A 57,671-nucleotide genomic window follows, 5' to 3' on the forward strand; every position below is an offset into this window, starting at 1 on the left:
GCTGCTGTATCGCTCATGGTTTGGTAGCTATTTACGCTTCTGGCAGAAATACCATGCAATGCCGCGTGGCGCAAAACCACGGGCGATTTTATTGATACTCGTGACTTTTGCTATTTCACTGTGGTTTGTGCATATGACGTGGGTACGCATTTTGTTGCTGGTGATCCTCACTTGTTTGCTGATTTTTATGTGGCGAATCCCAGTGATTGATGAAAAGCAAGAAAAGCACTGAAGCACAACAATCGCTGTTGCAATTATCGCCCACAGCCAGTACATTCTGGCGTTTTCGAGCACAGGCGCAGGCGGTCAAAGGTTAAACAAAAGTTACTTTTGATACGTTTAAAACGCGCCGTGAGTACCACCGTAACAAGCAGGCATACACTTATGACCGCGACTGCACAGCAGCTTGAGTATCTCAAAAATAGCATCAAAAGCATTCAGGACTACCCAAAACCCGGCATTCTGTTCCGTGATGTCACCAGCTTACTGGAAGACCCGAAAGCTTACGCTCTCAGCATCGACCTGCTGGTTGAGCGTTACAAAAATGCGGGTATTACCAAAGTTGTCGGCACCGAAGCACGTGGCTTCTTGTTTGGTGCTCCGGTAGCATTGGGTCTGGGCGTAGGTTTTGTTCCGGTACGTAAACCGGGCAAACTGCCGCGCGAAACCATCAGCGAAACTTACGAACTGGAATACGGCACCGATAAGCTGGAAATCCACGTTGATGCCATTAAACCTGGTGACAAAGTATTGGTAGTCGACGATTTGCTGGCAACTGGGGGCACCATTGAGGCGACAGTGAAATTGATCCGTCGTCTGGGCGGTGAAGTCACTGACGCTGCATTCATCATTAATCTGTTCGACCTCGGCGGTGAACAGCGTCTCGAAAATCAAGGCATTACCTGTTATAGCCTTGTCCCGTTCCCGGGCCACTAATTTTCGACAGCCCGCGCCATGGGCAGCACAAGATGTACATTCAGCCTCGCCGTTCTGACGGGGCTGTGTTAGCATTACCCCTTCGTGAATCCACCTTCCAGCGTTTCAGAGCCTGCCAATGAGTTATCAGGTCTTAGCCCGAAAATGGCGCCCACAAACCTTTGCTGACGTCGTCGGCCAGGAACATGTGCTGACCGCACTGGCGAACGGCTTGTCGTTAGGGCGTATTCATCATGCTTATCTTTTTTCCGGCACCCGTGGCGTCGGAAAAACCTCTATCGCCCGACTGCTGGCGAAGGGGCTAAACTGCGAAACAGGTATTACCGCGACGCCGTGCGGCGTATGCGATAACTGCCGCGAAATCGAACAGGGGCGCTTTGTTGATCTGATTGAGATCGATGCCGCCTCGCGCACCAAAGTCGAAGATACCCGCGACCTGCTGGATAACGTTCAGTACGCGCCAGCGCGCGGTCGCTTTAAAGTCTATCTGATCGACGAAGTGCATATGCTGTCGCGCCACAGCTTCAACGCACTGTTAAAAACCCTTGAAGAGCCACCAGAGCATGTGAAGTTTCTGCTGGCAACCACCGATCCGCAGAAACTGCCGGTGACGATTTTGTCGCGCTGCCTGCAATTTCATCTCAAGGCGCTGGATGTCGAGCAAATTCGTCATCAGCTTGAGCACATTCTCAACGAAGAACATATCGCCCACGAGCCTCGGGCGCTGCAACTGCTGGCGCGCGCCGCTGAAGGCAGCCTGCGAGACGCGTTAAGTCTGACTGACCAGGCGATTGCCAGCGGTGATGGTCAGGTTTCGACCCAGGCGGTCAGTTCGATGCTCGGTACGCTCGACGACGATCAGGCGCTGTCGCTGGTCGAAGCGATGGTGGAAGCCAACGGCGAGCGTGTAATGGCGCTGATTAACGAAGCCGCTGCCCGTGGTATCGAGTGGGAAGCGTTGCTGGTGGAAATGCTCGGCCTGCTGCACCGCATTGCGATGGTACAGCTTTCGCCTGCTGCGCTTGGCAATGATATGGCCGCCATTGAGCTGCGGATGCGTGAACTGGCACGCACCATACCGCCAACAGATATTCAGCTTTACTACCAGACGCTATTGATTGGTCGTAAAGAATTACCGTATGCGCCAGACAGACGCATGGGCGTTGAAATGACGCTATTGCGCGCGCTGGCGTTCCATCCGCGTATGCCGCTACCCGAACCGGAAGTGCCGCGCCAGTCCTTTGCGCCAGTCGCGCCGACGGCGGTAATGACACCAATGCAGGTGCCGCCACAGCCGCAATCAGCGCCGCAGCAGGCACCGACCGTTCCGCTCTCAGAAACCACCAGCCAGGTGCTGGCGGCGCGCCAGCAACTACAGCGCGCACAGGGAGCAACCAAAGCAAAAAAGAGTGAACCGGCAGCCGCTACCCGCGCGCGGCCGGTGAATAACGCTGCGCTGGAAAGACTGGCTTCGGTCACCGATCGCGTTCAGTCGCGTCCGGCACCATCGGCGCTGGAAAAAGCGCCAGCCAAAAAAGAAGCGTATCGCTGGAAGGCTACCACCCCAGTGATGCAACAAAAAGAAGTGGTCGCCACGCCAAAGGCGCTGAAAAAGGCGCTGGAACATGAAAAAACGCCAGAGCTGGCGGCGAAGCTGGCGGCAGAAGCCATTGAGCGCGATCCGTGGGCAGCACAGGTGAGCCAACTTTCGCTACCAAAACTGGTCGAACAGGTGGCGTTAAATGCCTGGAAAGAGGAGAACGGCAACACGGTGTGTCTGCATTTGCGCTCCTCTCAGCGTCATTTGAATAACAGCGGTGCACAACAAAAACTGGCTGAAGCGTTGAGTACGTTAAATGGCTCAACGGTTGAACTGACTATCGTTGAAGATGATAATCCAGCTGTGCGTACGCCGCTGGAGTGGCGTCAGGCGATATACGAAGAAAAACTTGCGCAGGCGCGCGAGTCCATTATTGCGGATAATAATATCCAGACCCTGCGTCGATTCTTCGATGCGGAGCTGGATGAAGAAAGTATCCGCCCCATTTGATCGTAAGCACAGCTTACGATCGTCATCCTTAACGTGATTGAGAGAGAAACCTATGTTTGGTAAAGGCGGTCTGGGCAACCTGATGAAGCAGGCCCAGCAGATGCAAGAAAAAATGCAGCAGATGCAGGAAGAAATCGCGAAGCTGGAAGTGACCGGCGAATCCGGCGCAGGTCTGGTTAAAGTGACCATCAACGGCGCACACAACTGCCGTCGCGTTGAGATCGACCCAAGCCTGCTGGAAGACGACAAAGAGATGCTGGAAGACCTGGTGGCTGCGGCATTCAACGATGCAGCACGTCGTATCGAAGAAACTCAGAAAGAAAAAATGGCCTCTGTTTCCTCCGGAATGCAGCTGCCGCCTGGCTTTAAGATGCCGTTCTGATGCAAACCAGCCCGCTGTTAACACAGCTTATGGAAGCACTGCGCTGTCTGCCGGGCGTTGGCCCGAAGTCGGCGCAGCGTATGGCGTTCACGCTGCTTCAGCGCGATCGTAGCGGCGGGATGCGTCTGGCGCAGGCGCTCACCCGGGCGATGTCGGAAATCGGTCACTGCGCCGATTGCCGCACCTTCACTGAGCAGGAAGTCTGTAACATCTGTTCAAACCCGCGTCGTCAGGAAAACGGTCAAATCTGCGTGGTGGAGAGTCCGGCGGACATCTACGCCATTGAGCAGACCGGGCAGTTTTCCGGTCGTTATTTTGTGTTGATGGGGCACCTGTCACCGCTGGATGGCATCGGACCGGATGATATCGGGCTTGATCGTCTGGAACAGCGTCTGGCAGAGGAAAAAATCACTGAAGTGATCCTCGCCACCAACCCCACGGTTGAAGGTGAAGCTACCGCTAACTACATTGCCGAGCTTTGCGCGCAATATGACGTGGAAGCCAGCCGTATTGCCCACGGCGTACCGGTTGGCGGCGAACTGGAAATGGTCGACGGCACCACGCTGTCGCACTCACTTGCCGGGCGTCATAAGATTCGTTTTTAAGCAAACGAGAGCAGGATCACCTGCTCTCGCTTGAAATTATTCCTCCTTGTCCCCATCTCTCCCTCATCCTGTTTTTAACCTTAAAATGGCATTATTGAGGTAGACCTACATGAAAGGACAAGAAACTCGTGGTTTTCAGTCAGAAGTGAAGCAGCTTCTGCATCTGATGATCCATTCTCTCTATTCCAATAAAGAAATCTTCCTGCGTGAGCTTATCTCTAACGCCTCCGATGCGGCGGACAAGCTGCGTTTCCGCGCGCTCTCTAACCCGGATCTGTACGAAGGTGACGGCGAACTGCGCGTTCGTGTCTCTTTCGACAAAGACAAGCGCACGCTGACTATTTCCGACAACGGCGTGGGGATGACCCGCGACGAAGTGATCGACCATCTGGGGACTATCGCTAAATCCGGCACCAAATCGTTCCTCGAATCCCTGGGTTCTGACCAGGCGAAAGACAGCCAGCTGATCGGTCAGTTTGGTGTTGGTTTCTACTCTGCGTTTATCGTGGCCGATAAAGTGACCGTGCGCACCCGTGCGGCAGGTGAAAAACCAGAAAACGGCGTATTCTGGGAATCGGCGGGCGAAGGTGAATACACCGTTGCCGATATCACCAAAGAAGATCGCGGTACTGAAATTACCCTGCATCTGCGCGAAGGCGAGGATGAATTCCTCGATGACTGGCGCGTGCGTTCCATCATCAGCAAATACTCCGACCATATCGCGCTGCCGGTAGAGATCGAAAAACGCGAAGAGAAAGACGGCGAAACCGTTATTTCCTGGGAGAAAATCAACAAAGCGCAGGCGCTGTGGACTCGCAACAAGTCGGAAATCACCGATGAAGAATACAAAGAGTTCTACAAACACATCGCCCACGACTTTAACGATCCGCTGACCTGGAGCCATAACCGAGTTGAAGGTAAGCAAGAGTACACCAGCCTGCTGTACATCCCGTCCCAGGCTCCGTGGGATATGTGGAACCGCGATCATAAACACGGCCTGAAACTGTACGTCCAGCGTGTGTTCATCATGGACGACGCAGAACAGTTCATGCCGAACTATCTGCGCTTCGTGCGTGGTCTGATTGACTCCAGCGATCTGCCGCTGAACGTTTCCCGTGAAATCCTCCAGGACAGCACAGTAACGCGTAACCTGCGCAATGCGCTGACCAAGCGTGTACTGCAAATGCTGGAAAAACTGGCGAAAGACGACGCGGAAAAATACCAGACCTTCTGGCAACAGTTTGGCCTGGTACTGAAAGAAGGTCCGGCGGAAGATTTCGCTAACCAGGAAGCGATCGCCAAACTGCTGCGTTTTGCTTCTACTCATACCGACTCTTCTGCTCAAACCGTGTCTCTGGAAGACTACGTTTCCCGCATGAAAGAAGGGCAGGAGAAAATCTACTACATCACCGCAGACAGCTACGCGGCAGCGAAGAGCAGCCCGCACCTGGAACTGCTGCGTAAGAAAGGCATCGAAGTTCTGCTGCTTTCCGACCGCATCGATGAGTGGATGATGAACTATCTGACTGAGTTCGACGGTAAACCGTTCCAGTCTGTGTCCAAAGTTGACGAGTCGCTGGAAAAACTGGCTGACGAAGTTGATGAGAGCGCGAAAGAAGCGGAGAAAGCACTGACTCCGTTTATCGACCGTGTGAAAGCCCTGCTCGGCGAGCGTGTGAAAGATGTCCGTCTGACTCACCGTCTGACCGATACGCCAGCGATTGTGTCTACTGATGCGGACGAAATGAGCACCCAGATGGCGAAACTGTTCGCTGCGGCGGGCCAGAAAGTGCCAGAAGTGAAATACATCTTCGAACTGAACCCGGATCACGTACTGGTGAAACGTGCGGCAGATACTGAAGATGAAGCGAAGTTCAGCGAGTGGGTAGAACTGCTGCTGGATCAGGCGCTGCTGGCAGAACGCGGCACGCTGGAAGATCCGAACCTGTTTATTCGTCGTATGAACCAGCTGCTGGTTTCCTGATGTAATGCCGGATGAATTTTATCCGGCATACAGCTGAATGTGGTGCCGGATGACCTTCGTGTCATCCGGCATTTTTCTTTTCATTATCTGCACTTTCCGCAAATTATCTCCCCCTTAACCGTTTCAGCCCCAGGTGCCTTTCTTGAGGCAATCGCCTGATGGTGGTATCGTTTATCGCTTTTTCAAAAAATTCGACACATTTTAAGGGGATTTTCGCAATGCGTATCATTCTGCTTGGCGCTCCGGGCGCGGGGAAAGGGACTCAGGCTCAGTTCATCATGGAGAAATATGGTATTCCGCAAATCTCCACTGGCGATATGCTGCGTGCTGCGGTCAAGTCTGGCTCCGAGCTGGGTAAACAAGCAAAAGACATTATGGATGCTGGCAAACTGGTCACCGACGAACTGGTGATCGCGCTGGTTAAAGAGCGCATTGCTCAGGAAGACTGCCGTAACGGTTTCCTGCTTGACGGCTTCCCGCGTACCATTCCGCAGGCAGACGCGATGAAAGAAGCGGGCATCAACGTTGACTACGTTCTGGAGTTTGACGTACCGGACGAACTGATTGTTGACCGTATCGTAGGCCGCCGCGTTCACGCGCCGTCTGGTCGTGTTTATCACGTTAAATTCAATCCGCCGAAAGTCGAAGGCAAAGACGACGTTACCGGTGAAGAACTGACTACCCGTAAAGACGATCAGGAAGAAACCGTGCGTAAACGTCTGGTTGAATACCATCAGATGACTGCACCGCTGATCGGCTACTACTCTAAAGAAGCGGAAGCGGGCAACACCAAATACGCAAAAGTCGATGGCACCAAACCGGTTGCTGAAGTTCGCGCGGCTCTGGAAAAAATCCTCGGCTAATCAAGTTGCAGCAGATCTGCTTTCGGGCAGGTCTGCTCATCCTCCTCAGGCAATACCTCTCACAGCAATTAGTTCTTCTTCCTCACTTTTCCGCTACAATTATCAACAAGTTGAATCGATAAGAGGCGGTAATGCGTCAAACTAAAACCGGTATCCTGCTGGCAAACCTGGGTACGCCCGATGCCCCCACTCCTGAAGCGGTAAAACGCTACCTGAAACAATTTTTAAGCGACAGACGCGTAGTCGATACTTCACGGCTGTTGTGGTGGCCATTGCTGCGCGGCGTGATTTTGCCTCTGCGCTCGCCGCGTGTGGCGAAGCTGTATGCCTCTGTCTGGATGGAAGGTGGTTCGCCACTGATGGTTTACAGCCGCCAGCAACAACAGGCGCTGGCACAACGTTTACCGGATACGCCCGTGGCGCTGGGAATGAGCTACGGCACGCCATCGCTGGAAAGCGCCGTAGATGAACTACTGGCTGAACATGTTGATCATATCGTGGTGCTGCCGCTCTACCCGCAATACTCCTGTTCAACGGTCGGTGCGGTATGGGATGAACTGGCACGTATTCTGGCGCGCAAACGTAGCATTCCGGGGATATCGTTTATTCGCGATTATGCCGATAACCACGATTACATTAATGCACTGGCGAACAGTGTTCGTGCTTCTTTTGCCAAACATGGCGAACCAGATTTACTTTTACTCTCTTATCACGGTATTCCCCAGCGTTATGCGGATGAAGGCGATGATTATCCGCAACGTTGTCGCACAACGACCCGCGAGCTGGCTTCTGCGCTGGGAATGGCACCGGAAAAAGTGATGATGACCTTTCAGTCGCGCTTTGGTCGGGAACCCTGGTTGATGCCTTATACCGACGAAACGCTGAAAATGCTGGGAGAAAAAGGTGTCGGCCATATTCAGGTGATGTGTCCGGGCTTTGCTGCGGATTGTCTGGAAACACTGGAAGAGATTGCCGAGCAAAACCGTGAAGTCTTCCTCGGTGCAGGCGGTAAAAAATACGAATATATTCCGGCGCTTAATGCCACGCCGGAACATATCGAAATGATGGCTAATCTTGTTGCAGCGTATCGCTAAAGCTGAGCGGTAAAGAATTGAGCGCCGTCGCGAAGAGCATCATCGGCGGTTTTCATCATCCGTGAATAATGCAAAAAGGCGTGCAGCGTTCCTGGGTAGAGTCTGAACTCACAGGGCTGCTGATGCGCCGCTAACGTCTGGTAAAGCAGGTGACTGTCATCCAGCAGCGGATCGAATTCTGCACCGGCGATATAGCAGGGGGGCACATCGCGAGTGAGATCGTTATTAAACAGGCAGTAATACGGCGACTCGTGGTCTGCTTCGTTGCTTAAATACGCCTCTTCATACATCTGCAAATCCTGTTGCGTTAAGCCATCCCAGTCACCGCCCAACAGACGGCGAGTCACGGAATCGCGTAATCCGTAAAGCCCATACCACAGCAAAACGCCCACAACTTTGCCGCAATCGATCTGCTTATCACGCAACCATAAAGCACTGGCGAGCGCCAGCATGGCGCCAGCGGAATCACCGGCAAAACCAATGCGTGACATATTGATCTGATAATCGCCCGCCTGCTGGTGGAAGTAACAACAGGCAGCCACGACTTCCTCTATCGCTTGCGGAAAACGCGCTTCAGGCGAAAGGGTGTAATCAATACCAATCACCGTACACTGGGTGTACTTTGCCAGCAGGCGCATAATGCGATCGTGGGTATCGAGATTGCCGAGAATAAAACCGCCGCCATGCAGATAAAACAGCGTCGCCGGGCTATCCGGGTTCGGACAAAATTGCCGTACTTCTACCTGACCATATTTTGTCGGAACCGCGTAAGCTCTGGTTTCCATTTCTGGAGCGCCAGCATTCCAGAATCGGCGCTCAAGCGTGTAATGCTGGCGTTGTTCGGCAATCGTTCCCGTTGCGGGCCAGGGCGGTAAATCGGGCTGAAGAGTATTAACAACCGCCTTCATTTCGGCAGAGATTAGCTCCAGCACGGGTAGTTTGTTTTCCGGCTTCATGCAAAAACTCCTTTCAAATTGCGTCATTGTAAAGAACATCTCTCATGAAAATGCGATCCCGCCGGCTGATATTGAAACAGCCTGCGTCTCGCGCGTTCAGGCATGATTGTGTTAACATTCGCCGCTCAGTTAACCACCCGTAAAAACAACCATGAAATTTCCCGGCAAACGTAAATCCAAACATTACTTCCCCGTAAATGCACGCGATCCGCTGTTGCAGCAAATCCAACCAGAAAACGAAACCAGCGCAGCCTGGGTGGTCGGTATCGACCAGACGCTGGTGGATATTGAAGCCAAAGTGGAAGACGATTTTATTGAACGTTATGGATTAAGCGCCGGGCATTCACTGGTCATTGAAGATGATGTTGCTGAAGCACTTTATCAGGAGCTGAAACAGAAAAACCTGATTACTCATCAGTTCGCAGGTGGCACTATTGGCAATACCATGCACAACTATTCTGTACTGGCAGACGACCGTTCGGTGCTGCTGGGCGTGATGTGCAGCAATATTGAAATTGGCAGCTACGCCTATCGTTACTTGTGCAATACATCCAGCCGTACCGATCTTAACTATCTGCAGGGCGTGGATGGCCCGATTGGTCGTTGCTTTACGCTGATTGGCGAGTCTGGCGAACGTACCTTTGCTATCAGTCCAGGTCATATGAACCAATTACGGGCAGAAAGCATTCCGGAAGATGTTATCGCCGGAGCGTCGGCGCTGGTATTAACGTCCTATCTGGTGCGTTGCAAGCCGGGTGAACCGATGCCGGAAGCGACCATGAAAGCTATTGAGTACGCGAAGAAATACAACGTACCGGTGGTGCTAACGCTGGGTACTAAATTTGTCATCGCCGAGAATCCGCAATGGTGGCAGCAATTCCTCAAAGAGCACGTCTCCATCCTCGCGATGAACGAAGAAGAAGCCGAAGCATTGACTGGAGAGAGCGATCCGCTGCTGGCATCTGATAAGGCGCTGGACTGGGTTGATCTGGTGCTGTGCACCGCCGGGCCCATCGGCTTGTATATGGCGGGCTTTACGGAAGACGAAGCGAAACGCAAAACCCAGCATCCGCTGTTGCCGGGCGCTATCGCGGAATTTAACCAGTATGAGTTTAGCCGCGCTATGCGTCATAAAGATTGCCAGAATCCGCTGCGTGTCTATTCGCACATTGCGCCGTACATGGGCGGACCAGAAAAAATCATGAACACCAATGGTGCCGGAGACGGTGCGCTGGCCGCGTTGTTGCATGACATTACCGCCAATAGCTATCACCGCACTAACGTGCCAAATTCCAGCAAGCATAAATTCACCTGGCTGACTTATTCGTCGTTAGCACAGGTGTGTAAATATGCTAACCGTGTGAGCTATCAGGTACTGAACCAGCATTCACCACGCTTAACGCGCGGTCTGCCGGAGCGAGAAGACAGCCTGGAAGAGTCTTACTGGGATCGTTAAGCCATCGAACCAATGACAGTCGGATGCGGCATAAACGCCTTATCCAACCTACGGAAGATGGCACGCGTAGGCCGGATAAGATGCGTCAGCATCGCATCCGGCAATGGCGACATTAATGTATTACCCCGTCACCACCTCGCCAGCCGGTGGTGTTTCCAGCAGTTCCAGCATAGTACGGGCGATTTCACGTTCACCCATCACCACCTGATTCGCGCCACGTTCGGTGATATACGCCACCTCATCGTCATAATGGGCGCGGGCGATAATCTCAATATCCGGGTTTTTGGCGCGAGCAGAGGCCACAATCTCGCCAGCTTCGTAACCGTTAGGAATGGTCAGAATCAGCCATTTTGCGCACTCCAGATGCGCCAGGTGCATAATCTCTTCATTCGCCGCGTTGCCCAGTACCGCGCGAACGCCACGCTCACGCAGTTCATCGACGCGGGTTCGTGATGTTTCAATCACCACTAACGGAATATCAGAGGCGAGTAATTTCTCGCCCAGCAGACTGCCTACACGACCGTAGCCAACCAGTAGCGCATGGTTGCAAATATCCACCGGGATCTGCTTCTCTTCTTCGATAGCCTCTTCCAGCGTCTGTTCTTCCAGCGTTTCGGTCTTTGCCAGATATTTTTCCAGCAGCGCGAACAGTACCGGGTTGAGCATAATAGACAGGATCGCGCCTGCCAGTACCAGGTTTTGCCCGGCCTGCGGCAGTAAATTTAATGCCATCCCCAGCCCCGCCAGGATAAACGCGAACTCACCAATTTGCGCGAGGCTGGCGGCGATAGTTAACGCCGTACGCTGGGAGTGACCAAACAACCGAACGAGGAACAGCGCCGCGACCGATTTACCAAACAGAATAATCGCCAGCGTTGCCAGCACCGCCAGCGGTTGCTGAATCAGAATTAACGGATCAAATAGCATCCCAACGGAGACGAAAAATAGCACCGCAAACGCATCGCGCAATGGCAGTGTATCATGCGCCGCGCGGTGGCTAAGTTCGGATTCATTTAGCACCATCCCGGCGAAGAATGCGCCGAGTGCAAAGGAGACGTCAAACAGTTCTACCGCACCAAAAGCAATGCCTAATGCCAGCGCCAGCACCGACAGGGTAAACAGTTCTCGCGAACCGGTTGCTGCGCTTCGCGCCATAATCCACGGCACCAGACGGCGACCCACTAACATCATAATGGCGATAAATGCCACCACCTTGCCGATGGTGATTCCCATATCAACCGCCAGCGTCGCAAAGCCCACGTCGCCCTGTTCCAGCATTCCAGCCACTGCGGGCAGCAACACCAGCGTCAGAACCATTACCAGGTCTTCCACAATCAACCAGCCGATGGCGATTTGCCCGCGCTGGCTGTCTATTAACTGCCGTTCTTCAAGCGCACGCAGCAGTACCACGGTACTGGCGGTAGAAAGACACAAACCGAACACGATGCCAGTCATTAACGACCAGCCGATCACGGCAGAAAGAGCCATACCCAGCAACGTCGCTACCGCTATCTGGGCGATCGCGCCGGGAATGGCGATGGACTTTACCGCCATCAAATCCTTGAGCGAAAAATGCAAACCGACGCCGAACATCAGCAGAATAACGCCCAGCTCCGCCAGCTCTGGTGCCAGTTTGGTGTCGGCAACAAACCCTGGAGTAAAAGGTTCTGCCAGCACGCCCGCTAACAGATATCCCACCAGAGGAGAAATACGCAGTTTATTAGCAATCATGCCGAGGATAAAAGCGAGCACAAGGCCGCCAACAATGGTGGTGATAAGCGGGGTGGCGTGATGCATTCCGTCTCCTGTTCCTGGTGGTTGTTGTCCATTTTTGGCTGGGAAAACCAAAATTACAGGTAATAGTTTATGACAATTTCATTGTTGATGTTTATGAATAATTGTTGAATTTTGCAGAAAAATGGAATTAACCGCAAAAAAGGCACGGATCGGAAAAGTGATAAGGTGCAGGAAGAGGAAAGGCTTATGGCTACTGTAAAATGAGGCAGCCAAAGTTTACCTTTGGCTGCCTGGAAATCAGGATTTATGCCGGTTATCAGGCAAGAATATGGTCAACATACCAAGAAGTGGAAGGAAAGCACAGATTTTATAAACTAACTCGATACTGGTATGGTCGGCGATAAGCCCCAGAACCGCAGCACCCAGCCCCCCCATACCGAAAGCGAAACCGAAAAACAGTCCAGAAACCATGCCTATACGCCCCGGAAGTAGCTCCTGAGCGTAGACCAGAATGGCAGAAAACGCCGAGGCGAGGATAAATCCAATAATTACCGTTAAAACCCCCGTCCAGTACAGGCTGGCGTAGGGTAAAATCAGCGTAAACGGCGCAACGCCGAGGATAGAGCCCCAAATTACATATTTTCGACCAATTTTATCCCCGACAGGCCCGCCAATCACCGTACCCGCTGCGACGGCAAACAGGAAGGCAAACAGATGAAGCTGGGCATTCTGGATGGATAATCCGAATTTTTGCATCAGATAAAAGGTGTAATAGCTGCTGATGCTCGCCATATAGAAATATTTCGAGAAAATCAGCACTAACAGCACGCAAACAGCCAGTACGACCTTATTACGCGGCAGTGGATTGATTATTATTGCTTTGGGTTTGCCTTTACTCATCCGATGTTGTGCTGAGTACCAACGGCTGATTTGCGCCAGAACTACAATAGCCAGCAACGCCGCCAGCACAAACCATGCAACGTTGCCTTTACCGTAAGGGGCGATGATGACCGCCGCCAGCAATGGTCCCAACGAACTGCCAAAGTTACCGCCCACCTGGAAGATAGATTGCGCCAGGCCATGACGTCCACCAGACGCCATACGCGCCACGCGGGAAGATTCCGGGTGAAAGACCGACGAACCCGTACCGACCAGCGCCGCCGCCAGCAGAACCGTGCCAAAACTACCCGCCAGCGCCAGCAGTATCAGGCCGCTCATGGTAAAGCACATGCCAATCGGTAATGACCATGGCATTGGGTATTTATCTGTCCAGTAGCCGACTACCGGTTGCAGCAGCGAAGAGGCGAGCTGAAAGGTGAGGGTAATCATCCCAATCTGCATAAACGTCAGGGAAAACTCTGACTGAAGCAGCGGATAAATCGCCAGAATTAGCGATTGGATCATGTCGTTCAGCAGATGTGAGAGGCTGATTGCGCCTAAAATACCAAATGATGTACGAGCCTTAGTGGTCGATGCAGCCGCGCCCGCCGCAGGCTGGGTTTGTTCACTCATTGCCATAGGAAAGTCACTTTTTCAGAGTTGCGATGTAAAGAATTATCTTATTTGTGATTATTACCCGACTAACATACCTGTATGCGCTGTCTGAAGGAAGTCTCAATGCTTAATACAGAATTTCCATTTTTGTATGTAGATTTACCATCACCGAACACAGACTTGTCTATTATGTCGCGTCATACTAATTTTCAACACGTTGATATCTGGTCAGGGAGAGAGAAATATGAAGTTTTTGCAGCGGGGTGTGGCATTAGCACTATTAGCCGCATTTACACTGGCGAGTGAAACCGCCCAGGCTTATGAGCAGGATAAAACCTACAAAATTACGGTACTTCATACCAACGACCACCACGGTCATTTCTGGCGTAATGAATATGGCGAATATGGTCTGGCGGCGCAAAAAACGCTGGTGGATGGTATCCGCAAAGAAGTCGCGGCTGAAGGCGGTAGCGTGCTGTTACTTTCAGGTGGTGACATTAACACTGGTGTACCGGAATCAGATTTACAGGACGCCGAACCTGATTTTCGCGGTATGAATCTGGTGGGCTATGACGCGATGGCGATCGGTAATCATGAATTTGATAACCCGCTCACCGTATTACGCCAGCAGGAAAAATGGGCAAAGTTCCCGTTACTCTCCGCCAATATCTATCAAAAAAGTACCGGCGAGCGCCTGTTTAAACCCTGGGCGTTGTTTAAGCGTCAGGATCTGAAAATCGCGGTAATTGGTCTGACGACCGATGACACGGCGAAAATTGGTAACCCGGAATACTTCACTGATATCGAATTTCGTAAGCCCGCCGATGAAGCGAAGCTGGTGATTCAGGAGCTGCAACAGACAGAAAAGCCAGACATTATTATTGCAGCCACGCATATGGGGCATTACGACAATGGTGAACACGGTTCAAACGCACCGGGCGATGTAGAGATGGCGCGCAGCCTGCCTGCCGGATCGTTGGCGATGATCGTCGGCGGTCACTCGCAAGATCCGGTCTGCATGGCAGCAGAAAATAAAAAACAGGTGGATTACGTGCCGGGTACGCCTTGTAAGCCGGATCAACAAAACAGCATCTGGATTGTCCAGGCGCATGAGTGGGGCAAGTACGTGGGACGAGCCGATTTTGAGTTTCGCAATGGCGAAATGAAAATGGTCAATTACCAGTTGATTCCGGTGAACCTGAAGAAAAAAGTGACCTGGGAAGACGGAAAAAGCGAACGCGTGCTGTACACCCCGGAAATCGCTGAAAACCAGCAAATGATCTCGCTGTTATCCCCGTTCCAGAACAAAGGCAAAGCGCAACTGGAAGTGAAAATTGGTGAGGTTAGTGACCGCCTTGAAGGCGACCGCAGCAAAGTTCGTTTCGTACAGACCAATATGGGAAGGTTGATTCTGGCAGCACAAATGGATCGCACCGGAGCCGACTTTGCGGTGATGAGCGGAGGCGGGATTCGTGACTCCATCGACGCGGGTAACATCAGTTATAAAAACGTGCTGAAAGTGCAGCCGTTCGGCAATGTGGTGGTGTATGCCGACATGACCGGTAAAGAGGTGATTGATTACCTCACCGCCGTCGCGCAAATGAAACCAGATTCCGGTGCCTATCCGCAATTTGCCAACGTCAGCTTTGTGGCGAAAGACGGCAAACTGAACGACCTGAAAATCAAAGGCGAACCGGTCGATCCGGCAAAAACTTACCGTATGGCGACATTAAACTTCAATGCCACCGGCGGTGATGGTTATCCGCGCCTTGATAACAAACCGGGCTATGTGAATACCGGCTTTATTGATGCCGAAGTGCTGAAAGACTATATCCAGAAAAACTCGCCGCTGGATGCGAGCGTGTATGAGCCGAAAGGTGAGGTAAGCTGGCAGTAATCTGAAAGTGCCGGATGTTCGCATCCGGCACAATGCTTAATCGCGGCGGGCGATATCGGCAAATTTGGCATCGAGGATCTTCGCCAGATCACCTGCCGCAAGTTCAATATCCAGCCCGCGCTTGCCGCCGGAAACATAAATAGTGGCAAATTCTTGCGCGGGGGCATCAATAATCGTCGGCAGACGTTTTTTCTGCCCCAGTGGGCTAATTCCCCCAACCAGATATCCCGTCGAACGCTGCGCGACCATCGGATCGGCCATTTCCACTTTTTTGGCACCCAGCGCCTTTGCCACCTTTTTAAGATCCAGTTGGCCGGCGACAGGCGTAACGGCTACCGCCAGATGTTTCATATCGCCGTTCACTGCGACCAACAGCGTTTTGTACACCTGATCTGCATTCAACCCTAATTTTTTGACCACTTCATCGCCAAAGTTGGTTTCAGCCGGATCGTGATCGTAGGTATGAATCTGGAATGAAATCTTGTTTTTTTCGAGTAATTTAACTGCGGGTGTCATCGTAATTTTCCTGCCTCAAACAAAAAACGGAGAAAGCATACGCCTGATGGCGGCTCAAAAAAAAGAGTCATCTTGCCTAATAGTATTGGCAGGATGGTGAGATTGAGCGACAATCGAGTTACACCGTCGCTTAAAGTGACGGCATAATAATAAAAATATGAAATTCCTCTTTGACGGGCCAATAGCGATATTGGCCATTTTTTTAGCGCAACATTTGTGGCAAATTCCCTTCTCCATAAAGATGTAACGCACCGACCGCGACCACATAGCGCCCCGGTGGCATAGCGCGTAATTTATCCCGCCAGGCAAGATTTCGCTGATGCATCAACACGTCGTACAGCGACTGGCTGAACGTATTGGGCAGTGTTATTTCATTATTTTGCGGCGGCGCATTCAGCCACCAGCTCATCATTTGTTGTAGTAGCCGTGCGTTGGTATGCCAGTGGGTCAGCGTATCGTCCAGCAGCGCCAGTCCTTTGTCGGGGAGCTGGAGCAACATGGCAATCTGGTTTTCTGCCCCTTCCAGTTCAATCACGGTTTTATGTTGTTGTTTCGCCGCCTGCAATAGCTGGTAATCGATACCATATTCAGCCCTCAGCCCCAGTTTTTGCGCCTGCGTCGCCTGAAGAACCATCGCGATTTGCCACAGCGGTTGGCTAGAAAAGAGCGACGGAGAAATGCCCATCTCCTGGCTGATGTGCTGCAGATTTTGCCATTGTTCTTCGCTGATGCGCTCTTCCAGCGCCTCGCAGGCAGGCAAATTAGCAAAAGGCGTATCGCTGGTGGAAACATCCGCCTCGACAATCAGCGCATCGGCTTGTTTGAGCTTTTTAAGCAAACGGGCGGGTAGAGGAGCCATATCGTGGCTACCCATATGAATACTGCCAATCAGATGAAAATGGCGATTGCCGGTGAGAGAGATATCGATGGCAGGCCAGGTGTAATGATTACCGCGCAGCGCGGCCCAAAGTGTTTTTACCCGGTACAACAGATCCATACGACCTCCCTTTGTGAAATATCATGCTAGCGCGCGGGGAGGGATGGCGCAAATGGAGTTGATTGTTGCACTTGTGCACAGTGCTTGTGTGCATTATAATGATTAAATAATGGACAAGGAGATGAGAATGGAATGGATCAAAAAATCAACATAAGGAGTTTTCGTGATGCCTGGCTGGCTGATTTTTTTGTCCACTCAACGCCACATCGAAAGATTCCAGCTGAAATCCATAACGCATTATCAAGAAAATTGGACATCATTAATGCTGCAACTTTTCATCGGGATTTACGTTCCCCACCAGGGAACCGGTACGAAGAGTTATCGGGGAAATTGCAGGAATACTCCTCCATTAGAGTGAATAAACAGTACCGACTGATTTTTAAATGGGTTAATGGCAAGGCCGAAGAATTGTATTTAGATCCACACGACTACTAAAACATAGCTGTCGCGATGACGAGAAAGGTAAAACCATGAAACAGGCAACAAGAAAACCGACGACACCCGGAGATATTCTTCTCTATGAATATCTGGAACCATTCGATTTGAAAATCAATGAGTTAGCAGAGTTGCTGCATGTTCATCGTAATAGCGTCAGTGCACTGATCAATAACAATCGTAAACTCACCACTGATATGGCATTTCGTCTGGCGAAAGTTTTTGATACCACAGTCGATTTTTGGCTAAACCTCCAGGCGGCAGTTGATCTTTGGGAAGTTGAAAACAACATGCGCACCCAGGAAGAATTGGGACGGATTGAAACAGCGGCTGAATATTTGGCACGCCGTGAAAAGCGAGCAAAGAAGGTCGCGTAGAATAATTTCCCCATAACGGATGCGCCACCCTAAAGCAGCGCATCCGCAATGACATACTTATTCCTTCGGTTTAAACCGCAGTAATCGGTTGGCGTTACTCACCACCGTAATCGACGAGAGCGCCATTGCCGCCCCGGCAACTACCGGGTTAAGCAGCGTTCCGGTGAACGGCCACAAAATACCTGCGGCGACCGGAATACCGATACTGTTGTAGATAAACGCGCCAAGCAGGTTTTGCTTCATATTGCGCAGCGTCGCGCGGGAGATGGAGAGTGCGTCTGCAACCCCCATCAGGCTATGGCGCATCAGGGTAATCGCCGCTGTTTCAATGGCAACATCACTGCCGCCACCCATCGCAATACCGACATCCGCCTGGGCCAACGCTGGCGCGTCGTTAATGCCGTCGCCCACCATTGCCACCTGGCGTCCCTCGCTTTGCAGACGTTTAATCGCTTCGGCTTTGCCATCCGGTAATACACCCGCAACCACTTCATCAATCCCTGCTTCTTTGGCGATCGCATTGGCGGTGGTTGGGTTATCGCCGGTTAACATTACCAGACGATATCCTGCTTTATGCAGGCGTTGCAGCGCCGCCACGCTATCGCTACGCAATGGATCGCGTACCGCCAACAGAGCCACCGCTTTGCCATCAACGGCCAGTAACACCGGCGTTGCGCCTTGTGATGCCTGGGCTGAAATATCAGCTTCAATCGCTTTCGTATCGACTTGCTGGTCATTTAACAGCGCCTGATTCCCCAGCAGCAGTGAATGGCCTTCCACTTCGCCACTTACCCCTAGTCCGCGCAATGTGCGGAAGCCATTGACCTGTGGCAGCGTGATATTGCCTGCTTTATCGAGGATCGCCCGTGCCAGCGGATGGCTGGAACCTTGCTCCAGCGCCGCCGCCAGACGCAACGCCTGCGCTTCATCAACATCAGAAAACGTTTTTACTGCGACAACCTGCGGTTTACCTTCGGTCAGCGTCCCGGTTTTATCGAACACCACGGTGTCGAGCGTACTGGCACGTTGCAATGCGTCGGCGTCACGCACCAGCACACCAAATTCTGCCGCGCGCCCGACGCCGGAAATAATCGACATCGGTGTTGCCAGCCCCAGCGCACATGGACAGGCGATAATCAGCACCGTGGTGGCAATCACCAGGGTATAAACAATTTGCGGTGCTGGCCCAAAGAAATACCAGATTGCCGCACTGATCAACGCAATCACCACTACCACCGGCACAAATACGGCAGAGATTTTATCCGCCAGCTGGCCGATTTCCGGTTTACTGCTCTGAGCCTGGCGCACCATGCGAATGATCCGCGACAGCGTGGTATGGCTGCCGACTGCGCTGGCGCGAAACAGCACACTACCGTCCTGCACCACCGTCCCGGCATGAACGCTGTCGCCTTCGCCTTTTTGCTGTGGAATAGGTTCGCCCGTCAGCATCGCCTCATCCAGCCACGCTTCGCCCTGAGTGATTTCGCCATCCACCGGCACACGGTCACCGGTTGTCAGGCGCAGCAACATACCTGGCTGAACGTCTGCCAGCGGCACACTCTTTTCACCTTCGTCAGTGACCAGTCTCGCCGTCGGTGGGGTTAAATCGAGTAATTTCTCCAGCGCCTTCGATGAACGCTGGCGTGCACGCGCTTCCAGCATATGACCGAGGTTGATCAGACCGATAATCATCGCGCTGGCTTCGTAATAAAGATGCCGCGCTTCCATCGGGAACCACTGCGGCCACAGGTTAACGCTCATTGAATAGAGCCACGCCACGCCAGTACCCAGCGCCACCAGCGTATCCATCGTCGCCGCGCCGTTGAGCAGGCTTTTCCATGCACTGCGGTAAAAATGCCCGCCCGCGAAAACCATTACCGCCAGCGTTATCAGACCGATTACCAGCCACAGGCTGCGGTTGTCGGCGGTGACCATCATGTTATCGCCGATCATCCCCCAGACCATTACCGGGATACCCACCGCCAGGGCGACAATCGCCTGCCAGCGGAAGCGTTTCATGGTTGCGACGGCAGTTTCTTGCTGGCGCTCACGGCGTTTAGCGTCATCTTCAATCGCTTCCGCGCCGTAGCCTGCTTTTTCCACCGCCTGCACTAAATCTTGTGCGGAGGCACTGCCCATCACCAGCGCAGTGCGCTCCGCCAGGTTTACCCGTGCCTGGGTGACGCCCGGTACGCTTTGCAGCGCATTTTGTACGCGGGTGACACAGCTGGCGCAGCTCATGCCGCTCAACAGCAACTGCTGGCTATCGTCGTCATCGGCGGTTGCTGCCGGAAGCTCCTCAGAAACCGCTGTCAGTGCTTCCGACGGGATTGATGACTCCGCCAGCGGTTTAGCCTTTGGGTGGCTTACAGATGCGTCATAACCCGCTTGCTTGATGGTTTCGATAAGCTGTTCTGCGCTGGCAGTACCGGTGACGTGCGCTTCCGTAATTGACACCTCTGCCTGCTCAACGTCCGGGCGCTGTTCGAGACTTTCTTTCACGCGTTTAACGCAGTGACCGCAGGACAGGCCGTCCAGGGTCAGGTCGATAGTTTGTGACATAACGTACTCCTTTAAGACAGTTTTGACTGACTGTGATAAAGGGTAAACCTTCCAGCAAGGGGAAGGTCAAGAAATTATTTCGTCGCGCAATGAAAACGCGGTAGAGATTAAAAAATTGGCTCAATTTGCATCAGGATTAGACATTTATCTCTTTGTTTTCCTTTGGTTAAGTTGCGGGTGCTAAGTTAAATCAGGATGCCTGAAAATTGGCATCGGGATGAGGAATAGCCTCCCGCATCTATAAAAAGGAGTTAACAACAGATGTCAGATGCAAAAAATTTACAGCAGGCAGTGGATCAGGCATATACCCAATTTCACTCACTTAACGGCGGGCAAAATGCCGATTACATTCCCTTTCTGGCGAATGTCCCCAGCCAACTGGCGGGGGTAGCTATTGTGACTTGCGATGGCAATATCTATCGCGCGGGTGATAGCGATTACCGCTTTGCGCTGGAGTCCATCTCGAAAGTCTGTACTTTAGCCCTCGCGCTGGAAGATGTCGGCCCGCAGGCGGTGCAGGACAAAATTGGCGCTGACCCGACCGGATTGCCTTTTAACTCAGTTATTGCCTTAGAACTTCATGGTGGCAAGCCGTTGTCGCCGCTGGTGAATGCTGGCGCTATCGCCACTACCAGTCTGATCAAAGCCGATAATACTGAACAACGCTGGCAGAGAATTTTACACATCCAACAACAACTTGCTGGTGAGCAAGTGGCGCTCTCTGAGGAAGTGAACCAGTCGGAACAGACCACCAACTTCCACAACCGGGCTATTGCCTGGCTGCTGTATTCCTCTGGATATCTCTATTGTGATGCGATGGAAGCCTGCGACGTGTACACCCGCCAGTGCTCCACGCTTATCAATACCGTTGAACTGGCTACGCTTGGCGCGACGCTGGCGGCGGGCGGTGTTAATCCGCTAAGCCAAAAACGCGTTCTTCAGGCCGACAATGTGCCGTACATCCTGGCCGAAATGATGATGGAAGGGCTGTATGGTCGCTCCGGTGACTGGGCGTATCGCGTTGGCTTACCTGGCAAAAGCGGCGTCGGTGGTGGCATTCTGGCGGTAGTGCCTGGCGTGATGGGTATTGCCGCGTTCTCGCCACCATTGGATGAAGAAGGCAACAGTGTTCGTGGACAAAAAATGGTGGCATCGGTCGCTAAACAACTCGGCTATAACGTGTTTAAGGGCTGATCATGATGAACACGGAAGGTAATAACGGTGACAAACCCTTGGGACTATGGAATGTGGTTTCCATAGGTATCGGGGCGATGGTAGGGGCAGGGATCTTTGCCCTGCTGGGGCAGGCAGCGTTGCTAATGGAAGCCTCGACCTGGGTCGCTTTTGCTTTTGGCGGCATTGTGGCGATGTTTTCTGGATATGCCTATGCGCGCCTTGGCGCAAGTTATCCCAGCAATGGCGGGATTATTGACTTCTTTCGCCGGGGATTAGGCAACGGTGTTTTTTCGCTGGCGCTCTCGTTGCTGTACCTGATGACGCTGGCGGTGAGCATCGCGATGGTTGCCCGTGCCTTTGGTGCTTATGCCGTGCAGTTTTTGCATGAGGGCAGCCAGGATGAGCATCTTATTTTGCTCTACGCGCTGGCGATCATTGCCCTGATGACGCTGTTCAACTCTTTAAGCAACCATGCGGTAGGGCGGCTGGAAGTGATCCTTGTCGGCATCAAAATGATGATCCTGCTGTTGCTGATTATTGCGGGCGTCTGGTCGCTGCAACCGGCGCATATTTCCGTCTCTGCGCCCCCCAGCTCCGGCGCGTTCTTCTCCTGCATCGGGATTACTTTCCTCGCCTATGCGGGCTTTGGCATGATGGCGAACGCGGCGGATAAAGTGAAAGATCCGGCGGTCATTATGCCGCGAGCATTTTTGCTGGCGATAGGCGTTACCATGCTGCTCTATATTTCCCTGGCACTGGTACTGCTTAGTGATGTTTCGGCATTAGAGTTAGAAAAATATGCTGATACCGCCGTAGCGCAGGCTGCTTCTCCACTGCTCGGGCATGTGGGTTATGTGATAGTGGTGATAGGTGCCTTGCTGGCGACGGCATCAGCCATCAACGCAAACCTGTTTGCGGTGTTTAATATCATGGACAACATGGGCAGCGAGCGCGAGTTGCCAAAGATAATGAATAGATCCCTGTGGCGGCAGAGTACGTGGGGTAACATCATCATCGTGGTGTTGATCATGCTGATGACGGCGGCGCTTAATTTAGGTTCCCTGGCCAGCGTTGCCAGCGCCACCTTTTTGATCTGCTACCTTGCGGTGTTTGTGGTGGCGATCCGTCTGCGTCATGATATTCACGCCTCGTTGCCAATTCTCATTGTCGGTATGCTGGTCATGCTGTTGGTAATCATCGGTTTTATTTACAGTTTATGGTCCCAGGGCAGCAGCGCACTAATGTGGATTATTGGCGCACTATTACTAAGCCTTATTGTGGCAATGGTAATGAAACGGAATAAAACCATATAAAATCTACCTGCGCGCAGTGCTTTCTGCGCTGCGCCTTTATTTTTTCTTAATCAAATCCTCCGTCTTATACCTTTAATAAATAAGTCACAAAAAAATGGTATATACAGGATAAAACTGTGATTCTTATCACTTCTTCCTATAGATTATTCTCAATGCGGATGATGGTAATCTAAAACTCGTAGTGTATTCTTAATAAATAACGTATAAGATTTTTAGCTGCATTTCTTTTAATAGGGGGAATAAAACGAAAGAGATGCACAAGTTATTACCCTTCTTAAATAAAATGAGGCTGGTTATAAAAACCAGTTAAAATAATGACCTGGAAGGAAGTGACTTATCTATGGCGCGATTACAATTAAAAAACCGTAAAAATAAATACCTGATATTTTTAATAAGTTTTATTGTGATGGGAGAAAACGCGCTTGCAGCGCCATTACCACAATGGGCTACCGCCCCTGCGGTTACGTCGGTTGCCAGTTTATCCTTACAGGAAAGTATATTACGCGCATTTGCGCGAAACCCCGACGTCACCCAACAGGCGGCGCAGATAGGTATTGGCGAAGCGCAAATCGATGAAGCCAAAAGTGCCTGGTATCCGCACGTTGGCTTAACCGGTAACGCGGGGCCGTCCCGACAAACGGACTCCAGCGGCAGGCTTGATAACAACGTTTCGTATGGCATAACCCTGACGCAGTTGGTGTATGACTTCGGCAAAACCAGTAACGATATCAAACTGCAAACCGCCGCCCGCGACAGCTACCGCTTTAAGCTTATGGCAACCCTAACCGATGTCGCAGAGAAAACGGCGACCACCTATATGGAAGTTAGCCGTTATCAGGCTTTGTGCGATGCGGCTCAACGCAATATTCACTCGCTGGAAAATGTCTACAACATGGCGGCACTGCGCGCCAACGCCGGCCTGAATTCATCTTCTGATGAATTGCAGGCTCAGACACGCATTGCCGGAATGCGCTCGACGCTGGAGCAATATCAGGCGCAAATGGCGAGCGCCAAAGCGCAACTGGCGGTGCTGACTGGCGTACAGCCGGAGGCGATAGCCGCGCCACCTGCGGAATTAGCCGAGCAGCCGGTATCGCTAAAAAATATTGATTACCAGTCCATTCCGCTGGTGCTGGCGGCAGAAAATTTACGCCAGTCGGCACAGTACGGCGTGGAAAAAACCAAAGCGCAATACTGGCCGACGCTCAGTATTCAGGGGGGCAAAACGCGCTACCAGACCAGCGATCGCTCGTACTGGGACGACCAGTTACAGCTGAACGTTAACGCGCCGTTGTATCAGGGCGGCGCGGTTTCAGCTCAGGTACAACAGGCCGAAGGGCAACAAAAAATCTCCGCCTCGCAGGTCGAACAGGCAAAACTGGATGTATTACAACGGGCATCGGTGGCGTATGCCAACTGGACTGGCGCACGGGGGCGCGAAGAAGCCGGTTTAGCGCAATCCGAAAGCGCACACAAAACGCGAGATGTGTACCAAAATGAATATAAATTAGGTAAACGCAGTCTGAATGATCTATTAACCGTCGAGCAAGATGTCTTTCAGGCGCAATCGGCTGAAATAAATGCCAATTATGATGGCTGGGTTGCCGCAGTAAATTATGCCGCTGCGGTTAATAACCTTATTCCATTAGCGGGAATTAAACAGGGCTTATACAACGACTTACCCGACTTAAAATAATCCTGCCATTATTAATATCAGGTAGGCATCGTTGTTGAGTTATTACCTTTGTCTTATTTAGATAAATGGACTCGCTAAGGATGTGCGCCATTTATCAGGAATGCCATTATGAGCCTGATTATTGATGTTATTTCGCGTAAAACATCCGTCAAACAAACGCTGATTAATCCTGGCGACGTTACGGTTGTTATTTATGAGCCCTCTGTGGTGCAGGTTCATGCTCAGGCATCTGCCGTTGCGCGTTACGTTCGCGAAGGAAATGACCTGCTGATCTATATGCAGGATGGTACGGTTATCCGTTGCAACGGCTATTTCCTGCAAGCGACAAATACCAGTGAACAATCTGAACTGGTCTTTACCGATGGACAACAGCTAACCCACGTAACCTTTGCCGATGCCGCAGCGGGGGGATTAGCCCCCGTAGAACTGACCGCTCAGACCACCGCTATTGAAAGTATTGCACCATTTCTTGATACCGTTGCTCAGACCAGCACCTTCCCGTGGGGATGGTTAGCCGGTGCGGCGGTAGGTGGCGGTGCGCTTGGCGCTTTACTGGCAAGCGGTGGTGATGACGATTCAAAAACTGAAGTGGTTAACAATCCTCCGCCACCCGCCGAGCCAGGCAATGCAACCCCATCATTTTTAGTCACCGATAATCAGGGCGATCAGCGCGGTATTCTCGCCACCAATGACATCACAGATGACACCACGCCAACCTTTAGCGGTAGCGGGCAGGCGGGGGCGACCATCCAGATCAAAGACAGTAACGGCAATACTATTGCCAGTACTCAGGTAGACATCAACGGGCACTGGAGCGTCTCTTTACCCACGCAAAGCGCAGGTGAACATACCTGGTCAGTGGTGCAAATTGTCGGCAGCACCATCACTGACGCTGGTTCGATAACGTTAACCATCGACGACAGCCAGGCCAGCGTGCAGGTCGCCACCACCGCAGGCGATAACATTATTAACGCCAGCGAACAGGCCGCCGGATTTACGCTTTCAGGCACGACGAGCAACTTGCCGCAGGGAACAGAACTCACCGTCACGCTAAACGGCAAAACCTACACGACCAGCGTAGGTGCTAACGGCGCGTGGAGCGTACAGGTGCCGACCGCTGATGCCCAGGCGTTAGGCGAAGGGAATCAGGCAGTGCTGGTCAGCGGGAAAGATGCTACGGGCAATACGGTCACCAGCGCGCAACTGTTAACCGTCGATACCCAGCCGCCGACGCTTGCTATCAACACCATCGCCCAGGACAACATTGTCAGCGCCGCAGAACATAACGCCGCGCTGGTACTGAGCGGTACTTCGAATGCTGAAGCCGGGCAAATCGTTACACTGACAGTAAATGGTAAAAGCCATACAGCAACCGTCGGTAGCGATGGCACATGGCAGGTGGCGCTGCCTGCCGCAGAAGTGCAGGCGCTGGCAGATGGTAACTACGCCGTAAATGCCAGCGTCAGCGACCGGGCAGGAAATACCACCAGCAACAGCGCGAATTTCGCGGTAGATACCAGCGCGCCGACGATCAACGTCAACACCGTGGCGGGCGACGATATTCTTAATAATGCCGAACAGGCCGTTGCGCAGATCATCTCCGGAAACGTCAGCGGTGCTTCTCCTGGCGATACGGTGACTGTGAAATTGGGCGCTCATGTCCTGACGGGCGTCGTGCTGGCAGACGGTAGCTGGAATGTGGCGCTGGACCCGGCGGTAACCCGCACGCTGGATCGCGGAGTCAATACGATTTTCGTCACCGTGACAGATGCCGCCGGAAATACTGGCACAGCATCACGTGCAATCACGCTGGTGGGCGTTTCTCCGTTGATCACCATTAACACGGTTTCCGGCGATGACATTATCAGTGGTGCAGAAAAAAATGCGCCACTGACCCTCACCGGCAGCACTCAACAAGCTGAGCCAGGACAAACGGTTACAGTAACCCTCGCCGGACAGAGTTTTACCACTACTGTGCAGGCCGATGGCTCCTGGAGTCTGACAGTACCCGCTGCCGATATGGGTAATCTACCTGACGGTGCGGTGGCAATTACTGCATCCGTAACGGATCTCAGCGGTAATACCGGAAACACCTCCCGCACCATTACCGTCGACAGCCAGGCGCCGGCCTTAAGCATCGACTCGCTGACCGCCGACAACATCATCAACGCCGCCGAAAGCGGGCAGGATTTGCTCATCACTGGCACTACCGACGCCCAGCCAGGGCAGACGGTTACCGTCACGCTGAATGGACAGACCTATCAGGGCATAGTGCAGTCAGATGGCACCTGGAGCGTGACCGTTCCCGCCGCCAACGTCGATGCGCTGGCTGACGGCAACGCCACGGTGACCGCCAGCGTGAACGATGTCGCCGGTAACCCGAGCAGTGTTTCACGGGTGGCGCTGGTCGATGCCACGCCGCCGGTGGTGACCATTAATCCGGTGGCAAGCGATAACGTCATCAATACGCCGGAACACACCCAGGCGCAAATCATCAGCGGCACGGTCACCGGCGCGCAGGCTGGCGATATCGTCACCGTGACCCTCAATAATGTGGATTACACCACGGTGGTGGATGCTTCTGGCAACTGGAGTCTGGGCGTTCCGGCTTCCGTCGTCAGCGGACTGGTGGACGGCAGTTATCCGATCAACGTTTCAGTCACTGACCGCGCCGGAAACAGCGGCAGCCAGTCACTCACTGTCACGGTCAACACTGCCGCGCCGGTGATTGGTGTTAACACTATCGCGGGCGACGATGTGATTAACGCCAGCGAAAAAGGAGCCGATGTCCAGATTACCGGCACCAGCGATCAACCTGCTAATACCGCCATCACCGTGACGCTGAACGGGCAAAATTATGCGGCGACGACCGACTCCTCCGGCAACTGGAGCGTGACGGTTCCGGCATCGGCGGTAACCGCACTGGGCCAGGCCAACTATACGGTGACAGCAGCGGTGACCAGCAGTATTGGCAACAGCGCCACCGCCAGCCATAACCTCCTGGTCGACAGCTCGCTGCCCGGCGTGACCATTAACCCGGTAGCAACCGACGATATTATTAACGCCGCCGAAGCGGGCGTAGCGCAAACCATCAGCGGGCAGGTGACTGGCGCAGCCGTTGGCGACACGGTAACTATTACGCTGGGCGGCAATACCTACACGACTGCCGTCCAGGCTGGTTTAAGCTGGAGCGTGAGCGTTCCGGCAGCAGATATTCAGGCGCTGGGTAATGGTGATTTAACGGTTAATGCCTCGGTCACCAATGAAAACGGCAACACCGGTAGCGGCTCGCGTGATATCACCATCGACGCCAATCTGCCTGGCCTGCGGGTCGATACGGTAGCGGGTGATGATGTGGTCAATATCATCGAGCACGGGCAGGCACTGGTGGTCACCGGCAGCAGTTCGGGGCTGGCTGAAGGCACGCCGCTAACCGTCACAATTAATAACGTCGAATACACTACAGCGGTGCAGGCAGATGGTAGCTGGAGCGTAGGCGTGACGGCGGCGCAGGTTAGCGCCTGGCCTGCGGGGACGGTGACGGTTGCCGTGTCCGGGGAAAGTAGCGCCGGAAATCCGGTGAGCATTACGCATCCGGTAACGGTGGATCTCACTCCGGCAGCGATCGCCATCAACACCATCGCCACGGACGATGTGATTAACGCCGCAGAAAAAGGCGCTGATTTAACCCTTTCCGGCACCACCACTAACGTAGAAGCCGGACAAACGGTCACCGTCACTTTTGGCGGTAAAAATTACACAGCCACGGTTGCAGGCGATGGTAGCTGGACAACCACGGTTCCCGCTGCCGATTTAGCGTCATTAACCGATGGTAGCGCCACCGCGCAGGCCAGCGTCAGCAACGTCAACGGCAATAGCGCCTCGGCGGTGCATAACTACAGCGTCGACAGCAGCGCGCCAACCATCATTATCAATACCGTTGCCAGCGACAATATCGTCAACGCCAGCGAAGCCGATGCGGGTGTGACGGTGAGCGGCAGCACCACCGCCGAAGCGGGGCAGATTGTTACGATAACGCTTAACAGCCCGACCGTGCAGACGTATCAGGCAACGGTACAGGCCGATGGCAGCTGGAGCATTAACATTCCGGCGGCAGATCTTGAGGCATTGACGGATGGCAGCCACACCCTGACCGCGACGGTCAATGACAAAGCGGGCAACCCGGCGAGCACCACGCATAATCTGGCGGTCGATCTCACTGTTCCGGTGCTGACCATCAACACCATTGCGGGCGATGACATTATTAACGCCACCGAGCACGGGCAGGCGCTGGTGATCTCCGGTTCCAGCACCGGCGGGGACGCGGGGGATGTTGTTACCGTCACGCTAAACAGTAAAACCTATACCACGACGCTGGATGCCTCCGGCAACTGGAGCGTCGGCGTTCCGGCGGCGGATGTCACCGCGCTTGGTAGCGGCCCGCAAACTGTTACCGCCACGGTGACTGATGCGGCAGGCAACAACGATAGTGAGACGCACACGGTCACCGTCAACCTTACCGCGCCAACCATTGGCATTAACACCATCGCTACCGATGACATAATTAACGCCACGGAAAAAGGCTCGGATCTGCAAATTACCGGCACCAGTAATCAGCCAGCAGGCACCACAATTACGGTGACGCTGAACGGGCAAAATTACACCGCGACGACGGACGCCGCAGGCAACTGGAGCACCACGGTGCCCGCTTCCGCAGTAGGTGCGCTGGGCGAAGCCAGCTACACGGTGACGGCGAACGTCACCGACAGCGCAGGTAACAGCAATTCCGCCAGCCATAACGTGCAGGTCAATACCGCGCTGCCTGGTGTCACCATTAATCCGGTGGCGAGCGACGATATTATTAACGCCGCCGAATCGGGCGTGGCGCAGACCATCAGCGGCCAGGTGACGGGCGCGGCGGCGGGCGATACGGTTACCGTAACGCTTGGCGGGAAAACCTACACCGCTACCGTGCAGGGCAATTTAAGCTGGAGCGTGGACGTTCCGGCGGAGGATATTCAGGCCATCGGTAATGGCGATCTGACGGTTAACGCTTCGGTGACCAACGGCGTTGGTAATACCGGCAGCGGTTCGCGAGATATTACTATCGACGCCAATTTGCCAGGTCTGCGCGTCAATACCGTGGCGGGCGATGATGTGGTCAACAGCATCGAGCACGCTCAGGCGCTGGTGATAACCGGTAGCAGCAGCGGGCTGGCGGCGGGCGCGGCGCTGACGGTGGTGATTAACACGGTCACTTACGCTGCGACCGTATTAGCCGATGGCATATGGAGCGTTGGTGTTCCGGCGGCAGATGTGGGCAACTGGCCTGCGGGTACGGTGAATATTACGGTTTCAGGTGCTACTAGCGCAGGAAACCCGGTCACTATCACTCATCCGGTCACCGTCGATCTGGCAGCGGTTGCGATCTCCATTAACACCGTTTCCGGCGACGATGTGATTAACGCTGCTGAAAAAGGGGCAGATTTAACCCTTTCCGGCAGCACCTCTGGCGTGGAAGCGGGGCAAACGGTCACTGTTACCTTTGGCGGAAAAAGCTATACCGCCACCGTAGCGGGCGATGGTAGCTGGACAACCACCGTACCTGCCGCCGATCTTGCTACATTACGCGACGGCGACGCCACCGCGCAGGCCAGCGTCAGCAATATTAACGGCAACACGGCTTCGGCAACCCACGCCTACAGCGTCGATGCTACGGCACCGACGCTTGCCATTAACACCATCGCCGCTGACGATATTCTGAACGCCGCCGAGGCGGGCAATCCGTTAACCATCAACGGCAGCAGTACCGCCGAAGCGGGGCAGACGGTAACCGTCACGCTTAATGGCGTGACTTACAGCGGCACCGTCCAGGCAGATGGAAGCTGGAGCGTCAGCGTGCCGACGGCGGATCTCAGCAATCTGACCGCCAACCAGTATACGGTCAGCGCCTCAGTCAACGACAAGGCGGGTAACCCGGCGACCGCCACCCACGGGCTGGCGGTGGATCTCAGCGTGCCAGTGCTAACCATCAACACCGTCTCCGGCGATGACATCATTAACGCCGCCGAACACGGGCAGGCACTGGTGATCTCTGGTTCCAGCACAGGCGGGGAAGCAGGCGATGTCATCACCGTTACGTTAAACAGTAAAACCTATACCACGACGCTGGACGCTTCCGGCAACTGGAGCGTCGGCGTTCCGGCGGCAGATGTCACTGCGCTTGGCAGCGGTGCACAAACCATCACCGCGACCATTACCGACGCGGCAGGCAACAGCGACGACGCCAGCCACACGATCACTGTGAATCTCACCTCGCCGACAATTGGCATCAACACCATTGCTACGGATGACGTGATTAACGCCACGGAAAAAGGTGCAGATCTGCAAATTACCGGCACCAGTAATCAGCCAGCAGGCACTACGGTTACGGTGATGCTGAACGGGCAAAATTATACCGCCACAACAGATGCTTCCGGTAACTGGATCGCCACGGTGCCAGCCTCGGCGGTTAGCGCGCTGGGTGAAGCCAACTACACGGTAACCGCAAACGTCACCGACACGGCAGGCAACAGCAACTCCGCCAGCCATAGCGTGCTGGTTAACAGTGCGCTGCCTGGCGTTACCATTAATCCGGTAGCGACCGATGACATCATTAACGCTGCTGAATCCGGCAACGCGCAAACCATCAGCGGGCAGGTCACGGGCGCAGCGCAGGAAGATACGGTCACCGTTACGTTGGGCGGCAACACCTACACCGCCACGGTGCAGGCTAATTTAAGTTGGAGTGTCAGCGTTCCGGCGGCGGATATTCAGGCGCTGGGCAACGGCTCCCTGACAGTAAACGCTTCGGTGACTAACGGCGTCGGCAACACCGGCAGCGGTTCGCGAGACATCACTATCGATGCCAATCTGCCTGGCTTACGCGTCGATACCGTGGCGGGCGATGACGTCATAAACAGCATTGAGCACAATCAGGCGCTGGTGATCACCGGTAGCAGCACCGGGCTAACGGTGGGGACGGCGTTAACGGTCGTGATTAACAGCGTCACCTATGGCGCAACGGTGTTAGCTGATGGCACATGGAACCTCGGCGTTCCGGCGGCAGACGTCAGCAACTGGCCTGCGGGAACGGTGAATATTACGGTAAGCGGCACCAACAGTGCCGGAACAACCTCCACCATTACCCATCCAGTCACCGTCGATCTGGCGGCGGTCGCCATCACCATTAACACCCTTTCCGGCGATGATGTGATCAACGCCGTGGAGAAAGGCGAAACGCTGGTCGTAAGCGGCAGCACCAGCGGTGTGGAAGCCGGGCAGACGGTGACCGTGACCTTTGGCGGCAAAAATTACACCGCTACCGTGGAAGCCAACGGTAGCTGGACGGTGAATGTGCCGCCTGCCGATCTCGCTGCGCTGCCGGACGGCGCGGGCAATGTGCAGGCGAGCGTCAGCAACATTAACGGCAACAGCGCCCAGGCGGATCGCGCGTACAGCGTCGATGCCACCGCGCCGCTTGTGACCATCAACACCATCGCCAGCGACGATATCCTTAACGTGAGCGAAGCGGGCGCGGGGATCACCATCAGCGGCACCACCACGGCGCAGGCCGGGCAGACGCTGACCGTCACGCTCAATAACAACACTTACCAGACCACCGTCCAGGCCAATGGCACCTGGAGCGTGAGCGTTCCGGCAACGGATTTAAGCGGGCTGACTGCCAGCAGTTATACCGTGACGGCGACCGTAAGCGACAAAGCGGGCAACCCGGCAAGCGCCGACCATGCGCTGGCGGTGGATGTCACCGCGCCGGATCTCACCATTAACACCGTCGCGGGCGATGACATCATCAACGCCATCGAACACGGGCAGGCGCTGGTCGTCAGCGGAACCAGTACGGGCGCGGCGGCGGGCGATGTGGTTACGGTTAATCTGAACGGTAAAAACTACACCACCACGCTGGACGCCTCCGGTAACTGGAGCGTGGGTATTCCGGCGGCGGATGTCACGGCGCTGGCGACCGGCAGCCAGACCATCACCGCCAGCCTGAGCGATCGCGCGGGCAACAGCGACAGCACGACTCACGATGTGACCGTTGATCTCAGCGGCCCGACGCTGACCATCAATATCGTCTCCGGCGACGACATCATTAACAATACCGAGAAAACTCAGGATCTGACCATCAGCGGCGGCTCCAGCGGTCTGGCGACCGGCACCACGGTCACCGTGATGTTGAACGGCCTGGCGTACAGCGCCACCACCGACGGTTCTGGCAACTGGAGCGTTACCGTGCCGGCTTCGGCGGTCGGCGCCCTGGGCGAGGCTGTGTACCAGATTAGCGCCAGCGCCACCGACAGCGCGGGCAACAGCGGCAGTACTACCCATACAGTGAATGTCGAATCGCTCCTGCCAGGGGTGATCATTGATACCGTGGCGGGCGATGACATTATCAACGCCGCTGAAATCGCCGTTAACCAGACCATTAGCGGTCAGGTAACGGGAACGGCACAGGCGGGGAATACGGTGACGGTCACGCTTGGCGGCAACCAGTACATCGCAACCGTGCAGCCAGATTTAAGCTGGAGCGTCAGCGTGCCTGCGGCAGATTTGCAGGCGTTGGGTAACGGTGAGCTGACCATCAGCGCCTCGGTCACCAACACTACAGGCAATACCGGCACCACAACGCACGACATCGTGATAGACGCCAACCTGCCTGGTCTGCGCGTCGATACCGTGGCAGGCGATGATGTGGTCAATATTATCGAGCACGGTCAGGCGCTGGTGGTTACCGGCAGCAGTACCGGGCTGGCGGTGGGAACGCCACTGACAGTGGAAATCAACAGCGTCACCTACGGCGCAACGGTACTGGCAGACGGCACCTGGAGCGTCGGCGTTCCGGCGACGGATGTGGGGAACTGGCCTGCGGGGACGGTCGATATTACGGTTACAGGCACCAACACCGCCGGAACGACTACCAGCATTAGCCATCCGGTCACGGTCGATCTCGCTACCGTGGCGATTACCATCAACACTCTTTCTACTGACGATGTGATTAACGCCGCCGAAAAAGGCAGCGATTTGCAGCTCTCCGGCACCACCTCTGGCGTGGAAGCGGGGCAGACCATTACCGTCATATTTGGCGGCAAAAGCTACACCACCACGGTTGCGACGGGCGGCACTTGGGGGCTGACAGTTCCAGCCGCCGATCTCGCAGCCTTGCCAGACGGCGCAGCAAACGTACAAGCCAGCGTCAGCAACGTAGCAGGCAACATCGCCCATACAACACATGCTTACAGCGTCGATGCCACCGCGCCTTCCGTTACTATCAACACCATCGCCACGGACGATATTCTTAACGCCGCCGAAGCCGGAACGGCGCTGACCATCAGCGGCACCAGCACGGCAGAAGCCGGGCAGGCGGTGACCGTGACGCTAAACGGCGTTAATTACAGCGGCAATGTACAGGCAGACGGTAGCTGGAGCGTCAGCGTACCGACTGGCGATTTAGCGAATCTCACCGCCAGCTCGTATACCGTCAACGCAGCGGTCAGCGACAAAGCCGGAAATCCGGCCTCGGCAACGCATAACCTGGTGGTGGATCTGTTTGCCCCAGTCGTCACTATCAACACGGTAGCGGGCGATGACATCATCAATGCCACTGAACACAGCCAGGCGCAGATTATCAGCGGCTCGGCAACGGGTGCGACTACCGGTAATACGGTTTCCGTTACCATTGGCACGACCACCTACACCACCGTGCTGGACGCCAACGGCAACTGGAGCATCGGCGTGCCTGCCAGCGTGATTTCCGCACTGGCGCAGGGCGATGTGACCATTACCGCCACGGTTACCGACTCCGCAGGCAACAGCGGCACGACTTCGCACATTGTCAACGTGGCGCTCGGCGCGCCGGTGCTCGGTATCAACACCATCGCCGTCGATGACATTATCAACGCCACGGAGAAAGGCGCGGATCTGGCGATTTCCGGCAGCAGCAACCAGCCTGCGGGCACGCAGGTAACCGTTACGCTTAACGGGCAAAATTACACCACCACAGCCGATGCCTCTGGTAACTGGAGCGTGACCGTTCCGGCGTCCGCTGTGAGCGCGCTCGGTGAAGCCACTTACACGGTGACCGCCGCCGCTACTGACTCCGCTGGCAACAGCGGTTCCGCCAGCCATAACGTACAGGTCAATACCGCGCTGCCTGGCGTCACCATTAACGTTGTGGCAACGGACGATATTATTAACGCCGCCGAAGCAGGGGCAGATCAAACTATCAGCGGTCAGGTTACAGGCGCAGCGGCGGGCGACACGGTGACCGTCACGCTGGGTGGCGAGACTTACACGGCGACAGTGCAGGCCAATTTAAGCTGGAGTATTAATGTTCCGGCAGCCGCATTACAGGCGTTGGGTAACGGCGAACTAACAATTTCTGCGTCAGTCACTAATAGCGTGGGCAATACTGGCAGCGGTACGCGCGACATTACCATTGACGCTAATCTCCCAGGTCTGCGGGTCGATACCGTCGCTGGCGATGATGTGGTGAATATCATCGAGCACGGGCAGGCACTGGTGGTAACCGGCAGCAGTTCTGGTCTGGCAGCGGGTGCGGTACTCACGGTTTCGATTAATAGCCAGAACTATAGCGCAACGGTTTTAGCCGATGGCTCATGGAGCGTCGGCGTTCCGGCGGCAGATGTCAGCGCCTGGCCTGCGGGGACGGTCACGATTACGGCGAGCGGCAACACCACCGCCGGAAACCCGGTCAGCGTTACGCATCCGGTGACTGTCGATCTCACTGCGGTGGCGGTCAGCATCAACGCCATTACTGCCGATGACGTGATTAACGCTGCCGAAAAAGGCGCGGCGTTAACGCTCTCCGGCAGCACTTCTGGTGTGGAGGCCGGGCAAACGGTCACCGTCACCTTTGGCGGCAAAACCTACACTGCAAGCGTCGCGGCGAATGGTTCCTGGAGCACCTCGGTTCCGGCGGCAGATATGGCGGCCCTGCGTGATGGCGATGCCAGCGCACAGGCCAGCGTCAGCAATGTTAACGGCAACAGCGCCACCACTACCCACGCTTACAGCGTCGATGCTACCGCGCCAACGGTGTCCTTTAACACTATTGCGGGCGACGACATTCTTAACGCCACCGAAGCCGGTACGGCGCTGACCATCACCGGCAGCAGCACGGCGGAAGCGGGGCAAACGATCACCGTCACGCTCAATGGCGCAAACTATAGCGACACGGTACAAACGGACGGTAGCTGGAGCGTCAGTGTGCCGCCAGCAGCGTTAAGCGCCCTGACCGCCAGTAACTACACCGTCAGCGCGGCGGTGAGCGACAAAGCCGGAAACCCGGCCTCGGTTAACCACAACCTGACGGTGGATACTTCCGTTCCGCTGGTCACCATCAACACGGTGGCGGGCGATGATGTGATCAACGCAACGGAACACGCTCAGGCGCAGATTATCAGCGGCTCCGCCACTGGTGCGGCAACCGGTAGCACCGTCACGGTAACTATCGGCACAAATACCTTCACCACCGTGTTGGATGCCAGCGGTAACTGGAGCGTCGGCGTACCGGCAAGCGTTGTCTCGGCGCTGGCGAACGGCACGGTGACCATCAACGCCAGCGTCACCGATGCCGGGGGTAACAGCGGCAGCGCCACGCATCAGGTGACGGTCAATACCGGGCTGCCGACCATTACCTTTAACGCCATCAGCGGCGATAACGTGCTGAATGCCAATGAAAAAGGTCAGCCGTTGACCATTAGCGGTAGCAGTACGGGGCTGGCGACAGGCGCACAGGTTACCGTCACGCTCAACGGTCATAACTACATTGCCACCACCGACGCGGCGGGCAACTGGACGTTAACCGTACCGGTGAACGATCTGGCGGCCTTAGGCCAGGCTAACTATACCGTCAGCGCCAGTGCCACCAGTGCGGTGGGTAACACCGCCAGCAGCCAGGCGAATTTACTGGTCGACAGCGGTCTTCCGGGCGTCACCATCAACACGGTTACGGGCGACGATATTATCAACGCGGCTGAAGCGGGCGCCGATCAAACCATCAGCGGGGTGGTGACCCGCGCCGCCGCAGGCGATATGGTGACCGTCACGCTGGGCGGCAATACTTATACTGCACAAGTTCAGGCCGATTTAAGCTGGAGCGTCAGCGTTCCGGCAGCCGATCTCCAGGCGCTGGGCAATGGCGATTTAACCATTAACGCCTCTGTCACTAACGCCAGTGGCAACACGGGTAGCGGCACGCGCGACATCACCATTGACGCCAACCTGCCGGGGCTGCGCGTGGATACCGTGGCGGGCGATGATATCGTCAACAGCATCGAACACGGGCAGGCGCTGGTGATCACCGGCGGCAGCAGCGGTTTGAATACCGGCGCTGTGCTGACAGTCACCATTAACAGCGTGGCTTATTCCACCACGGTACAGGCAGACGGGAGCTGGAGCGTCGGTATTCCGGCAGCAAACGTCAGCGCCTGGCCTGCGGGGCCGTTAACTGTTGACGTGACAGGCGAGAGCAGCGCCGGAAATCAGGTCAGCGTCAGCCATCCGTTCACCGTCGATTTAACGGCTGTGGCTATCAGCATCAACACCGTTGCCAGCGACGACGTAATTAATGCCGCCGAAAAAGGCACCGATCTGACCCTTTCCGGCAGCACCAGCGGGATTGAAAGCGGGCAAACTGTTACCGTTACTTTTGGCGGTAAGTCCTACACCGCAAGCGTCGCCACCAACGGAAGCTGGAGCGTAACTGTTCCGGCGGCGGATCTGGCAACCCTGCCAGACGGCGCGGCGAACGTGCAGGCCAGTATCAGTAGTGCGAGCGGCAATAACGCTTCGGCGACCCATGCGTACAGCGTCGATGCCAGTGCGCCGACGCTCACCATTAACACCATCGCCAGCGACGATATTCTTAACGCCGCAGAGGCCGGAAGCCCGCTCACCCTCAGCGGCACCAGCACCGCCGAAACCGGGCAGACGGTGAGCGTCACCCTTAACGGCGTAACCTACACCGGTAATGTACAGGCGGACGGTAGCTGGAGCGTTAGCGTCCCTGCCTCATCACTCGGCGCGCTGACCGCAAGCAATTACACCGTCAGCGCCACGGTCAACGACAAAGCGGGCAACCCCGGCAGCGCCAGCCATAATCTGGCGGTAGACACCACCGCGCCGGTTCTCACCATTAACACCGTGGCGGGCGATGACATCATCAACGACGCCGGACACGCGCAGGCACTGGTGATCTCCGGCACCAGCAGCGGCGGGGAAGCGGGCGATGTGGTGAGCGTTGTGCTCAACGGCAAAACCTACACCACCACGCTGGATGCCTCCGGTAACTGGAGCGTCGGCGTACCGGCGGCGGATGTTACGGCTCTCGGTAGCGGTGCACAGACCATCACCGCCAGCGTCAGCGATCGGGCGGGCAACAGCGACGACGCCGGCCGCACCGTGACGGTAAGCCTCACCGCACCAGCGATCAGCCTGCGGGCACGGCGATCACCGTCACCCTGAACGGACAAAACTACAGCGCCACCACCGACGCTTCCGGTAACTGGAGCGTCACCGTTCCTGCCTCAGCGGTCAGTGCGCTGGGCGAAGCCACCTACAGCGTGACGGCGAGCGTTACCAACGCTCAGGGCAACAGCACCACCACCAGCCATAACATACAGGTCAACACCGCGCTGCCGGGTGTGACCATAAATCCGGTGGCGACGGACGACATTATCAATGCCGCCGAAGCAGGCAGCGCGCAAACCATCAGCGGTCAGGTGACCGGCGCGGCGGCGGGCAGCTCCGTCACCGTTGAACTGGGCGGTAAAACTTACAGCGCCACCGTCCAGCCAGATTTAAGCTGGAACGTGAGCGTACCAGCCGCCGACTGGCAGGCGCTGGGTAACGGTGAGTTAACCGTTAACGCCTCGGTGACCAACGGCGTTGGCAACACCGGCAGCGGCACGCGCGATATCACCATCGACGCCAGTCTGCCTGGTCTGCGGGTCGATACCGTCGCAGGTGATGATGTGGTCAATATCATCGAACACGCTCAGGCGCAGGTGATCACCGGCAGCAGTTCCGGTTTTGCGGCAGGTGCGGCGCTGACGGTAGTAATTAACAACCAGACCTACGCTGCAACGGTGCTGGCGAACGGCACCTGGAGCGTCGGCGTTCCGACAGCTGATGTCAGTAACTGGCCAGCGGGGACGGTGAACGTCACCGTGAGCGGCGCGAACAGTGCCGGAACGCAAACCAGCATTACCCATCCGCTGACCGTTGATCTCGCCGCCGTCGCCGTCAGTATTAACGCTATTACCGCTGATGATGTGATTAACGCCGCCGAAAAAGGTGCGGCGTTAACGCTTTCCGGCAGCACCTCCGGCGTCGAAGCGGGGCAAACAGTTTCTATTACCTTTGGTGGCAAAACCTACACCACCACGGTGGCGGCTAACGGTAGCTGGAGCACCACCGTTCCGGCAGCGGATATGGCGACGTTACGTGATGGCGATGCCAGCGCCCAGGTGCGGGTAACTAACGTCAACGGCAACAGCGCCACGGCAACGCATGAATACAGCGTCGATAGCGCCGCGCCAACGGTGACCATCAACACCATTGCCAGCGATAACATCATCAATGCCAGCGAAGCGGCGGCGGGCGTAACGGTATCCGGCACCAGCACGGCGGAAACGGGGCAGACGCTCACCGTCACGCTTAACGGCACTAACTACCAGACCACGGTGCAGGCGGACGGCAGCTGGAGCTTAACGCTGCCCGCCAGCGACTTAACCGCGCTTGCCAATAATGGCTACACCCTGACCGCCACGGTCAGCGATCTGGCGGGTAACTCCGGCAGCGCCAGCAAAGGCATCACCGTCGATACCACCGCGCCCGTCATCAGCTTTAACACCGTGGCGGGCGATGATGTGATTAACAACGTCGAACATAACCAGGCGCAGATTATCAGCGGCACCGCCACGGGCGCGGTAGCGGGCGACCGCCTGGTGGTGACCATCGCCGGGCAGCAGTATGTCACCAGCACCGATGCCAGCGGCAACTGGAGCGTCGGCGTGCCTGCCAGCGTGATTTCTGGCCTTGCGGACGGCACGGTGACTATCAGCGCCACCATCACCGATAGCGCAGGCAACAGCAGCACGCAAACGCATAATGTGCAGGTGAATACGGCGGCGGTGTCGCTCTCGGTCAGCACCATCAGCGGCGATAACCTTATTAATGCCGCCGAAGCAGGCAGTGCGCTGACCCTGAGCGGCACCGGCACCAATTTTGCGACAGGCACTGTGGTGACCGTGCTGCTTAACGGCAAAGGCTACAGCGCCACCATTCAAAGCAACGGGAGCTGGAGCGTGAATGTGCCAGCGGCAGACGTTGCGGCACTTGCTGATGGCACCAGCTATACGGTTAGCGCCTCCGCCCAGGACAGCGCCGGAAACAGCGCCACGGCCTCGCGCAGCGTGGCCGTGGATCTCACCGCGCCGATTATCAGCATTAACACCGTTTCGACGGACGACCGACTCAATGCTGCCGAACAGCAGCAGCCGTTAACCCTTAACGGCTCGACCAGCGCGGAAGTCGGGCAGACGGTCACCGTGACCTTTGGCGGCAAAACCTATACCGCCACGGTTGCCGCCAATGGCACCTGGGCGCTGAACGTACCTGCGGCGGATCTGGCAACGCTCGGGCAGGGCGCGCAGACCATCACCGCCAGCGTGAACGATCGCGCGGGCAACCCCGGTCAAACCACGCACACCCTGACCGTTGACACCGCTGCGCCGACGGTGACCATCGCCACGGTAGCGGGCGACGATATTATTAACAACGCCGAGCAGCTTGCCGGGCAGACCATCAGCGGCACCACCACCGCCGAAGTCGGTCAGACGGTAACCGTCATCTTTAACGGTCAGAGCTGGAGCGCAACGGTTGGCAGCGGCGGAAGCTGGTCGGTGTTTATTCCGGCGCAGCAATTTGCCGGATTAAGCGACGGCAGCTACACCATTAGCGCGACGGTCAGCGATCAGGCCGGAAACCCCGGCAGCGCCAGCCGTGGCGTCACGTTGAACGGCGATGTGCCTACCGTCACCATCAACACCTTCGCGGGCGATGATGTGGTGAATGCGGGGGAACACGGCTCGTCTCTGGTGATCAGCGGCACCACCACCGCGCCGGTCGGGCAGACGCTGACTCTGACCTTAAACGGCAAAACCTACACCACCACCGTGCAGACCGGCGGTAGCTGGAGCTACACCCTCGGCAGCGCCGATGTCACCGCGCTGGCAGACGGCAACGCCTACGTGATTAACGCCTCGGTGAGCAACGCCATTGGCAACACCGGCAGCAGCGATCACACCATTACCGTCGATCTCAGCGCCCCGGCGATGGGGATTAATATCGATTCCCTGCAAGCCGACACCGGGCTTAGCGCCAGCGACTTTATCACCAGCGTCAGCCCGGTGGTGGTCAATGGCTCGCTGACCGCCGCGCTTGCCAGTAACGAGACGGCGCAAATCAGTATCGACGGCGGCGTAACCTGGACCACGCTTACCGTGACCGGCACGACCTGGCGCTACAACGACAGCCGCACGCTGACCGATGGCAATTATCTCTATCAGGTGCGGGTGATTGATGCGGCGGGCAACGTCGGCGCGACTGACAGCCAGAACGTGGTGATCGACACCATCGCGCCAGATCCAGCAGTGAAAACCATCGCCATTAGCGCGATCACCACCGATACCGGCTTGATCACTAACGATTTTGTCACCAGCGACACGACGCTTGCGGTGAGCGGCACGCTGGGGGCGACGCTGGCTGCCGGTGAGTTCGCGCAAATCAGCATCGACGGCGGTACAACCTGGCAGAATCTTTCCGTAAGCGGTTTGACCTGGACGTACCTTGACGGGCGCACGCTGGCTGACGGCAACTACAACTATCAGGTGCGGGTTATCGACACCGCCGGAAATATCGGCGCGACCGCCAGCCAGATTGTCACCGTTGACACCAGCGCGCCGCTGGCGAGTAAAACCATCGCCATTGCGGGCATTAGCGATGACACCGGTTTAAGCAGCAGCGATTTTGTTACCCGTGACACGACGCTGACCGTGCGCGGGACGCTCGGCGCGACGCTTGCCGCCGATGAACGGGCGCAAATCAGCCTCGATGGCGGCGTTACCTGGACCACGTTAACCGTTATCGGCACCAGCTGGAGCTATGCCGATAGTCGCACGCTTACCGACGGCACCTGGAACTACACGGTGCGGGTGGTGGATCTGGCGGGGAACGTCGGGCAGACCGCGACGCAAAACGTGGTGGTCGATACCACCAGTCCCGAAGCGGCGAAAAGCATCACCATTACCGGTATCAGCGATGACACCGGCGCCAGCAGCAGCGACTTTATTACCAGCGATACCACGCTTACCGTTCGCGGCGTGCTGGGGGCGGCGCTCGGTGCTAACGAGTTCGCGCAAATCAGTACCGACAACGGCGCAACCTGGGTGAATGTGACGCTGGCGGCAGACGGCCTGAACTGGACATACGCTGATGGGCGCACGTTGACTAACGGCACGACCACCTGGCAGGTGCGGGTGGTCGATCTGGCAGGTAACGTCGGCGCAACGGGCAGCCAGACGGCGCAGATCGACACCGTTAACCCGGCGCAGGTGTTGACCATCGCCAGCATCAGCACCGATACGGGTAGCTCGGCAACCGACTTTATCACCAGCGATACCACGCTCACACTGACCGGTTCGCTGGGGGCGGGGCTTGCCAGCGGCGAAGTGGCGCAGATCAGCCTCGACGGCGGCGCGACCTGGAATACGCTCACCACTAACGGCACGCAGTGGACTTACACCGACAGCCGCACGCTGACCGACGGTAGCTATGTTTATCAGGTGCGGGTACTGGATCTGGCGGGAAATACCGGCCCGGTGGTGTCGAAAACGGTGGTGGTCGATACGATTAACCCCACCGCCACGCCAACTATTGTGTCGTATACCGATGATGTCGGGCAGCGGCAGGGGACGTTAAGCAGTTCGCAGGCTACCGACGACACCACGCCGCTGTTAAACGGCGTGCTCTCCGCTCCGCTGGCCAGCGGAGAAGTGGTTTACCTCTATCGCAACGGCTTATTGTTAGGCGCGGTGACGATGGTCGGCGCACTGAACTGGACCTACAGCGACAGTGGGCTGGTCAGCGGTGCCTATACCTACAGCGCGCGAGTGGTGGATCTGGCGGGGAATATCACCTCCTCTAGTGATTTTGTTCTGACGGTTGATACCTCTATTCCGACGACGCTTGCGCAAATCACCAATCAAACCACGCGCGACACTACGCCGATTATCAGTGGCGTAATCACTGCCGCACTTGCCAGTGGGCAGTATGTTGAAGTGGTGATCAACGGTAAAACCTACACCTCGCAGCCGGGCGGCGCGGTGGTGGTCGATCCGGCGCACAACACCTGGTATGTGCAATTGCCGGATACCGATGTGCTGGCGGCGTCCGCTACCGCCTATAACGTCACCGCGCAGGTGAAAAGCTCGGCGGGCAACGGCAACACCGCTAACGTCAGCAATGGCACGGTGACGGTCAACGCGGCAATTGATTACACGCCAGCCTGGACGACCGCCAATAAAACGACTGCCTGGGGGCTGACCTACGGCCTCGACACGCACGGGATGTGGACGGTGCTGGCCAACCAACAGGTGATGCAATCTACCGACCCGCTTACCTGGTCGAAGACCGCCCTGACGCTGTACCAGAGCGGCAACAATTACGCCACCAGTTCCATTGCCGATTACGACCGTAACGGTACGGGCGATCTGTTTATTACCCGTGATGATTACGGCACGGGCTATATCAACGGCTTTACCAATAACGGCGATGGCACCTTCTCCAGTGCCATTCTGGTCGCCGTTGGCACTCTGACGTGGTATGGCTCGGTAGTAGCGTTTGATAAAGAGGGCGACGGCTATCTCGATTTCTGGATTGGCGACGCCGGGGGGCCAGACTCCAATACCTTCCTGTGGAATAACGCGGGCGTGCTGACGGGGAACTCTACCGTGTCCAACAACGGCGGGAGCGCCACGGTGGGCGGGGCGGTGACGGGATATCTTTCACTCAACGAAGGTTCTGGCGTTGATCTGAACAATGACGGCAGGATTGACCTGGTTCAGCACACCTTCAACCTGAACAACTATTACACGCTGTCTTCGCTTATCAGCCAGGGAAACGGCACGTTTGTCTGGGGACAAAACACCATCAACACCTTCCTCAGCACGGCGGGCAGCGGCGGCAACTCGACGTCTGTCTCCATGACGTGGGCGGATTTTGACGGCGACGGCGATATGGATCTCTTCCTGCCCGCCAGCCAGGGAAGAGCTAACTACGGCTCTCTGTTATTCAACACCAACGGCGTGCTGGGAAGTCCGGTGGCAATGGGGGCAACGGCAACTACCTATGCCAGCCAGTTTAGCCTGGCGGTGGACTGGAACCATGACGGCCTGATGGATATCGCCCGTATTGCCCAGACCGGACAATCCTACCTTTACACCAACGTTGGTGGTGCCAGTAACTGGACGCAGTCGGTACTCGGCGGCAGCCAGAGCGGCACCACCAGCGGCGTGGCAGCAATGGACTACGACTGGGACGGCGCGGTGGATGTACTGGTGACCAAACAGTCGGGCAGCGTGTTCCTGATCCGCAACACCAACACGGTGAGCTACGGCACTTCGCTGCATCTGCGCATCACCGATCCCAACGGGATTAACGTCTATTACGGCAATACCGTAAAACTGTACAACTCGGCAGGTGTGCTGGTCGCCACGCAAATCATCAACCCGCAGTCGGGGATGGGGGTTAACGACACCTCGGCGCTGGTCAATTTCTACGGGCTGAATGCCGGAGAAACCTATAACGCGGTGCTGATTAAATCCACCGGTGCCACCGCCAGCAATATCGACCAGACGGTGAATACCACCTGGGGCGGCTTACAGGCCACCGATGCTACCCACGCTTACGATCTCAGCGCCGAAGCGGGCACCGCGAGCAACAACGGTAAGTTCGTTGGCACCGGTTATAACGACACCTTCTTTGCCACCGCAGGCACCGACACTTACGACGGCTCCGGCGGCTGGGTGTACAGCTCCGGCACCGGAACCTGGCTGGCGAATGGCGGCATGGACGTGGTTGATTTCCGCCTCTCAACGGTGGGCGTGACCGCTAACTTAAGCAGCACCGCCGCGCAGGCGACCGGCTTTAACACCTCAACATTCACCAATATTGAAGGCATTTCCGGCTCGAATTTTAACGATACTCTGACCGGCAGCACGGGCGATAACCAACTGGAAGGGCGCGGCGGTAACGACACGCTCAACATCGGCAACGGCGGGCACGACACCTTGCTCTATAAACTGCTCAACGCCAGCGACGCCACCGGTGGCAACGGCTCGGACGTGGTGAATGGCTTTACGGTAGGGACATGGGAAGGCACCGCCGACACCGATCGTATTGATATTCGCGAACTGTTACAGGGCAGCGGCTACACCGGCAACGGCAAAGCCAGCTACGTCAACGGCGTGGCGACGCTGGATGCGCAGGCCGGAAACATCGGTGATTTTGTCAAAGTTACCCAGAGCGGCAGCGACACCATCGTGCAGATCGATCGCGACGGCACGGGCGGCGGCTTTGCGACAGCTAACGTGGTCACGCTGACGGGCGTGCATACCGACCTCGCCACCTTGCTGGCGAATCATCAGTTGATGGTGGTGTAGATAATGAAAAAAAATGCCCAGTCCGTGGAAGCCTGGCTGGAGGCGATGATCGCCGTGGCGCGCTATTATCGCCTCGATTTTTCTCAGGAGAACGTGCGCGCAACTGTCAACTGGGAGCGCGACAGCAAGCGGGAAGAGTTACTTACCGACATGGCGCGGCAGTTGGGGATGGGGCTGCGGCTGGTCGAGTTCTCCGCCGACTCGCTTAACCCGTGGCGGCTGCCGTTGATCGCGGTGTTTGATAATCAGCAGATTGGCGTGATCACCCGCCGCGATAACCACGACAATATCAGCATTCAGTTCAGCGGTGACGAAGGGCTGGAAACCACGCTTAACGTCGCGGATGTTGAAGATAACATCGTCGAACTGGCGCTGCTGCGACCGCTCAGTGCCATCCCTGATGCGCGCGTAGATGACTATATTCGCCCGTATCAGGCGAACTGGTTCTGGAATCTCTCGCTGAAAGACTGGCGGCGCTATGGCGATATTATGCTGGCTTCACTGGTGGCGAACGTGCTGGCGCTGGCGGCGATGATTTTCTCGATGCAGGTTTACGACCGCGTCGTGCCGGCACAGTCCTACCCGACGCTATGGGTGTTATTCGCCGGGGTGATGATGGCGATCCTGTTTGAGTTCTGCATGCGCATGGTGCGAACACATCTCTCGGATATGATTGGCAAGCGGGCGGATTTACGTATTTCGGATCGCGTTTTCGGTCATGCGTTGCGGCTTAAAAACAACGTGCGTTCGAAATCTACCGGATCGTTTATCTCGCAGATCCGCGAACTGGAATCGGTGCGGGAGCTTATTACTTCCACCACCATCGGCGCGGTGGCGGATCTGCCGTTCTTCCTGCTGTTTGTCTTTATTTTGTGGATGATCGGCGGCTGGCTGGTGCTGGTTGTTTTGCTGGCGCTGCCGTTATTAGTGATCCCCGGCCTGCTGGTGCAACGCCCGCTGGCACGGCTGGCGAACGAAGGAATGCGCGAGTCAGCGGTACGCAACGCGACGCTGGTGGAAGCCGTGCAGTCGATTGAAGACATTAAACTGCTGCGCGCTGAACAGCGTTTTCAGAATCAGTGGAATCACACTAACGACGTGGCCTCGTCCATCAGCATGAAGCAACGTTTTCTCACCGGGCTACTGCTCACCTGGACCCAGGAAGTGCAGTCCATCGTCTACGTGGTGGTGCTGTTGGTGGGCTGTTTTATGGTGATGAACGGCGACATGACCACCGGTGCGCTGGTCGGGACCACGATTCTCGCTTCGCGCACCATTGCGCCGCTGTCGCAGATTTCCGGGGTGCTCTCGCGCTGGCAGCAGGCGAAAGTGGCGCGTAACGGTCTTGATGAACTGATGAAGCGCCCGGTGGATCAGCCGGAACACGGCAAACTGGTGCATAAAGCGGTGCTGCACGGCAATTATCAGTTCAGCAACGCTATCTTTTATTACGACGAAGAAGAAAAGATTGCCGATGTGGCGATTGGCAAACTCAACATTCAGGCCGGAGAGAAAATCGCCATTCTCGGGCGCAACGGCGCGGGTAAATCAACGCTACTGCAAATGCTCGCCGGAATGCGTATCGCCCAGCAGGGGCAGGTGCTGCTGGATAACATCAGCATCGGGCAACTTGATCCGGCAGATCTGCGCCGCGACATGGGGCTGCTGAGCCAAACCGGACGACTGTTTTTTGGTTCGCTGCGGGAAAACCTCACCATGGGAATGCCGGAGGCCAGTGATGAAGATATCGAACGCGCATTAACCCTCAGCGGGGCGCTGCCCTTTGTGCAGAAGCAGAAAAACGGCCTCAACTACATGATTCAGGAAGGGGGCTTTGGCCTTTCCGGCGGTCAGCGGCAAACGCTGCTGCTGGCGCGGCTACTCATCTCTCAACCCAATATCGTCCTGCTCGACGAACCCAGCGCCTCGCTGGATGAAATGGCGGAAGCGCATTTAATCGAACAACTGAAACAGTGGATTGGGCATCGCACGCTGATTATCGCCACTCACCGCACGGCGATGCTGCAACTGGTGGACAGGATAATCGTGATGGATCAGGGTCGCATTGTGATGGACGGCGCGAAAGAGACTATTTTGCGTGAACAGGGCGAACCCACGGCGCGACGCGTGGTGTTGCAGGAGAAGAATAAGGGGTCTGCCGCATGAACGGACAACTGCAATACAACCGTGGCTTGACTGAACCTCGCCTGCCGCGTTCGGCACTGGCAGTGCGCGTGACTGCCGTAATGTTACTCTGTTTTCTCGGCTGGGCGTGGTACTTCCAGCTTGATGAAGTGACCACCGGCAGCGGCACGGTAGAACCCTCCGGGCGTGAACAGGTGGTGCAGTCGCTGGAAGGCGGGATTTTGTATCATCTCGACGTGAAGGTTGGCGATATTGTTGAACAGGGTCAGCCGCTGGCGCAGCTTAACCGCACCAAAACGGAATCCGACGTTCAGGAAGCGATGTCGCGCCTGTACGCGGCGCTGGCAACCTCGGCGCGGCTGCGGGCAGAGGTGAGCAATAAACCGCTGGTATTCCCTGACGAACTGAATAAATTCCCCGAACTTATCGAGTCGGAAACGGCGTTATACTACACTCGCCGCGACGGACTGAACAAAGCCACTACCGGGCTGACGCAGGGGATTAGCCTGGTCAACCGCGAACTGGCGATGACCCAGCCGCTGGTGAAACAGGGCGCGGCGAGCAGCGTCGAAGTGCTGCGTTTACAGCGCCAGGCCAATGAACTGGAAAACAAACTCAGCGACGTGCGCACGCAATATTACGTTCAGGCGCGGGAAGAGTTAGCGAAAGCCAATGCGGAAGTAGAAACCCAGCGTTCAGTGATCCGTGGACGGGAAGACTCCCTTACCAGGCTCAACTTTACCGCGCCGGTGCGTGGCATTGTTCAGGACATTGACGTCACCACGGTTGGCGGCGTCATCGCCCCCGGTGGTAAACTGATGACCATCGTGCCGCTGGATGAGCAACTGCTGATTGAGGCAAAAATCTCCCCGCGCGATGTGGCGTTTATCCATCCGGGGCAAAAATCGCTGGTGAAAATTACCGCTTACGATTACTCCGTCTACGGTGGTTTGCCGGGGGAAGTGGCGGTTATTTCACCGGACACCGTGCAGGATGAAGTACGGCGCGATGTTTATTACTATCGGGTGTACATTCGCACTTTCAGTAATCATCTGGAAAATAAAAGCAAACAGCAGTTTCCGATATTTCCCGGCATGGTGGCGACGGTCGATATCCGCACCGGCAAAAAGAGCGTGCTGGATTATCTGTTGAAACCCTTTAACAAAGCACAGGAGGCGTTGCGCGAACGATGAACATTAGCGATGTAGCAAAAATTACCGGCCTGACCAGCAAAGCCATTCGCTTCTATGAAGAGAAGGGGCTGGTGACACCGCCGATGCGCAGCGAAAACGGTTATCGCACCTACACGCAGCAGCATCTCAACGAACTGACCTTACTGCGCCAGGCGCGCCAGGTGGGCTTTAACCTGGAAGAGAGCGGCGAACTGGTGAATCTGTTTAACGACCCGCAGCGCCACAGTGCTGATGTAAAACGGCGCACGCTGGAGAAGGTGGCGGAGATCGAGCGACATATCGAAGAACTGCAATCCATGCGCGACCAGTTACTGGCGCTGGCGAATGCCTGCCCCGGTGATGACAGCGCCGACTGCCCGATTATCGAAAATCTCTCCGGCTGCTGTCATCATCGGGCGGGGTGAAAAATCAGTTAATTCCCGTTTGCACAGAAAGAATGTGTTGCAAACTTTCTACCATAATGCGCCCAGACTGAAATAAGCCTTCCTGGATTTCATTGTTAACATTTACCGCATGAACCAAGGAGGCTAATAATACCACTTGCAAGAAAGCAAAAATAAAGGCGCCGATAATCAAAATATGTGTCAGGGATATTTTCTTTTCATCCTTCATTTTAAATAGCCTACAAACTGGCCTTCCTTCATTAATGCGACTTTTCCTGTGTGATGATAAACAATCACGTTATACAGACCCGACTGATAAACTGTGGCATCGGCATTATCTTCATCAATCGCACATAATGAATCATTGAGATAAGCAAAGTTTTTGCTACTCATTCTGAAGGTTACGCCAAATCCTTTATAAATGGCTTTCTTTGTCGCCTGGGCATGTTGTGCGGCTTCTGCATTTTTAAATGCCTGCGCTTCGGATGCACTTAAAATAGCGGTCTGCCGCTGCTGTTCGGCAAGATAACAGGTGTCATGAGATACGCCTTGCGCCTGGCAATCTGCAATGCGAGACGCGGGAGAGCTACAACCAGCCAGCATGATTAACGCCAGCAGGGAAATCGATTTAATGGTGCTATTCATCATTGTTAACCTTAAAATGTAGTAAAGAGTAAAAACAGGCAAACGTCCTTGCTCTAATTTATTTAATGGTTTTTATTGATATTTATAAAGTATCCAGAGAAATATTAGAACGAATATCCCACACCGACACCCGCACCGAAATCAGATTGCGTATCCGCAGAAACTCCAGCTTTAATTACTGTGTGGATCCCGGCATTAAAAGACGTGCCGACAGATACCGCTGATTCACCATTAAACGTTCCTGCGCCCGCAGACACCATCATTAAATCACCGGTTTTCACCTGCGGCTGTGAGGCAATGGCAATAGCTGACGCGATCCCCGCATTGGCATCTTTACGGTTGTCTTCAACTTCGTTTTTCAGTGAGCTGAAATGGTTATTGAGCGTATTAATTTGTTGGCTGTTATCCGCTACTCGTTTTTGCGTGGTTGATAACTGCTGATGTGTATCGGTGGAATCCTGCACCAGGTTTTGAATTTGTTCACCGTAATGAACGCTATCTATCTGTTGTTGTGCCGCCAGCTTACTTACCGCAGTGTTGGTTTTTGTTATATCGCCATGAATTTCTTCCAGTTCTTTTGTGTGGTTCTCGGTAGCAACACTTTGAGATACCGTCGTCATGGTAGAAGAAAGAGCGTCAATTTTTTTCCCTTGTTCCGCAGAAGCGCGCGTGCTGGCTTCATTTTCCGCAGCCAGTTTAGCGTTGACCATTCCCTGATAACGGGTGGCGGTCTGAACATCACCGGTAGCTGCGACCGTTTTTTGTGTGGCTTCGATTTGCTTTTGCTGTTCGGTAATCTGCGTTTGTTGAGCTTCGGCTTGTTGCTGCTGTGCGTTATCCGCAGCGTCCTGACGGGCGTTTACCATGCTTTGATAACGGGCGGTGGTCTGAACGTCACCAGTAGCAGCAACCGTTTTTTGTGTAGCTTCGATTTGCTTTTGCTGTTCGGTAATCTGCGTTTGTTGAGCTTCGGCTTGTTGCTGCTGTGCGTTATCCGCAGCGTCCTGACGGGCGTTTACCATGCTTTGATAACGGGCGGCGGTCTGAACATCACCGGTAGCTGCAACTGTTTTTTGCGTATCGTTAATTTGGTCTTGTTGAGCTCTAAGAATGTTCTTCTGTTCGATAATGTCGTCAGTATTTTTATGAATAGCCGCTTTGCTGGCGTCAATCTCGGTTTGCGCTGACGTAATAGCCTGGTGCGCTTCATTGGCGGTCGACACTGCTGTGTTAGCGGTGGTTTGCGCATTCTGGATGGCTGTATCCTGTGCCGCATCGCGGTCTGCCTGGGTCTGTTCTGGGGAGATATTTTCGCCCGTCTCTGAAGATATATACCCATGCGAAAACAGATAGTCTTGCGCGGCTTCTGTATTTCCAGTACGAATCATGAAGCGTCCAATTTTCTGGTCAACTTCTTCATGTGACATCCCAGGTTGGATTGCCTCCAGTTCTGTCGCTGCCGCCTCAATCGTATCACCCGCAAAGGCAGATGGACTGACAGCAGTAGCAATAACGACAGCCAGTAAAGATATCTTTACAGTTTTCATTCATTTTTTCTCAATCAAAGTAAGTCGCATTTATGTTTCTTATAGCAACATTAATTGTTGTTATAAGAAATATTATGCGTTTCGTATTGATCGAAATCTACGCTGGCATTTGTGTGATGTAAAGCGTGTTTTTTACGATGTAAGCGTAAACACCACTTAATAGAAACTAAAAAAGTTTCCATTAGAAATAAAATGGAAAATAATTTTGTGCCATTTCCCTGTAAGAAATCGTAAAGACTTGTTTTGATAAGCGAAATAAATGCTGTTTCTGGACTAAACGTGAAGCGGTTCCTGATGTGTGCTAGAATGCGTTTCTTTGATAAATCTCAATTTTTAAGAGGTTTGCGCCAGGCAGGAAAATTAAATGAATGAATTTGAGAAGATTTTTAATGAAATGAATCTGGACAGGGCGCTACTCCCTATCCTTTTTCGTTCGAATCGCTCCACGGTGTGGAAGTATTTAAGCGGCGATAGTACGGCTCCTGCCTCTGCCATGTCGCTGATCATGCTGTTGCAGTTGATCCAGAAGCGAAACCCCGATCTGTTAGCCGAATGGTTAACGCTTTCTGATTTCACCATTCCGCCAGAAGTTTACCTGGATCAGCCCGATTACTGGAAAGGGTGGGTGTATACCCAACATAAGGTCAATAAAAACGTCCTGGAATATTTAAAAAAACATTATCCGAATGAAGACCAGAAAGGTATGAATAAAGGCCGGGAAGAGTAAATTACCAATGCCAGATTACATGGTGGATTCGGGCACAGACTTGTTGGCATGATAAAACGCGTCAGTATCGTATCAGGCATTCGTGCATAATTGCCGGATGCGGCGAGAACGCCTTATCCGGCCTACAATCAGGCACAGACTTCCAGGCATGATAAGACGCGTCAGCGTCGCATCAGGCGATGACCGCACGGATGATCAGCGTTATCCCTTCTATCGCAATTACTTCAACATGCGTACCAGCGCCGAGATCTTCGCTGGCGCTGACAGGCCATGAACTGTCGCCGACGCGCATATGACCGCGTCCGTTGACTAACGGTGATTCCAGCACAAATCGTCTGCCAATCAACTGCTGGCCACGCTGGTTTAAATGGCTGTCGCTGTGCTTTTGTTCGCGTACCCGCCGCGACAACCATTTCCACCATAGCCAGGCAGCGAGCAGCGTCAGGACAGCAAACATCACCCCTTGCCATTCCCACCCCAGCGGCAGCAGCCAGACCACCAGGCCAGTAATCACTGCCGCGACACCGCTCCACAACAGATAACCGTTTCCGCCCAGCATCTCGGCAGCCAGCAATAAACCGCCGAGACTCAGCCAGAAAATATGCGGGTGTACTACCAGCAGCTCGATCATGATTTATTTCGCTCGTTGGCGCTGTCTTTCACCAGTTCGGCAATCCCGGCAATCGACCCCATCAGGCTGCTGGCGTCTAATGGCATCATCACCACTTTGCTGTTACTGGACGAACCGATCTGTTGCAACGCTTCGGTGTATTTCTGCGCCACGAAATAGTTCACCGCCTGAATATCACCGGAGGCGATGGCTTCAGACACCATTTGGGTCGCGCGAGCTTCCGCTTCAGCGGAACGTTCACGCGCTTCAGCCTGTAAAAATGCCGACTGACGTTCGCCTTCCGCTTTCAGGATTTGCGACTGTTTTTCACCTTCGGCTTTGAGGATTTCCGCCTGACGGATCCCTTCCGCCTCAAGGATGTAAGCGCGTTTGGTACGTTCCGCTTTCATCTGCGCGTTCATCGAAGAGATAAGCTCTGCCGGCGGGCGCACGTCGCGAATTTCAATACGGGTGACTTTAATCCCCCACGGGTTGGTGGCTTCATCGACAATATGCAGCAGGCGCGAGTTAATGCTGTCGCGCTGGGAGAGCATTTCGTCCAGTTCCATTGAGCCAAGCACGGTACGGATGTTGGTCATGGTCAGGTTGATGATTGCCAGCTCCAGATTGCTGACTTCATAAGCGGCGCGCGGGGCATCAATCACCTGAATAAAACAGACTGCGTCGATGGTCACGTTGGCGTTATCTTTCGAGATAACTTCCTGGGAAGGGATATCGAGCACTTGCTCCATCATATTGATCTTGCGACCAATGCGATCCATAAACGGCACCACCAGACTTAGCCCCGGTTGTAGCGTTTTGGTATAGCGACCAAAACGTTCTACCGTCCACTGATAGCCCTGCGGCACGATTTTGACGCCTGCGCCGACAATCACCAGCGCGACAAAAATGAGAATCGGGATAAAGATAAGCATCGGAAAAACCTCCTGTTGTACCGTCCATAATGAGCAAAGTTGCTGCTTGATTAAACAAATTATACCTGATTACTGAAAGGGAGTTCCCCCTTATTCTTGTGGAGGATAAACTGTTTTTATTAAAAATGAGATAAAGGGAACAGCGATGCAGGAAAATAGTCCTTTGCTTCAGCTACAAAACGTAGGATATCTGGCGGGTGATGCGAAGATTCTTAATAACATCAGTTTTTCGCTGCGTGCTGGCGAATTTAAGTTAATTACCGGTCCTTCCGGTTGTGGCAAAAGTACGCTGCTGAAAATTGTTGCTTCATTAATCAGCCCAACCAGCGGAGCATTACTGTTTGAAGGTGAGGATGTCAGCACACTAAAGCCAGAAACCTACCGCCAGCAAGTTTCTTACTGCGCCCAGACGCCAACGCTGTTTGGCGACACGGTATACGATAACCTGATTTTTCCCTGGCAGATCCGTAACCAGCAGCCTGATCCGGCTATTTTTCTCGATTTCCTCGAACGCTTCGCCTTGCCGGACACCATTTTGACGAAAAATATCGCCGAACTGTCTGGTGGTGAAAAACAACGCATCTCATTGATTCGTAATCTGCAATTTATGCCAAAGGTATTATTGCTGGATGAAATTACCAGTGCACTGGATGAAAGTAATAAACATAACGTCAATGAGATGATCCACCGTTATGTGCGCGAGCAAAATATTGCCGTGCTGTGGGTAACACACGATAAAGACGAAATTAATCATGCGGATAAAGTGATTACACTGCAACCGCATGCCGGAGAAATGCAGGAAGCACGCTATGAACTCGCATAATATTACTAACGAATCATTGGCACTGGCATTAATGCTGGTGGTGGTGGCAATTTTAATTAGCCATAAAGAAAAACTGGCACTGGAGAAAGATATTCTTTGGAGCGTCGGGCGCGCGATAATTCAGCTGATTATTGTCGGCTATGTGCTGAAGTATATTTTCAGCGTGGATGATGCCAGCCTGACATTATTGATGGTGTTATTTATCTGCTTTAATGCGGCGTGGAATGCGCAAAAACGCAGTAAATATATTAGCCTTTATCTCGTCGTTTATTGCCATTACGGTGGGGGCGGGAATTACGCTGGCGGTGCTGATTCTCTCAGGGTCGATTGAGTTTATCCCGATGCAGGTGATCCCTATCGCCGGGATGATAGCCGGTAACGCCATGGTAGCGGTGGGGTTGTGTTACAACAATTTAGGGCAACGGGTCATTAGCGAACAGCAACAGATTCAGGAGAAACTGAGTCTTGGCGCGACGCCAAAACAAGCTTCAGCGATATTAATACGCGACAGTATTCGCGCGGCTTTAATTCCGACGGTCGATTCAGCAAAAACGGTTGGCTTAGTGAGTTTACCGGGAATGATGTCCGGGTTGATATTTGCCGGGATTGATCCGGTGAAAGCGATTAAATATCAGATTATGGTGACCTTTATGCTGCTCTCAACCGCCAGCTTGTCGACCATTATTGCCTGCTATTTAACCTATCGTAAGTTTTACAATTCGCGCCACCAGTTGGTGGTGACGCAATTGAAGAAGAAATGATGCGATGCCGGATGCGCAGCATCGCATCCGGCGTTGTGGTTCATGTGTCGATCAACGGAAACTCAATACAACAACGCATACAGCTGGCGGCGATACTTCGACGCCAGCGCATCACCCGTACCCAGCGCAGCGAGGATCTCCTGGAACGTTTTACGCGTCTGACCGTCTGCGGCGGTGAGATCTTTACGCAGATGCCCGAACAGTAACTCCAGCGCCTCTTCATTGCGCCCAACCTGGTGCAGTTGCAGAGCCAGTTGCGTCGCCAGTGCGGCATCTTCTGGATTCTCCGCCACCTGCTGTTGCAACTGTTGAATTTCCGGCGTATCAGCCGCCTGCTTCAGCAGTTCGATTTGCGCCACCAGCCCCTGGTAGCGGGTGTCCTGATCCTGCAACGGAATGGTTTTCAGCACCGCTTCTGCATCTTCAGAACGGTTCAGCGCAATCAGCGTTTCTGCCAGCAGCATACCGATCTCCCCGTTCTGATTCGACAACTGCCAGGCGTCTTTCAGCAATGGCAGGGCGTCGGTGTAATTGCCTTCCTGCATCAGCTGCATCGCCTGCTGCGCTTTCAGCTCTTCTTCGCGCGGCAGCACTTTATCCAGCAGGGCGCGGATCGCCTCTTCCGGTTGCGGCCCCTGGAAGCCGTCTACCGGTTGCCCGTTCTGGAACAGATAAACGGTCGGAATCGCGCGCAGACCAAACTGAGAAGCAATCATCTGCTCAGCGTCACAGTCCAGCTTCGCCAGAATAAATTGCCCGTTGTACTGCGCCGCGAGGCTTTCCAGGATCGGGGTTAACTGCAAACAGTGCTGGCTACGTTCAGACCAAAAATAGAACAGCACCGGAGTGGTCATCGACTGTTCAAGAACCTGTTGCAGGTTAGATTCGTTAATGTTGACAATATTTTCTACGGACATGGAGTCGCTCTCTGTTGTCGATATTTTCTTTGACATGGGGGCTTAAGCGCGCGCTTCAACTCACCCCTGCAATATTTTGTCCATCACGCGCCCCGGCAGCAGGCGCTTAAGCACCATTACTGCCCAGGTCACCAGCGTTACCGGATAGCGCATCTTCGGCTTCTCGCTAATAAAAGCATGGCGTACTTTGTCCACCACCGCTTCCGGTCCCAACGTAAAGCGGGCGGCGATGCCGGGATTTTCGACTGGTTTATCACTTTGCGTCTGGTTGACGTTGTCGGTGAAGCGAGTACGAATGGGACCGGGTTCGATCAGGCTGACTTTAATTCCACAGTGGCGTAGCTCCATGCGCAGCGCGTCTGACCACGCCTCCAGCGCATATTTACTGGCCGCGTAAGCGCCGCGACCCGGTGTGGAGATTAATCCCATCACCGATGAGGTCATCACAATACGCCCTTCACCGTGCGGCAACATAGCGGGTAACAGGCGCATGGTGAGCTGATGCGCGCCGAAAAAGTTGGCGGAAAACTGCTGTTCCATCTGCGCGCGGCTGATGGTGGAAAGGGGGCCATACATGCCGAATCCGGCATTGTTAAAGATCCCATACAGACAATTATCGGTCAGGGCGATCACCTCGTCGGCTGCGCGATCAACACTTTCTGGCGAATCCAAATCGATCAACACGCCGGTGAATCCCATGCTGTTCATACGCTCAACATCATCCGGTTTCCGGCAACCTGCCAGCACATGAAAACCCTGGCGTTTTAATTCGAGCGCGCTTTCCAGACCAATTCCACTGGAACATCCGGTAATTAAGACCGATTTTTGCATAACTTTACCTGTCAGGATCTCCGTTGCTTTATGAGTCATGATTTACTAAAGGCTGCAACTGCTTTGCCATCCAGTCGGCAATAAACGGCTGGGCGTCGCGGTTGGGATGAATACCGTCATCCTGCATCCATTGTGGCTTGAGGTAGACCTCTTCCATAAAAAAAGGCAGCAGCGGAACATCAAACTCTTTGGCGAGTTTGGGGTAAATGGCGCTAAAGGCTTCATTATAACGGCGACCATAGTTTGCAGGCAGACGTATTTGCATTAACAATGGTTCAGCGTTGGCGGCTTTGACATCCTGCAAAATCTGGCGCAGCGTTTGCTCGGTTTGCTGTGGCTGAAAACCACGCAATCCATCATTGCCGCCCAGTTCAACCAGCACCCAGCGCGGCTGATGCTGCTTCAGCAAAGCCGGAAGGCGCGCCAGCCCTTGTTGCGAGGTGTCGCCGCTGATGCTGGCATTAACTACCGACGTTTTACTCTGCCACTTATCATTCAACAAGGCAGGCCAGGCCGCGCTGGCAGACATTCGATACCCGGCGCTCAGGCTATCACCCAGAATTAATAACGTGTCCGCTGCGGCGGCACGGAAGGTTAACAGAACCAGGAACAGGAAGGGCAAATGCCAGCGGAAAACATTGTTGAAGTTCATCATCTTAAGAAGTCCGTCGGTCAGGGGGAGCATGAACTCTCCATCCTCACCGGAGTTGAGCTGGTTGTCAAACGTGGCGAGACCATCGCACTGGTGGGCGAGTCGGGTTCGGGTAAGTCAACTTTGCTGGCGATCCTCGCCGGGCTGGATGACGGCAGCAGTGGCGAAGTGA

The 57,671-nt window shown here is 54.8% G+C and carries 34 protein-coding genes, 3 pseudogenes and 1 other annotated feature (2 of these 38 cut by a window edge); of the genes and pseudogenes, 23 read left to right on the plus strand and 14 right to left on the minus strand.

All coding sequences use genetic code 11. From position 1 onward, the window contains the following. The 8 genes from BEG40_RS00300 to hemH form a co-directional block, all read left to right on the plus strand. On the plus strand, positions 1–232 hold the 3' portion of the coding sequence (locus tag BEG40_RS00300) for a DUF454 family protein (protein WP_001188909.1). 146 nt of this gene lie to the left of the window's left edge; 232 of the gene's 378 nt are visible here — the last part of the coding sequence; its start codon lies off the left edge, out of view; it ends in the stop codon at positions 230–232. Between the two features lie 152 nt (positions 233–384). Beyond that, the gene (gene apt / locus BEG40_RS00310; protein WP_001515901.1) at positions 385–936 is read left to right on the plus strand and encodes an adenine phosphoribosyltransferase; all 552 of its coding nucleotides are present in this window, start codon (positions 385–387) and stop codon (positions 934–936) included. Positions 937–1,054: 118 nt separating this feature from the next. Next, the gene (dnaX, locus tag BEG40_RS00315; RefSeq protein WP_021550354.1) at positions 1,055–2,986 is read left to right on the plus strand and encodes a DNA polymerase III subunit gamma/tau; all 1,932 of its coding nucleotides are present in this window, start codon (positions 1,055–1,057) and stop codon (positions 2,984–2,986) included. Then, positions 2,319–2,383, plus strand: a sequence feature (DnaX frameshifting element). (Overlaps the previous gene by 65 nt.) 52 nt (positions 2,987–3,038) lie before the next feature. Continuing rightward, the gene (locus BEG40_RS00320) at positions 3,039–3,368 is read left to right on the plus strand and encodes a YbaB/EbfC family nucleoid-associated protein (RefSeq protein WP_001515903.1); all 330 of its coding nucleotides are present in this window, start codon (positions 3,039–3,041) and stop codon (positions 3,366–3,368) included. Next, positions 3,368–3,973: a recombination mediator RecR gene (gene recR, locus BEG40_RS00325; protein WP_001195025.1), complete on the plus strand. Its 606-nt coding sequence runs from the start codon at positions 3,368–3,370 to the stop codon at positions 3,971–3,973. The genes BEG40_RS00320 and recR overlap by 1 nt, the downstream gene beginning before the upstream one ends. Before the next feature lie 109 nt (positions 3,974–4,082). Further along, positions 4,083–5,957 (plus strand): molecular chaperone HtpG, encoded by a 1,875-nt coding sequence (gene htpG / locus BEG40_RS00330; RefSeq protein WP_000678201.1) that lies wholly within the window; start codon positions 4,083–4,085, stop codon positions 5,955–5,957. A 218-nt stretch (positions 5,958–6,175) separates the two neighbouring features. After that, positions 6,176–6,820 carry an adenylate kinase gene (adk, locus tag BEG40_RS00340; protein WP_001313630.1) on the plus strand — a complete coding sequence of 215 codons (645 nt, stop codon included), beginning with the start codon at positions 6,176–6,178 and terminating at the stop codon, positions 6,818–6,820. Positions 6,821–6,951: 131 nt separating this feature from the next. After that, positions 6,952–7,914 carry a ferrochelatase gene (gene hemH, locus BEG40_RS00345; protein ID WP_001250102.1) on the plus strand — a complete coding sequence of 321 codons (963 nt, stop codon included), beginning with the start codon at positions 6,952–6,954 and terminating at the stop codon, positions 7,912–7,914. Here the strand turns inward: hemH and aes are convergent. Further along, positions 7,911–8,870: an acetyl esterase gene (gene aes, locus BEG40_RS00350; protein ID WP_105284672.1), complete on the minus strand. Its 960-nt coding sequence runs from the start codon at positions 8,868–8,870 to the stop codon at positions 7,911–7,913. The genes hemH and aes overlap by 4 nt on opposite strands. Before the next feature lie 151 nt (positions 8,871–9,021). Between aes and gsk the strand changes: the two genes are divergently transcribed. Further along, a complete protein-coding gene (gene gsk / locus BEG40_RS00355) occupies positions 9,022–10,326 on the plus strand; it encodes an inosine/guanosine kinase (RefSeq protein ID WP_000671589.1) in 1,305 nt (434 codons plus the stop codon). Between the two features lie 120 nt (positions 10,327–10,446). On the opposite strand, the gene ybaL is transcribed toward gsk, so the two are convergent. Together ybaL and fsr are read right to left on the minus strand one after the other, a co-directional pair. Then, entirely contained in the window at positions 10,447–12,123 is a 1,677-nt protein-coding gene (gene ybaL, locus BEG40_RS00360; RefSeq protein WP_105284673.1) for a YbaL family putative K(+) efflux transporter, read from the minus strand. Positions 12,124–12,360: 237 nt separating this feature from the next. Further along, complete coding sequence (gene fsr / locus BEG40_RS00365) at positions 12,361–13,581, minus strand: fosmidomycin MFS transporter (protein ID WP_001251623.1); 1,221 nt, start codon at positions 13,579–13,581, stop codon at positions 12,361–12,363. A 220-nt stretch (positions 13,582–13,801) separates the two neighbouring features. Between fsr and ushA the strand changes: the two genes are divergently transcribed. After that, entirely contained in the window at positions 13,802–15,454 is a 1,653-nt protein-coding gene (gene ushA / locus BEG40_RS00375) for a bifunctional UDP-sugar hydrolase/5'-nucleotidase (protein ID WP_105284674.1), read from the plus strand. Between the two features lie 36 nt (positions 15,455–15,490). Here ushA and ybaK read toward each other — a convergent pair whose 3' ends face one another. Continuing rightward, positions 15,491–15,970 carry a Cys-tRNA(Pro)/Cys-tRNA(Cys) deacylase YbaK gene (gene ybaK / locus BEG40_RS00380; RefSeq protein ID WP_000186623.1) on the minus strand — a complete coding sequence of 160 codons (480 nt, stop codon included), beginning with the start codon at positions 15,968–15,970 and terminating at the stop codon, positions 15,491–15,493. 202 nt (positions 15,971–16,172) lie between these two features. Continuing rightward, positions 16,173–16,967: a TraB/GumN family protein gene (locus tag BEG40_RS00390; RefSeq protein WP_105284675.1), complete on the minus strand. Its 795-nt coding sequence runs from the start codon at positions 16,965–16,967 to the stop codon at positions 16,173–16,175. Positions 16,968–17,099: 132 nt separating this feature from the next. On the opposite strand from BEG40_RS00390, the gene BEG40_RS00395 reads away from it, so the two are divergent. Both BEG40_RS00395 and BEG40_RS00400 read left to right on the plus strand, forming a co-directional pair. After that, on the plus strand, positions 17,100–17,402 hold the full coding sequence (locus BEG40_RS00395) for a type II toxin-antitoxin system RelE/ParE family toxin (protein WP_105284676.1): 303 nt from the start codon (positions 17,100–17,102) through the stop codon (positions 17,400–17,402). Positions 17,403–17,437: 35 nt separating this feature from the next. Next, the gene (locus tag BEG40_RS00400; protein WP_000806437.1) at positions 17,438–17,779 is read left to right on the plus strand and encodes a HigA family addiction module antitoxin; all 342 of its coding nucleotides are present in this window, start codon (positions 17,438–17,440) and stop codon (positions 17,777–17,779) included. A 57-nt stretch (positions 17,780–17,836) separates the two neighbouring features. Here BEG40_RS00400 and copA read toward each other — a convergent pair whose 3' ends face one another. Continuing rightward, the gene (gene copA / locus BEG40_RS00405; RefSeq protein ID WP_105284677.1) at positions 17,837–20,341 is read right to left on the minus strand and encodes a copper-exporting P-type ATPase CopA; all 2,505 of its coding nucleotides are present in this window, start codon (positions 20,339–20,341) and stop codon (positions 17,837–17,839) included. Positions 20,342–20,602: 261 nt separating this feature from the next. On the opposite strand from copA, the gene glsA reads away from it, so the two are divergent. The 7 genes and pseudogenes from glsA (at position 20,603) to cueR (ending at position 49,072) form a co-directional block, all read left to right on the plus strand. Continuing rightward, positions 20,603–21,535: a glutaminase A gene (gene glsA, locus BEG40_RS00410; protein ID WP_001278188.1), complete on the plus strand. Its 933-nt coding sequence runs from the start codon at positions 20,603–20,605 to the stop codon at positions 21,533–21,535. 2 nt (positions 21,536–21,537) lie between these two features. Next, the gene (locus BEG40_RS00415) at positions 21,538–22,830 is read left to right on the plus strand and encodes an APC family permease (protein WP_105284678.1); all 1,293 of its coding nucleotides are present in this window, start codon (positions 21,538–21,540) and stop codon (positions 22,828–22,830) included. A gap of 340 nt (positions 22,831–23,170) precedes the next feature. Further along, positions 23,171–24,526 carry a TolC family outer membrane protein gene (locus BEG40_RS00420; protein WP_105284679.1) on the plus strand — a complete coding sequence of 452 codons (1,356 nt, stop codon included), beginning with the start codon at positions 23,171–23,173 and terminating at the stop codon, positions 24,524–24,526. Positions 24,527–24,634: 108 nt separating this feature from the next. Then, positions 24,635–45,330 (plus strand): annotated as a pseudogene (siiEA, locus tag BEG40_RS00425) (BapA-related adhesin SiiEA). Positions 45,331–45,333: 3 nt separating this feature from the next. Next, on the plus strand, positions 45,334–47,496 hold the full coding sequence (locus BEG40_RS00430) for a type I secretion system permease/ATPase (protein WP_105284680.1): 2,163 nt from the start codon (positions 45,334–45,336) through the stop codon (positions 47,494–47,496). Continuing rightward, complete coding sequence (locus BEG40_RS00435; protein ID WP_105284681.1) at positions 47,493–48,668, plus strand: HlyD family type I secretion periplasmic adaptor subunit; 1,176 nt, start codon at positions 47,493–47,495, stop codon at positions 48,666–48,668. Before BEG40_RS00430 ends, BEG40_RS00435 begins: the two co-directional genes overlap by 4 nt. Further along, positions 48,665–49,072, plus strand: coding sequence for a Cu(I)-responsive transcriptional regulator (cueR, locus tag BEG40_RS00440; protein WP_001026747.1), 408 nt, complete (start codon positions 48,665–48,667; stop codon positions 49,070–49,072). Before BEG40_RS00435 ends, cueR begins: the two co-directional genes overlap by 4 nt. A gap of 4 nt (positions 49,073–49,076) precedes the next feature. Here the strand turns inward: cueR and BEG40_RS00445 are convergent, their stop codons facing one another. The 3 genes and pseudogenes from BEG40_RS00445 to BEG40_RS22300 all read right to left on the minus strand — a co-directional run. Further along, complete coding sequence (locus BEG40_RS00445; protein WP_000650965.1) at positions 49,077–49,280, minus strand: hypothetical protein; 204 nt, start codon at positions 49,278–49,280, stop codon at positions 49,077–49,079. Continuing rightward, positions 49,277–49,699, minus strand: a complete 423-nt coding sequence (locus tag BEG40_RS00450; RefSeq protein ID WP_105284682.1) for a hypothetical protein — start codon at positions 49,697–49,699, stop codon at positions 49,277–49,279. Before BEG40_RS00450 ends, BEG40_RS00445 begins: the two co-directional genes overlap by 4 nt. A 101-nt stretch (positions 49,700–49,800) precedes the next feature. Beyond that, positions 49,801–50,184, minus strand: a pseudogene (locus BEG40_RS22300) (YadA C-terminal domain-containing protein); the annotation flags it as partial. A gap of 1,423 nt (positions 50,185–51,607) precedes the next feature. Between BEG40_RS22300 and BEG40_RS00460 the strand changes: the two are divergent. Beyond that, entirely contained in the window at positions 51,608–51,970 is a 363-nt protein-coding gene (locus tag BEG40_RS00460) for a hypothetical protein (RefSeq protein WP_105284684.1), read from the plus strand. Between the two features lie 172 nt (positions 51,971–52,142). On the opposite strand, the gene BEG40_RS00465 is transcribed toward BEG40_RS00460, so the two are convergent. Both BEG40_RS00465 and BEG40_RS00470 read right to left on the minus strand, forming a co-directional pair. Next, positions 52,143–52,601, minus strand: coding sequence for an NfeD family protein (locus tag BEG40_RS00465; protein ID WP_105284685.1), 459 nt, complete (start codon positions 52,599–52,601; stop codon positions 52,143–52,145). Further along, complete coding sequence (locus BEG40_RS00470; RefSeq protein ID WP_000904498.1) at positions 52,598–53,515, minus strand: SPFH domain-containing protein; 918 nt, start codon at positions 53,513–53,515, stop codon at positions 52,598–52,600. Before BEG40_RS00470 ends, BEG40_RS00465 begins: the two co-directional genes overlap by 4 nt. Positions 53,516–53,660: 145 nt before the next feature. Between BEG40_RS00470 and fetA the strand changes: the two genes are divergently transcribed. Then, the gene (gene fetA / locus BEG40_RS00475; protein WP_001157544.1) at positions 53,661–54,338 is read left to right on the plus strand and encodes an iron efflux ABC transporter ATP-binding subunit FetA; all 678 of its coding nucleotides are present in this window, start codon (positions 53,661–53,663) and stop codon (positions 54,336–54,338) included. Beyond that, positions 54,325–55,099 (plus strand): annotated as a pseudogene (gene fetB, locus BEG40_RS00480) (iron efflux ABC transporter permease subunit FetB). The gene fetA and the pseudogene fetB overlap by 14 nt, the downstream one beginning before the upstream one ends. Before the next feature lie 62 nt (positions 55,100–55,161). Here fetB and cnoX read toward each other — a convergent pair. Genes cnoX through tesA form a run of 3 tightly spaced genes read right to left on the minus strand, consistent with a single transcriptional unit; the run spans position 55,162 to position 57,499 of the window. Beyond that, entirely contained in the window at positions 55,162–56,016 is an 855-nt protein-coding gene (gene cnoX, locus BEG40_RS00485) for a chaperedoxin (protein WP_105284686.1), read from the minus strand. Between the two features lie 60 nt (positions 56,017–56,076). After that, the gene (gene ybbO / locus BEG40_RS00490; RefSeq protein ID WP_073568913.1) at positions 56,077–56,886 is read right to left on the minus strand and encodes an NADP(+)-dependent aldehyde reductase; all 810 of its coding nucleotides are present in this window, start codon (positions 56,884–56,886) and stop codon (positions 56,077–56,079) included. Beyond that, a complete protein-coding gene (gene tesA / locus BEG40_RS00495; RefSeq protein ID WP_001295836.1) occupies positions 56,876–57,499 on the minus strand; it encodes a multifunctional acyl-CoA thioesterase I/protease I/lysophospholipase L1 in 624 nt (207 codons plus the stop codon). The genes ybbO and tesA overlap by 11 nt, the downstream gene beginning before the upstream one ends. On the opposite strand from tesA, the gene ybbA reads away from it, so the two are divergent. Continuing rightward, a protein-coding gene (gene ybbA, locus BEG40_RS00500) for a putative ABC transporter ATP-binding protein YbbA (protein WP_001110563.1) crosses the window boundary here: on the plus strand, positions 57,470–57,671 show its start. It continues 485 nt past the right edge of the window; only the first 202 of its 687 coding nucleotides appear in the window; it begins with the start codon at positions 57,470–57,472; its stop codon lies beyond the right edge, outside the window. The genes tesA and ybbA overlap by 30 nt on opposite strands.

The organism is Escherichia sp. MOD1-EC5495 (assembly GCF_002965965.1).
Taxonomy (GTDB): Bacteria; Pseudomonadota; Gammaproteobacteria; order Enterobacterales; family Enterobacteriaceae; genus Escherichia; species Escherichia ruysiae.

What these genes read in the sequence shown, in the direction of transcription:
- apt (WP_001515901.1), top strand. Translation starts at nt 385, where the DNA reads ATGACCGCGACTGCACAGCAGCTTGAGTATCTCAAAAATAGCATCAAA.
- dnaX (WP_021550354.1), top strand. Translation starts at nt 1,055, where the DNA reads ATGAGTTATCAGGTCTTAGCCCGAAAATGGCGCCCACAAACCTTTGCT.
- BEG40_RS00320 (WP_001515903.1), top strand. Translation starts at nt 3,039, where the DNA reads ATGTTTGGTAAAGGCGGTCTGGGCAACCTGATGAAGCAGGCCCAGCAG.
- recR (WP_001195025.1), top strand. Translation starts at nt 3,368, where the DNA reads ATGCAAACCAGCCCGCTGTTAACACAGCTTATGGAAGCACTGCGCTGT.
- htpG (WP_000678201.1), top strand. Translation starts at nt 4,083, where the DNA reads ATGAAAGGACAAGAAACTCGTGGTTTTCAGTCAGAAGTGAAGCAGCTT.
- adk (WP_001313630.1), top strand. Translation starts at nt 6,176, where the DNA reads ATGCGTATCATTCTGCTTGGCGCTCCGGGCGCGGGGAAAGGGACTCAG.
- hemH (WP_001250102.1), top strand. Translation starts at nt 6,952, where the DNA reads ATGCGTCAAACTAAAACCGGTATCCTGCTGGCAAACCTGGGTACGCCC.
- aes (WP_105284672.1), bottom strand. Translation starts at nt 8,870, where the DNA reads ATGAAGCCGGAAAACAAACTACCCGTGCTGGAGCTAATCTCTGCCGAA.
- gsk (WP_000671589.1), top strand. Translation starts at nt 9,022, where the DNA reads ATGAAATTTCCCGGCAAACGTAAATCCAAACATTACTTCCCCGTAAAT.
- ybaL (WP_105284673.1), bottom strand. Translation starts at nt 12,123, where the DNA reads ATGCATCACGCCACCCCGCTTATCACCACCATTGTTGGCGGCCTTGTG.
- fsr (WP_001251623.1), bottom strand. Translation starts at nt 13,581, where the DNA reads ATGGCAATGAGTGAACAAACCCAGCCTGCGGCGGGCGCGGCTGCATCG.
- ushA (WP_105284674.1), top strand. Translation starts at nt 13,802, where the DNA reads ATGAAGTTTTTGCAGCGGGGTGTGGCATTAGCACTATTAGCCGCATTT.
- ybaK (WP_000186623.1), bottom strand. Translation starts at nt 15,970, where the DNA reads ATGACACCCGCAGTTAAATTACTCGAAAAAAACAAGATTTCATTCCAG.
- BEG40_RS00390 (WP_105284675.1), bottom strand. Translation starts at nt 16,967, where the DNA reads ATGGATCTGTTGTACCGGGTAAAAACACTTTGGGCCGCGCTGCGCGGT.
- BEG40_RS00395 (WP_105284676.1), top strand. Translation starts at nt 17,100, where the DNA reads ATGGATCAAAAAATCAACATAAGGAGTTTTCGTGATGCCTGGCTGGCT.
- BEG40_RS00400 (WP_000806437.1), top strand. Translation starts at nt 17,438, where the DNA reads ATGAAACAGGCAACAAGAAAACCGACGACACCCGGAGATATTCTTCTC.
- copA (WP_105284677.1), bottom strand. Translation starts at nt 20,341, where the DNA reads ATGTCACAAACTATCGACCTGACCCTGGACGGCCTGTCCTGCGGTCAC.
- glsA (WP_001278188.1), top strand. Translation starts at nt 20,603, where the DNA reads ATGTCAGATGCAAAAAATTTACAGCAGGCAGTGGATCAGGCATATACC.
- BEG40_RS00415 (WP_105284678.1), top strand. Translation starts at nt 21,538, where the DNA reads ATGATGAACACGGAAGGTAATAACGGTGACAAACCCTTGGGACTATGG.
- BEG40_RS00420 (WP_105284679.1), top strand. Translation starts at nt 23,171, where the DNA reads ATGGCGCGATTACAATTAAAAAACCGTAAAAATAAATACCTGATATTT.
- BEG40_RS00430 (WP_105284680.1), top strand. Translation starts at nt 45,334, where the DNA reads ATGAAAAAAAATGCCCAGTCCGTGGAAGCCTGGCTGGAGGCGATGATC.
- BEG40_RS00435 (WP_105284681.1), top strand. Translation starts at nt 47,493, where the DNA reads ATGAACGGACAACTGCAATACAACCGTGGCTTGACTGAACCTCGCCTG.
- cueR (WP_001026747.1), top strand. Translation starts at nt 48,665, where the DNA reads ATGAACATTAGCGATGTAGCAAAAATTACCGGCCTGACCAGCAAAGCC.
- BEG40_RS00445 (WP_000650965.1), bottom strand. Translation starts at nt 49,280, where the DNA reads ATGAAGGATGAAAAGAAAATATCCCTGACACATATTTTGATTATCGGC.
- BEG40_RS00450 (WP_105284682.1), bottom strand. Translation starts at nt 49,699, where the DNA reads ATGATGAATAGCACCATTAAATCGATTTCCCTGCTGGCGTTAATCATG.
- BEG40_RS00460 (WP_105284684.1), top strand. Translation starts at nt 51,608, where the DNA reads ATGAATGAATTTGAGAAGATTTTTAATGAAATGAATCTGGACAGGGCG.
- BEG40_RS00465 (WP_105284685.1), bottom strand. Translation starts at nt 52,601, where the DNA reads ATGATCGAGCTGCTGGTAGTACACCCGCATATTTTCTGGCTGAGTCTC.
- BEG40_RS00470 (WP_000904498.1), bottom strand. Translation starts at nt 53,515, where the DNA reads ATGCTTATCTTTATCCCGATTCTCATTTTTGTCGCGCTGGTGATTGTC.
- fetA (WP_001157544.1), top strand. Translation starts at nt 53,661, where the DNA reads ATGCAGGAAAATAGTCCTTTGCTTCAGCTACAAAACGTAGGATATCTG.
- cnoX (WP_105284686.1), bottom strand. Translation starts at nt 56,016, where the DNA reads ATGTCCGTAGAAAATATTGTCAACATTAACGAATCTAACCTGCAACAG.
- ybbO (WP_073568913.1), bottom strand. Translation starts at nt 56,886, where the DNA reads ATGACTCATAAAGCAACGGAGATCCTGACAGGTAAAGTTATGCAAAAA.
- tesA (WP_001295836.1), bottom strand. Translation starts at nt 57,499, where the DNA reads ATGAACTTCAACAATGTTTTCCGCTGGCATTTGCCCTTCCTGTTCCTG.